At 54.0% G+C, this 55,013-nt stretch carries 61 protein-coding genes and 1 tRNA gene (1 of these 62 running past the window's edge); 38 read left to right on the forward strand and 24 right to left on the reverse strand.

The genetic code is table 11. The features are described 5' to 3' along the window. Nucleotides 1-128: 128 nt before the first annotated feature. A tRNA-Ser gene (locus ACOTXR_RS03620) sits at nt 129-216 on the reverse strand. Between the two features lie 232 nt (nt 217-448). On the opposite strand from ACOTXR_RS03620, the gene ghrA reads away from it, so the two are divergent. From ghrA to ACOTXR_RS03640, 4 genes are all read left to right on the forward strand, one after another. Beyond that, entirely contained in the window at nt 449-1,387 is a 939-nt protein-coding gene (ghrA, locus tag ACOTXR_RS03625) for a glyoxylate/hydroxypyruvate reductase GhrA (RefSeq protein ID WP_058689772.1), read from the forward strand. An 84-nt stretch (nt 1,388-1,471) separates the two neighbouring features. Next, nucleotides 1,472-2,209, forward strand: coding sequence for a phosphatase (locus ACOTXR_RS03630; RefSeq protein WP_014883328.1), 738 nt, complete (start codon nt 1,472-1,474; stop codon nt 2,207-2,209). A 20-nt stretch (nt 2,210-2,229) separates the two neighbouring features. After that, a complete protein-coding gene (locus ACOTXR_RS03635; protein ID WP_023332670.1) occupies nt 2,230-2,784 on the forward strand; it encodes a TorD/DmsD family molecular chaperone in 555 nt (184 codons plus the stop codon). Nucleotides 2,785-2,880: 96 nt separating this feature from the next. Continuing rightward, on the forward strand, nt 2,881-3,363 hold the full coding sequence (locus ACOTXR_RS03640; RefSeq protein ID WP_072205272.1) for a DUF1097 domain-containing protein: 483 nt from the start codon (nt 2,881-2,883) through the stop codon (nt 3,361-3,363). 43 nt (nt 3,364-3,406) lie between these two features. Here ACOTXR_RS03640 and csgG read toward each other — a convergent pair whose 3' ends face one another. From csgG to csgD, 4 genes are read right to left on the reverse strand one after another with little or no spacing between them, the layout of a single operon-like run. Next, the gene (csgG, locus tag ACOTXR_RS03645; RefSeq protein WP_014883331.1) at nt 3,407-4,240 is read right to left on the reverse strand and encodes a curli production assembly/transport protein CsgG; all 834 of its coding nucleotides are present in this window, start codon (nt 4,238-4,240) and stop codon (nt 3,407-3,409) included. A 26-nt stretch (nt 4,241-4,266) separates the two neighbouring features. After that, nucleotides 4,267-4,680: a curli production assembly/transport protein CsgF gene (gene csgF / locus ACOTXR_RS03650; RefSeq protein WP_014883332.1), complete on the reverse strand. Its 414-nt coding sequence runs from the start codon at nt 4,678-4,680 to the stop codon at nt 4,267-4,269. A 23-nt stretch (nt 4,681-4,703) separates the two neighbouring features. Then, nucleotides 4,704-5,093: a curli production assembly/transport protein CsgE gene (gene csgE, locus ACOTXR_RS03655; protein ID WP_014883333.1), complete on the reverse strand. Its 390-nt coding sequence runs from the start codon at nt 5,091-5,093 to the stop codon at nt 4,704-4,706. A gap of 4 nt (nt 5,094-5,097) precedes the next feature. Continuing rightward, the gene (gene csgD / locus ACOTXR_RS03660; RefSeq protein ID WP_014883334.1) at nt 5,098-5,748 is read right to left on the reverse strand and encodes a biofilm master transcriptional regulator CsgD; all 651 of its coding nucleotides are present in this window, start codon (nt 5,746-5,748) and stop codon (nt 5,098-5,100) included. Between the two features lie 759 nt (nt 5,749-6,507). Here csgD and csgB point away from each other — a divergent pair. The 5 genes from csgB to ymdB all read left to right on the forward strand — a co-directional run bounded on the left by csgB (nt 6,508) and on the right by ymdB (nt 8,954). After that, nucleotides 6,508-6,963 (forward strand): curli minor subunit CsgB, encoded by a 456-nt coding sequence (csgB, locus tag ACOTXR_RS03665; protein ID WP_014883335.1) that lies wholly within the window; start codon nt 6,508-6,510, stop codon nt 6,961-6,963. Nucleotides 6,964-7,004: 41 nt separating this feature from the next. Then, a complete protein-coding gene (gene csgA / locus ACOTXR_RS03670) occupies nt 7,005-7,457 on the forward strand; it encodes a curli major subunit CsgA (RefSeq protein WP_014883336.1) in 453 nt (150 codons plus the stop codon). Between the two features lie 60 nt (nt 7,458-7,517). Beyond that, nucleotides 7,518-7,850, forward strand: a complete 333-nt coding sequence (gene csgC, locus ACOTXR_RS03675) for a curli assembly chaperone CsgC (protein WP_023337081.1) — start codon at nt 7,518-7,520, stop codon at nt 7,848-7,850. A gap of 159 nt (nt 7,851-8,009) precedes the next feature. Continuing rightward, nucleotides 8,010-8,330 (forward strand): hypothetical protein, encoded by a 321-nt coding sequence (locus ACOTXR_RS03680; RefSeq protein WP_014883338.1) that lies wholly within the window; start codon nt 8,010-8,012, stop codon nt 8,328-8,330. Between the two features lie 81 nt (nt 8,331-8,411). Then, nucleotides 8,412-8,954: an O-acetyl-ADP-ribose deacetylase gene (gene ymdB, locus ACOTXR_RS03685; protein ID WP_058689770.1), complete on the forward strand. Its 543-nt coding sequence runs from the start codon at nt 8,412-8,414 to the stop codon at nt 8,952-8,954. 35 nt (nt 8,955-8,989) lie between these two features. Here ymdB and mdoC read toward each other — a convergent pair whose 3' ends face one another. Beyond that, nucleotides 8,990-10,129: a glucans biosynthesis protein MdoC gene (gene mdoC, locus ACOTXR_RS03690; RefSeq protein WP_023338243.1), complete on the reverse strand. Its 1,140-nt coding sequence runs from the start codon at nt 10,127-10,129 to the stop codon at nt 8,990-8,992. A 254-nt stretch (nt 10,130-10,383) separates the two neighbouring features. Here mdoC and mdoG point away from each other — a divergent pair, with 254 nt between their 5' ends. The 3 genes from mdoG to ACOTXR_RS03705 all read left to right on the forward strand — a co-directional run bounded on the left by mdoG (nt 10,384) and on the right by ACOTXR_RS03705 (nt 14,771). Further along, a complete protein-coding gene (gene mdoG, locus ACOTXR_RS03695; RefSeq protein WP_032628846.1) occupies nt 10,384-11,937 on the forward strand; it encodes a glucans biosynthesis protein MdoG in 1,554 nt (517 codons plus the stop codon). Beyond that, nucleotides 11,930-14,458: a glucans biosynthesis glucosyltransferase MdoH gene (gene mdoH, locus ACOTXR_RS03700; protein WP_023338244.1), complete on the forward strand. Its 2,529-nt coding sequence runs from the start codon at nt 11,930-11,932 to the stop codon at nt 14,456-14,458. The genes mdoG and mdoH overlap by 8 nt, the downstream gene beginning before the upstream one ends. Before the next feature lie 85 nt (nt 14,459-14,543). After that, a complete protein-coding gene (locus ACOTXR_RS03705) occupies nt 14,544-14,771 on the forward strand; it encodes a YceK/YidQ family lipoprotein (RefSeq protein ID WP_014883343.1) in 228 nt (75 codons plus the stop codon). Nucleotides 14,772-14,777: 6 nt separating this feature from the next. On the opposite strand, the gene ACOTXR_RS03710 is transcribed toward ACOTXR_RS03705, so the two are convergent. The 3 genes from ACOTXR_RS03710 to ACOTXR_RS03720 all read right to left on the reverse strand — a co-directional run bounded on the left by ACOTXR_RS03710 (nt 14,778) and on the right by ACOTXR_RS03720 (nt 17,536). Further along, nucleotides 14,778-15,152 (reverse strand): MysB family protein, encoded by a 375-nt coding sequence (locus ACOTXR_RS03710; RefSeq protein WP_008500834.1) that lies wholly within the window; start codon nt 15,150-15,152, stop codon nt 14,778-14,780. Nucleotides 15,153-15,249: 97 nt separating this feature from the next. Then, the gene (mdtG, locus tag ACOTXR_RS03715) at nt 15,250-16,467 is read right to left on the reverse strand and encodes a multidrug efflux MFS transporter MdtG (RefSeq protein ID WP_058689769.1); all 1,218 of its coding nucleotides are present in this window, start codon (nt 16,465-16,467) and stop codon (nt 15,250-15,252) included. A gap of 142 nt (nt 16,468-16,609) precedes the next feature. Further along, on the reverse strand, nt 16,610-17,536 hold the full coding sequence (locus tag ACOTXR_RS03720) for a Kdo(2)-lipid IV(A) acyltransferase (RefSeq protein WP_023332678.1): 927 nt from the start codon (nt 17,534-17,536) through the stop codon (nt 16,610-16,612). A gap of 221 nt (nt 17,537-17,757) precedes the next feature. Here ACOTXR_RS03720 and ACOTXR_RS03725 point away from each other — a divergent pair, with 221 nt between their 5' ends. Next, nucleotides 17,758-18,807, forward strand: coding sequence for a rhodanese-related sulfurtransferase (locus ACOTXR_RS03725; RefSeq protein WP_421766993.1), 1,050 nt, complete (start codon nt 17,758-17,760; stop codon nt 18,805-18,807). Nucleotides 18,808-18,847: 40 nt separating this feature from the next. On the opposite strand, the gene ACOTXR_RS03730 is transcribed toward ACOTXR_RS03725, so the two are convergent. The 9 genes from ACOTXR_RS03730 to mdtH all read right to left on the reverse strand — a co-directional run bounded on the left by ACOTXR_RS03730 (nt 18,848) and on the right by mdtH (nt 25,534). Further along, on the reverse strand, nt 18,848-19,426 hold the full coding sequence (locus tag ACOTXR_RS03730) for a YceI family protein (RefSeq protein ID WP_058689767.1): 579 nt from the start codon (nt 19,424-19,426) through the stop codon (nt 18,848-18,850). 1 nt (nt 19,427) lies between these two features. After that, nucleotides 19,428-19,994: a cytochrome b gene (locus tag ACOTXR_RS03735; RefSeq protein WP_045135501.1), complete on the reverse strand. Its 567-nt coding sequence runs from the start codon at nt 19,992-19,994 to the stop codon at nt 19,428-19,430. A 218-nt stretch (nt 19,995-20,212) separates the two neighbouring features. Further along, on the reverse strand, nt 20,213-20,326 hold the full coding sequence (locus tag ACOTXR_RS03740) for a YceO family protein (RefSeq protein WP_014883349.1): 114 nt from the start codon (nt 20,324-20,326) through the stop codon (nt 20,213-20,215). Nucleotides 20,327-20,385: 59 nt separating this feature from the next. Next, on the reverse strand, nt 20,386-21,504 hold the full coding sequence (solA, locus tag ACOTXR_RS03745; protein ID WP_058689766.1) for an N-methyl-L-tryptophan oxidase: 1,119 nt from the start codon (nt 21,502-21,504) through the stop codon (nt 20,386-20,388). Nucleotides 21,505-21,620: 116 nt separating this feature from the next. After that, the gene (gene bssS, locus ACOTXR_RS03750; protein WP_008500827.1) at nt 21,621-21,875 is read right to left on the reverse strand and encodes a biofilm formation regulator BssS; all 255 of its coding nucleotides are present in this window, start codon (nt 21,873-21,875) and stop codon (nt 21,621-21,623) included. A 272-nt stretch (nt 21,876-22,147) separates the two neighbouring features. Further along, nucleotides 22,148-22,393, reverse strand: a complete 246-nt coding sequence (gene dinI, locus ACOTXR_RS03755; RefSeq protein WP_014883351.1) for a DNA damage-inducible protein I — start codon at nt 22,391-22,393, stop codon at nt 22,148-22,150. 74 nt (nt 22,394-22,467) lie between these two features. Continuing rightward, nucleotides 22,468-23,514: a dihydroorotase gene (gene pyrC, locus ACOTXR_RS03760; RefSeq protein ID WP_058689765.1), complete on the reverse strand. Its 1,047-nt coding sequence runs from the start codon at nt 23,512-23,514 to the stop codon at nt 22,468-22,470. 126 nt (nt 23,515-23,640) lie between these two features. Beyond that, the gene (locus tag ACOTXR_RS03765; protein WP_014883353.1) at nt 23,641-24,201 is read right to left on the reverse strand and encodes a lipoprotein; all 561 of its coding nucleotides are present in this window, start codon (nt 24,199-24,201) and stop codon (nt 23,641-23,643) included. A 124-nt stretch (nt 24,202-24,325) separates the two neighbouring features. Further along, a complete protein-coding gene (mdtH, locus tag ACOTXR_RS03770; protein WP_014883354.1) occupies nt 24,326-25,534 on the reverse strand; it encodes a multidrug efflux MFS transporter MdtH in 1,209 nt (402 codons plus the stop codon). A gap of 236 nt (nt 25,535-25,770) precedes the next feature. Here mdtH and rimJ point away from each other — a divergent pair, with 236 nt between their 5' ends. The 4 genes from rimJ (at nt 25,771) to murJ (ending at nt 29,606) form a co-directional block, all read left to right on the forward strand. Then, nucleotides 25,771-26,355, forward strand: coding sequence for a ribosomal protein S5-alanine N-acetyltransferase (gene rimJ / locus ACOTXR_RS03775; RefSeq protein WP_058689764.1), 585 nt, complete (start codon nt 25,771-25,773; stop codon nt 26,353-26,355). Between the two features lie 9 nt (nt 26,356-26,364). Continuing rightward, nucleotides 26,365-27,015, forward strand: a complete 651-nt coding sequence (locus tag ACOTXR_RS03780) for a YceH family protein (protein WP_058689763.1) — start codon at nt 26,365-26,367, stop codon at nt 27,013-27,015. A gap of 2 nt (nt 27,016-27,017) precedes the next feature. Beyond that, nucleotides 27,018-27,941 carry a Gfo/Idh/MocA family protein gene (locus ACOTXR_RS03785; RefSeq protein ID WP_058689762.1) on the forward strand — a complete coding sequence of 308 codons (924 nt, stop codon included), beginning with the start codon at nt 27,018-27,020 and terminating at the stop codon, nt 27,939-27,941. 129 nt (nt 27,942-28,070) lie between these two features. Then, the gene (murJ, locus tag ACOTXR_RS03790; protein ID WP_045269404.1) at nt 28,071-29,606 is read left to right on the forward strand and encodes a murein biosynthesis integral membrane protein MurJ; all 1,536 of its coding nucleotides are present in this window, start codon (nt 28,071-28,073) and stop codon (nt 29,604-29,606) included. Between the two features lie 59 nt (nt 29,607-29,665). Here murJ and flgN read toward each other — a convergent pair whose 3' ends face one another. The 3 genes from flgN to flgA all read right to left on the reverse strand — a co-directional run bounded on the left by flgN (nt 29,666) and on the right by flgA (nt 31,142). Then, nucleotides 29,666-30,091 carry a flagella biosynthesis chaperone FlgN gene (flgN, locus tag ACOTXR_RS03795; RefSeq protein ID WP_014883359.1) on the reverse strand — a complete coding sequence of 142 codons (426 nt, stop codon included), beginning with the start codon at nt 30,089-30,091 and terminating at the stop codon, nt 29,666-29,668. A 4-nt stretch (nt 30,092-30,095) separates the two neighbouring features. After that, nucleotides 30,096-30,389 carry a flagellar biosynthesis anti-sigma factor FlgM gene (flgM, locus tag ACOTXR_RS03800; RefSeq protein ID WP_014883360.1) on the reverse strand — a complete coding sequence of 98 codons (294 nt, stop codon included), beginning with the start codon at nt 30,387-30,389 and terminating at the stop codon, nt 30,096-30,098. 93 nt (nt 30,390-30,482) lie between these two features. Next, on the reverse strand, nt 30,483-31,142 hold the full coding sequence (flgA, locus tag ACOTXR_RS03805) for a flagellar basal body P-ring formation chaperone FlgA (RefSeq protein ID WP_045269405.1): 660 nt from the start codon (nt 31,140-31,142) through the stop codon (nt 30,483-30,485). A 157-nt stretch (nt 31,143-31,299) separates the two neighbouring features. Here flgA and flgB point away from each other — a divergent pair, with 157 nt between their 5' ends. The 11 genes from flgB to flgL all read left to right on the forward strand — a co-directional run bounded on the left by flgB (nt 31,300) and on the right by flgL (nt 41,156). Beyond that, nucleotides 31,300-31,716, forward strand: coding sequence for a flagellar basal body rod protein FlgB (gene flgB / locus ACOTXR_RS03810; RefSeq protein WP_014883362.1), 417 nt, complete (start codon nt 31,300-31,302; stop codon nt 31,714-31,716). A gap of 3 nt (nt 31,717-31,719) precedes the next feature. Then, complete coding sequence (flgC, locus tag ACOTXR_RS03815) at nt 31,720-32,124, forward strand: flagellar basal body rod protein FlgC (protein ID WP_013097138.1); 405 nt, start codon at nt 31,720-31,722, stop codon at nt 32,122-32,124. Between the two features lie 11 nt (nt 32,125-32,135). Then, nucleotides 32,136-32,846 carry a flagellar hook assembly protein FlgD gene (gene flgD / locus ACOTXR_RS03820; protein WP_014883363.1) on the forward strand — a complete coding sequence of 237 codons (711 nt, stop codon included), beginning with the start codon at nt 32,136-32,138 and terminating at the stop codon, nt 32,844-32,846. Between the two features lie 26 nt (nt 32,847-32,872). After that, nucleotides 32,873-34,081 carry a flagellar hook protein FlgE gene (gene flgE, locus ACOTXR_RS03825; RefSeq protein WP_014883364.1) on the forward strand — a complete coding sequence of 403 codons (1,209 nt, stop codon included), beginning with the start codon at nt 32,873-32,875 and terminating at the stop codon, nt 34,079-34,081. Nucleotides 34,082-34,101: 20 nt separating this feature from the next. Beyond that, nucleotides 34,102-34,857 (forward strand): flagellar basal body rod protein FlgF, encoded by a 756-nt coding sequence (locus ACOTXR_RS03830; RefSeq protein WP_014883365.1) that lies wholly within the window; start codon nt 34,102-34,104, stop codon nt 34,855-34,857. An 11-nt stretch (nt 34,858-34,868) separates the two neighbouring features. Then, nucleotides 34,869-35,651 carry a flagellar basal-body rod protein FlgG gene (gene flgG, locus ACOTXR_RS03835; RefSeq protein ID WP_008500810.1) on the forward strand — a complete coding sequence of 261 codons (783 nt, stop codon included), beginning with the start codon at nt 34,869-34,871 and terminating at the stop codon, nt 35,649-35,651. A gap of 57 nt (nt 35,652-35,708) precedes the next feature. Further along, a complete protein-coding gene (gene flgH / locus ACOTXR_RS03840; RefSeq protein WP_003857987.1) occupies nt 35,709-36,407 on the forward strand; it encodes a flagellar basal body L-ring protein FlgH in 699 nt (232 codons plus the stop codon). A gap of 12 nt (nt 36,408-36,419) precedes the next feature. After that, nucleotides 36,420-37,517, forward strand: a complete 1,098-nt coding sequence (locus tag ACOTXR_RS03845) for a flagellar basal body P-ring protein FlgI (RefSeq protein ID WP_058689761.1) — start codon at nt 36,420-36,422, stop codon at nt 37,515-37,517. After that, entirely contained in the window at nt 37,517-38,470 is a 954-nt protein-coding gene (flgJ, locus tag ACOTXR_RS03850; RefSeq protein WP_058689760.1) for a flagellar assembly peptidoglycan hydrolase FlgJ, read from the forward strand. Before ACOTXR_RS03845 ends, flgJ begins: the two co-directional genes overlap by 1 nt. A gap of 75 nt (nt 38,471-38,545) precedes the next feature. Next, nucleotides 38,546-40,186 (forward strand): flagellar hook-associated protein FlgK, encoded by a 1,641-nt coding sequence (flgK, locus tag ACOTXR_RS03855; protein WP_014883368.1) that lies wholly within the window; start codon nt 38,546-38,548, stop codon nt 40,184-40,186. Between the two features lie 16 nt (nt 40,187-40,202). Then, nucleotides 40,203-41,156, forward strand: a complete 954-nt coding sequence (flgL, locus tag ACOTXR_RS03860) for a flagellar hook-associated protein FlgL (protein ID WP_014883369.1) — start codon at nt 40,203-40,205, stop codon at nt 41,154-41,156. 75 nt (nt 41,157-41,231) lie between these two features. On the opposite strand, the gene ACOTXR_RS03865 is transcribed toward flgL, so the two are convergent. Continuing rightward, nucleotides 41,232-42,446, reverse strand: a complete 1,215-nt coding sequence (locus tag ACOTXR_RS03865; protein WP_222834811.1) for an MFS transporter — start codon at nt 42,444-42,446, stop codon at nt 41,232-41,234. Nucleotides 42,447-42,462: 16 nt separating this feature from the next. Between ACOTXR_RS03865 and ACOTXR_RS03870 the strand changes: the two genes are divergently transcribed. Then, on the forward strand, nt 42,463-43,494 hold the full coding sequence (locus tag ACOTXR_RS03870; RefSeq protein ID WP_078310215.1) for a LysR family transcriptional regulator: 1,032 nt from the start codon (nt 42,463-42,465) through the stop codon (nt 43,492-43,494). Between the two features lie 40 nt (nt 43,495-43,534). Here the strand turns inward: ACOTXR_RS03870 and rne are convergent, their stop codons facing one another. Then, nucleotides 43,535-46,651 carry a ribonuclease E gene (rne, locus tag ACOTXR_RS03875; RefSeq protein ID WP_058689758.1) on the reverse strand — a complete coding sequence of 1,039 codons (3,117 nt, stop codon included), beginning with the start codon at nt 46,649-46,651 and terminating at the stop codon, nt 43,535-43,537. A 572-nt stretch (nt 46,652-47,223) separates the two neighbouring features. Between rne and rluC the strand changes: the two genes are divergently transcribed. After that, nucleotides 47,224-48,171, forward strand: coding sequence for a 23S rRNA pseudouridine(955/2504/2580) synthase RluC (gene rluC, locus ACOTXR_RS03880; RefSeq protein ID WP_014883373.1), 948 nt, complete (start codon nt 47,224-47,226; stop codon nt 48,169-48,171). Between the two features lie 79 nt (nt 48,172-48,250). On the opposite strand, the gene ACOTXR_RS03885 is transcribed toward rluC, so the two are convergent. Further along, nucleotides 48,251-48,835: a Maf family protein gene (locus ACOTXR_RS03885; protein ID WP_023332694.1), complete on the reverse strand. Its 585-nt coding sequence runs from the start codon at nt 48,833-48,835 to the stop codon at nt 48,251-48,253. A gap of 140 nt (nt 48,836-48,975) precedes the next feature. Here ACOTXR_RS03885 and yceD point away from each other — a divergent pair, with 140 nt between their 5' ends. The 8 genes from yceD to fabF all read left to right on the forward strand — a co-directional run. Further along, on the forward strand, nt 48,976-49,497 hold the full coding sequence (gene yceD / locus ACOTXR_RS03890) for a 23S rRNA accumulation protein YceD (RefSeq protein ID WP_014883375.1): 522 nt from the start codon (nt 48,976-48,978) through the stop codon (nt 49,495-49,497). Between the two features lie 16 nt (nt 49,498-49,513). Beyond that, a complete protein-coding gene (gene rpmF / locus ACOTXR_RS03895; protein WP_003857964.1) occupies nt 49,514-49,687 on the forward strand; it encodes a 50S ribosomal protein L32 in 174 nt (57 codons plus the stop codon). Nucleotides 49,688-49,767: 80 nt separating this feature from the next. Beyond that, entirely contained in the window at nt 49,768-50,802 is a 1,035-nt protein-coding gene (plsX, locus tag ACOTXR_RS03900) for a phosphate acyltransferase PlsX (RefSeq protein ID WP_014883376.1), read from the forward strand. A 6-nt stretch (nt 50,803-50,808) separates the two neighbouring features. Next, entirely contained in the window at nt 50,809-51,762 is a 954-nt protein-coding gene (locus ACOTXR_RS03905; RefSeq protein ID WP_023332696.1) for a beta-ketoacyl-ACP synthase III, read from the forward strand. A 16-nt stretch (nt 51,763-51,778) separates the two neighbouring features. Further along, nucleotides 51,779-52,708, forward strand: a complete 930-nt coding sequence (fabD, locus tag ACOTXR_RS03910) for an ACP S-malonyltransferase (protein ID WP_014883378.1) — start codon at nt 51,779-51,781, stop codon at nt 52,706-52,708. 12 nt (nt 52,709-52,720) lie between these two features. Next, complete coding sequence (gene fabG, locus ACOTXR_RS03915) at nt 52,721-53,455, forward strand: 3-oxoacyl-ACP reductase FabG (protein ID WP_008500795.1); 735 nt, start codon at nt 52,721-52,723, stop codon at nt 53,453-53,455. Nucleotides 53,456-53,609: 154 nt separating this feature from the next. Next, the gene (gene acpP, locus ACOTXR_RS03920; RefSeq protein ID WP_003857954.1) at nt 53,610-53,846 is read left to right on the forward strand and encodes an acyl carrier protein; all 237 of its coding nucleotides are present in this window, start codon (nt 53,610-53,612) and stop codon (nt 53,844-53,846) included. A gap of 91 nt (nt 53,847-53,937) precedes the next feature. Then, nucleotides 53,938-55,013, forward strand: the 5' portion of a protein-coding gene (gene fabF / locus ACOTXR_RS03925; RefSeq protein WP_014883379.1) for a beta-ketoacyl-ACP synthase II. It continues 166 nt past the right edge of the window; the window shows 1,076 of its 1,242 coding nt (coding positions 1-1,076); its start codon is at nt 53,938-53,940; its stop codon lies off the right edge, out of view.

The raw sequence follows: 55,013 nt of genomic DNA on the forward strand, positions 1-55,013 counted from the left end.
TCGCTGCGCTCTCAGTCTGTCCAACTGGCTACGCCAGTTGTCGAACCCCGGTCGGGGATTCTCATCCCCCCACTGGAGAATATAAAAGAAAAAAGCCCGTACTTTCGTACGAGCTTTCATCTTGAATATGGCGGTGAGGGGGGGATTCGAACCCCCGATACGTTGCCGTATACACACTTTCCAGGCGTGCTCCTTCAGCCACTCGGACACCTCACCATATTGTCATCCCGTTGTTGCCGGGACGGGCGCTAATGTAAGGAAAAGCCGAACTGCCGTCAACTCACTTTTTCAGTAATTTAGCGTGTTTAGACAAACTTCAGGCAACCTGATTCCGAAATGTGCGAAAAGCGCCTTTTTTATCAGCAATAACATAGCGCCATAAATTTGTTATGCTGACAATCCATTTGAAAATGAAAACAAAACAGCGCGAAAAAAGGCAGGAATGACTATGGATATACTCTTCTATCACCCCACTTTTGATACGGCTTATTGGATTAAAGCACTGTCGGCAGCACTGCCGGGCGCGCGCGTTCGTGAGTGGAAGCGGGGCGATAACGAACATGCTGACTATGCGCTGGTCTGGCATCCACCCGTTGAGATGCTTCAGGGCCGTAAACTGAAGGCCGTGTTTGCGCTTGGCGCTGGCGTGGATTCCATTCTGAGCAAACTGAAGGCACACCCGGAGATGCTGCCGGAAGATATCCCCCTGTTCCGCCTGGAAGATACCGGTATGGGCCAGCAAATGCAGGAATATGCCGTCAGCCAGGTCCTGCACTGGTTCCGCCGCTTTGATGATTATCAGGCCTTTAAGCAGGAATCCCACTGGGAGCCGCTGCCGGAATATCAACGTGAAGACTTTACCATCGGTATCCTCGGGGCGGGCGTGCTGGGCTCAAAGGTGGCTGAAGCCCTTGCCCCGTGGGGCTTCCCGTTACGCTGCTGGAGCCGTAGCCGTAAAGCGTATCCGGGCGTTGAGAGTTTTGCCGGAACGGATGAACTCCCGGCATTTCTGAAAGGCACACGCGTGCTGATCAACCTGCTGCCGAATACGGCGGAAACGGTGGGGATTATCAACGAAGCCTTGCTCAATCAGCTGGCCGATCGGAGCTACCTGATGAACCTTGCGCGCGGGGTGCATCTGGTGGAGCCGGATCTGCTGAAGGCGCTGGATAGCGGAAAGCTTAAAGGTGCCATGCTGGATGTTTACAGCCGTGAGCCGCTGCCTGAAGAAAGCCCTCTATGGCGACACCCTCGCGTGGCAATGACCCCGCATGTCGCCGCCGTGACGCGACCGGCTGAGGCGGTGGCTTATATCTCGCATACTATCGGTGAAATAGAGAAGGGGAACGCGGTTACCGGTCAGGTCGACCGACAGCGCGGCTACTGAGAGAAACCCAGCGTTGGCCGGGTTTTTGCTAATATTCGCCGCTGATAACTGCTATCCTTTGGAAAAACCGCAGAGGAGAGAAAGATGTATCCCGTTGACCTGCATATGCACACCGTCGCCAGCACCCACGCGTATAGCAACCTCCATGATTATATCGCCCAGGCAAAGCTAAAAGGTATTAAGCTCTTTGCGATAACCGATCACGGCCCGGATATGGCGGATGCGCCGCACTACTGGCATTTTGTGAATATGCGGATCTGGCCACGTCTGGTGGATGGCATTGGGATACTGCGCGGCATTGAGGCGAACATCAAAAACACCGACGGTGAAATCGACTGCACCGGCCCGATGCTGACCTCCTTAGATCTGATCCTTGCCGGTTTCCATGAGCCGGTTTTCCCGCCGCAGGATAAAGAGACCAATACCGCGGCGATGATTGCCACCATTGCCAGCGGCAATGTGCATATCATCAGCCATCCGGGTAATCCTAAATATCCTATTGATATTCAGGCCGTGGCGCAGGCCGCCGCGAAACACCGTGTGGCGCTGGAGATTAACAACTCCTCGTTCGTGCACTCGCGTAAAGGCAGTGAAGCCAACTGTCGCGAAGTGGCAGCCGCCGTGCGTGATGCCGGAGGGATGGTGGCGCTGGGCTCTGATTCGCACACGGCCTTCACGCTGGGGGATTTTGGCGAGTGCATGAAAGTGCTGCAGGACGTCAATTTCCCGGAAGCACAGATCCTGAACGTCACGCCGCGCCGTATGCTCGACTTCCTTGAGTCGCGCGGCATGACGCCCGTTGATGAATTTGCCGACCTTTAATTGAATAACGGAATAACACAATGAATGAATTCTCCATCCTTTGCCGCGTGCTGGGCTCCCTGTATTATCGCCAGCCGCAGGACCCGCTGTTGGTTCCGCTGTTTACGCTCATTCGCGAGGGTAAGCTGGCGCAGAACTGGCCGCTGGAACAGGATGAGTTACTGGAACGTCTGCAGAAAAGCTGTGATATGCAGCAGATCTCAACGGACTACAACGCATTGTTCGTGGGGGAAGAGTGCCGCGTTTCGCCTTACCGTTCTGCCTGGCAGGAAGGGGCGACCGAAGCTGAAGTGCGGGCATTCCTCTCTGAGCGCGGTATGCCGCTGAGCGATACGCCAGCCGATCATATTGGTACTCTGCTGCTGGCGGCCTCCTGGATCGAAGACAACGCGGGTGATGATGAAAATGAAGCCATCGAAATCCTCTTCGAGACGTATCTGCTGCCGTGGGTTGGAACCTTCCTGGGGAAAGTTGAAGCCCACGCCACCTCTCCGTTCTGGAGAACGCTGGCTCCGCTGACGCGCGACGCCATCGCAGCAATGTGGGATGAGCTGGAAGAAGAGAGCGAAGAGTGATTTAAATCACAAAAATTCTGCAACGATACATTTCAACTTGCACGTAATGTGCTTCTGATCTCATTTCCATGGTGCGCATCTGCTAAGATGCGCACCATGAACATATTACTTTGTATTGCAATCACGACGGGCATTCTCTCCGGTCTCTGGGGATGGGTGGCGGTGTCTCTCGGTTTATTAAGCTGGGCTGGCTTCCTCGGCTGCACGGCCTATTTCGCCTGCCCGCAGGGAGGGCTGAAAGGGCTCTTTATCTCCGGTTGCACGCTGATGAGCGGCGTTATATGGGCGCTGGTTATCATGAAAGGCAGCGCGCTGGCGCCGCATCTGGAGATCCTGGGCTACGTCATGACGGGGGTCGTTGCCTTCCTGATGTGTATTCAGGCGAAGCATCTGCTGCTGTCGTTTGTACCGGGCACCTTTATGGGGGCGTGCGCGACCTTTGCCGGACAAGGGGAGTGGAAGCTGGTCGTCCCTTCACTGGCGCTGGGGTTGCTGTTTGGCTATGCCATGAAGAACAGCGGTCTCTGGCTGGCGGCGCGACGGGAAAAAACGCAAAACATCACCGCGGTGAGTGAATAAAAAAAGGCGAGATAATCATCTCGCCTTTTTTATGCGCTTCCTGTCAGGATTCCGGAGGCACGGACATATCACGGTATTTCACCAGGATCGGGTTCTGCACGTCTGATTTGTTTTGCAGATCCCACAGCCCGCGATCGATACCATCGTTAATCAGGAAGATCACGCCGGTTTCAATGGCTGACATCAGACACATCATGACCGGTTCATTCGAGGTATAACCAATTTCACCTTCCAGTAAACGCTGGTAGTCGATGAAGCGGAATACCCCCGCCTGGACTTCATAAGACAATATCGTTTTGCTGGTGTTTACCGAGGAGAGCACTTCACCGGTACTGACGTTGACGACACGCAGGTTAACGGCAATTTGGTCGAGCTGATACTGGGTATCCGCGCCAATCCCAAAGTAACGTGCTCCCACACCACCCGATTTAACGTTGCTCTCATATCCGATAATCGAGCCTTCGATCATGACGTTTGCCGCAGCCAGAGACTGCAGAGGCATTCGGTTATTGTCCGCGACGGTGCCATTCTCCTGTGCCGCACGAATAATTTTTCGTTCATTTAACAGGTTCTGTAGCCCCTGGCGTTCCAGCGGTATAAACCAGTGCGAATCCTTGAGTGCGGTAACCAGCATGGCGGTGGCGCTTTGCGGCACTGCCGTGGAGAAGTTACTGGCCGGGTAGGGCTTAAATTGCCCTGTTTCATCCTGAATGTTGTATACCGAGACAAATATTTTGCCCGTTGGAGAAGGCAAATGGGTTAAATCACGATAACTCTGAGCCCGAGGCATTAATGTTGGTTTTGCAGCTTCTTTAGGCGGAGCAGTTAAACAACCGCTCAATAAGCACACTGCAACAAATATCAGGAAGCGCTGCATGATCGTTGTCCTTATTTAGCTATTGTTTAAAAGTCAGTTGAATTGCTTTGTAGGCCAGAAACCTCAATGGTGGAGGTTTTTCCGGTTTTACGATCGGTTACGTTCAACTGAAGTTGTCCGTCTCTGTTGGCGATATCGACAATAAAATCGTTGGTCACCATTCGGCCGGGCTTGCCGGTGTTAATGTTTGTCAGCAATCCCCCTAAAATTTGCGACTGGATAGCCTGGGTGAAGTTATCCAGTGCGGAAGGGGTATCAACGGTAAAGTCCTTATAACTGGGATCTTTATAGGAGTTTTGCGCCTGAGCTTCATTCAGCAGGAACGCACCGTTGTTAGGGTTACCGCCAAAGTTGGGGTTACGGAACTGGAACGTCATATTTCCGCCCCAGCAAAGAGGGGTAATAAGCATTATCGAAACAACTGCATATGCAATACGCATGACAGCCTCCGCATATCGGTTCGCTAGAACTCATCTTTTGCTAAATCGCTGGTGCTTAATAGCGCTTTGTCTATTTGCAGGCGATTAATAGCATCTTCAGTTTGAGCCAGTGCTAAGGCCACGTTTTTATCGAAGTCTGTTTTCGAGGGGAATAAAAACGTTTGATAAATAACGTCCTGATTAGCCGTGATGGTTATCCAGCTTCCCCAACGTGCACTGGGCCGCTCGTTGATTGTTAAATTACCCGTGTAGGTACTGTCCCATTTATCACTGAAGGCCCGGTAAAAACTGTGCCCGATCGATGAGACTGTGTGGTCAGTTAACAATCCGGGAACTTCGACCTCGACGGCCTGCAGGTTCCCTGCAGCGAGCAAGAAACTCGCTGCGGCGATCCAACTCAACGTGCGCTTCATGTGATTAACGCCTGAGGTTATCGTTTGCCCATGAAACAGCCTGAGTTCGATTTTTAACAGCTATCTTCTTGAAAAGATTATAAAGGTGCGTCTTTACCGTATTTTCGCTGATAAATAACGAACGGGCGATTTCAATATTTGAAGCACCAATGCGTAGTTTGTTCAGGATCTCTTTTTCACGGTGCGTGAGCAGCGCGGATTCCGAACTGTTATAGCGGTAGTTACCGGAGTGCGTGATGAGGTAGCTGGCCAGCTTTTGCGAGAAATAACACTCTCCGCGCAATATGCCCTGCAGACCCTCTACCACCCGGCCTTCTTCTTCAGTGACGTAGAACACGCCATTGATATGCGGCCAGCTTTCAATATCTCTGAAAGGGTATTCATCAGGAGTGTTCAATAATAACACGCGGATATTATTGTTTTTCCTGCTTAAGTTATCTTGCCAGTAATGGATAAGCTTCTTATCAGCTTCCATCATATCAAACAGAATGATGCTGCCAGGCGCAATATCATCAAAAGAACGTTGAATATTATGCAATTTCCCGTTCAATGATAAAGATTGCTTTAAATGTTGTAATAAAGCTGTCGCTTGCAGAGAAGGTTTTGTGATCAACAGTAATGTATGACCATGTAAACTATGGACTTCATTATACATGATGAAACCCCACTTATTTTTGGCACCTGACAGCTGCCCTCCTGAAAAGAGGAAGGCACCAGAAGTACTGACAGATGTTGCACTGCTGTGTGTAGAATCAGAACATAACCTCCACAGGGAGGTAAATATAAAACCAATTTCGTACAGCTAATTTCAATCTAGCTTTTACGAAGTTTAAAGCAAGTGTTAATAATGTAACAAGATGTAAAAATCAATATTAATTTGTGAATATTGGCTGTTTTGAATGTTGTTATTTGATATGAAAGTTGTACATATAAATAGGCGTGCACAGATTTTAAAAATCATACAAATTTTATTAACTGGTTGATTTTATGTCTTAATTTTTATTTTGGGGACGTTAAGCTTTGGTATGAGTAACTGATACTTTCTAAGCCATTATGTTCTCCTCTCTCTGGCTTAAGAAAACACGTCCTGTGTCACGTGATGAACAAAATGCCATCCTGCCGTTACGCTTAAACAACAACGCGGAGGGAAGCGTGGGCAGGCTTGTCGTCGTTGTACGAGACAACGCGCATAAATATTCTATAAAAAATTAAACCAGCCTGTGTAATGTGTATTTTTTCTGCAAATTACGACTTTGTGGTGACCTGATAAATAAAAATAAGCCACGCGGGTGAGATATTTAAAATGTTTCAGCGGACATACTCTTCACCGTAACGACGCGTTAACAAAAAAACGAGTCGTTTAACACGAAATACGAACAGGGTGTTTTCAGGTAGCCGGGTCCAGGGTGACAACATGAAAAACACATCGTTATTTTTGATGTTTACATTACTGGGTGTGCCTGGATTTGTAACCGCGGCTAATACTGATTTGGCGAATGCTGAATATAATTTTGCGGTTAATGAATTAAGTCGTTCATCATTAAATCAGGCAGCCATTATTGGTCAACAGGGCGTATTTAATGACGCTCAGATTCGCCAGGAAGGGTCGAAACTCTTGTCAGTCGTTTCCCAGGATGGTGCAGGCAACAGAGCGAGAGTTGATCAATCAGGGACTTACAATATTGCCTGGATCGATCAGAGCGGTAACGGGAACGATGCAGGTATTACGCAAGATGGATATGGTAATAGTGCAAAAATTATCCAGAAAGGGTCGGGTAATAGAGCAAATATTACGCAGTACGGTACGCAGAAAACCGCAGTTGTTGTGCAGAAACAGTCGCAGATGGCAATTCGCGTTATTCAACGCTAGTTATTTCGCGACGACTTTAATCAATCCGATGGGGGTTTACCATGAAATTTATCAAAGTGGCAGCACTTGCAGCAATCGTAGTTTCTGGTAGTGCTATGGCTGGTATGATTAACCAGGGCGGATGGGGTCATGGACATGGTCATGGCGGATACGGTGGCCCAAATTCAACCCTGAATATTTACCAGAATGGTGGCGGTAACTCCGCGCTGGCCCTGCAGACTGATGCCAGAAATTCAGTTCTGAATATTAGCCAGACCGGTGGCGGTAACGGCGCTGACGTTGGCCAGGGGTCTGACGACAGTAGCATTAACCTGACCCAGAACGGATTTGGCAACAGTGCGACACTTGATCAGTGGAACAGTAAAGATTCCGTGATGAATGTCAGCCAGTACGGTGGCCTTAACGGCGCACTGGTAGACCAGACGGCGTCTAACTCCACCGTCAACGTTACCCAGATTGGCTTTGGTAACCACGCGACAGCTCATCAGTACTGATACTGACATCTGTGCTACAAAAAACAGGGCTGATGCCCTGTTTTTTTTCGGGAGTTAATTATGAATACCTTAATTCTCCTCGCCGCGCTGTCGAGCCAGATAACCTTTCAAACCTCACAGCAGGGCAATATGACCACCATTATTCCGCAGGTCACGTTGACGGAATCGTGTGATTGTCAGGTCCAGATTGTCTCTTTGCGCGAAGGGCAGAGTGGACAAAGTTCATCCCGCCAGCAAAACACACTTTTTATCCCCGCTAATCAGGCGATTGATTTAATGCGCTTGAGTTTAAATATCTCAGCGGGAGACACGGTAACGATCGTGGTAACCGTCACTGATGGAAAAGCACTTCATTTATCACAACAGTGGTCGCCTGGAGGGCGCGCGCTCTAATCATTCATAATATCAATATGTTGCGAAGGTGGCGGGTCTGTGCCGTTGAGCTATGCTGTTATCAGGAACTGTGTCGTAATGTTCCGTAACGTGACACTTCGTTAACATAATGAAGCGCGTTTGCCCCTCATGGACGATTTTCATTGAGGAGTACCTATCGTGACCCACAATTTTGCACATCTTATTTCAGGTTTGGGCCTGCTCGTTTCTGCCTTTATCGTTCCTGCGCATTCGGCCACTTTTGCGGAAGGGGGCGTCATTCACTTTCGCGGTGCAATCGTTGCTGACCCGTGTGAAGTTACGCAGCAACATCGGCAGCTGGCGGTATCGTGCCCGGATAAAAACCGAATGCAAACCCGTATGGTCAGTTACGACGATGCGCTGAACGGCATGACGACACCTTCCAGCCTGGCGACAGTGGATATGAAATACCTTAATCCTGAAAAAACGCTCGCAGTGGTTCAGATCCAGTACCGCTAATTCGTGTTTTACCGCCGATCGTTTTTCTCAATAACCCCTCTGCGATACACTTAAAAAAAAGGCGGGTAGCAGAGGGCTTTTATGAAACCGCAAATTGAATTGATTCATGGCGATATTACGAGCCAGCATGTCGATGTCATCGTCAATGCGGCCAATCCTTCCCTGATGGGGGGAGGCGGGGTTGACGGTGCTATTCACCGCGCTGCCGGACCGCAGCTGCTGGAAGCCTGTAAAATCGTGCGTCAGCAACAGGGCGAATGCCCGCCGGGCCATGCGGTGATTACGCTTGCGGGCAACCTTCCGGCCAAAGCGGTGATTCACGCCGTTGGCCCAGTATGGCAGGGCGGCGACCACCATGAAGCGAGTCTGCTGGAAGAGGCATACCGAAACTGTCTACGGCTTGCCGCCGACAACGGCTACAAAACGATGGCATTTCCGGCAATTAGTACCGGCGTGTATGGTTACCCTAAGGAGGCAGCGGCGACCATCGCGGTAGAAACCGTTTACCGCTACCTGTCGCTAAAACCGCTGCCAGAGAAGGTGACCTTTGTCTGTTTTGATGAAGACACCCTGCATCTGTATCAGCGGTTGTTGGCGCAGCGCAGACAGGCGCTGGAGAGTTGAAACAAACGTGGCGCACCGTCAGTGCGCCACGCTGCTCAGGCGGTTTTCGTCTGGGGTTTGCCTGAAAACAGGAAACGCAGGAGAGGGATCCGCAGATGGATCTCGTAGAGCACAATCGCCACGCCCACCACAAACACCAGTCCGGTAAAGAAGCCCAGCGTGTTAGAGGCGATATGCGGCGTGATGTAAGCCCCGAAGAACAGCGTCAACGGGTGATGCACCAGATAGATAAACAGTGAAGCATTGACGAAGTAGGTCACGCGGCTGGACTTAAAGTTCAGCAAGCGGTGGCCGAGTGCGAACACCACATTCACCATCCACAAGCCCAGCAGCATAGTGATCACGCTTTCCGTTTCATACATCCAGGCGTCGCCGCTACCGTAGCGCTGGTTCAGCAGATAGGCCGCAAACGCGAAGGCGGCACCCACTGCGCACCACGGTGACGGTGTGGTAAACAAGGCTTTAAGCTTCGGATAAATAAACGCCAGTGCGCCAATTAAAAAGAACGGAATGTAGAACAGCGACTGCATCACCACAAAATTAAACAACCCGTCGCTCAGTATCGGTGGGTAGACGATAAACAGAGTGCGTCTCACGGCGGCATAAGCAACGCCAAGCAGCAAAAAGAGCACCGACAGTTTGCCCAGCGTGACGTTGGCGAAGAAGGCGTCAGCGGTCGTGCTTAAATGACGGCGCAGACGGCTAAAGATCACCAGGCTGACCGTGGTCAGTACCACCAGTACCAGCAGGAACCAGAGGTGAGACACCAGTTCCCAGACCAGCGTATTGTACTTTTCATACAGCGTAAGCTTCGGCCAGTTCTCTGCTTTGCCTTTAACATACTGCAGCATAATGAACTGCGGCAGCGTCAGCAGCGGGATGGCGGTCAACATAGGAATACCCACGCGCTCTACGCGGACTTTCCACCAGCGCTTCAGCGGATAGCGTAAAAAAAGCATGTAGGAGAAATAGCCTGAAATGACAAAAAACACCTGCATACGGAAGGCGTGTATAAAGTCATTAAACAGCGTGAGCCACCAGGAGGGCATCTGGCTATTAACATGCCACGTGTGGCTGGAGTAAATCAGTGAAATGTGAAAGGGGATCCCCAATAGCATCAGCCATGCCCGGATCGAGTCGAGGAAATATTCACGTTCTGTTGGTGATGTGCTCATATAACTTTGTGCATTCTCAGACTTTTCGTCTTATCCCTAAGACTCATAATGGTTACATTCGACGCCAACCCTACACCAAGACCGACACACTGTCTCCAGGATAAGCACGCAAAGTGAATCGCGGGTTCTTTCATTTGCTTAATCCATGAGCCAGTAGCTGAACAAAGCAGTGATTATGTTGTCGGATTGCCTGAGTTTCCATTAAAATGGATCGGATCGATATAAGCACACAAAGGGGGAAGTGCTTACTTATTATGAAACATAAACCACAGATGATGAAAATGCGTTGGGTGGGTGCTGCAGTCGTGTTATCACTGTATACCTCATCGGCACTGGCCTTTAACATCGACGATGTCGCAAAACAGGCAAAATCGATGGCAGGCAAGAGCTACGAAGCGCCTAAAAGTAACTTGCCCTCCGTTTTCCGCGACATGAAGTATGCGGACTATCAGCAGATCCAGTTCAATCACGATAAAGCGTACTGGAACAACATTAAAACCCCGTTCAAGCTTGAATTTTATCATCAGGGTATGTACTTCGACACGCCTGTTGCCATCAATGAAGTGACGGCGACCGCGGTACGTAAGATCAAGTACAGCCCGGATTACTTCAATTTTGGCAATGTGCAACACGACAAAGATACGGTGAAAGACCTGGGCTTCGCAGGCTTCAAGGTGCTTTACCCGATTAACAGCAAAGATAAAAACGACGAAATCGTCAGCATGCTTGGCGCCAGCTACTTCCGCGTGATTGGCGCGGGGCAGGTGTACGGGCTTTCTGCGCGTGGTCTGGCCATTGATACCGCGCTGCCATCAGGTGAAGAGTTTCCGCGTTTCCGCGAGTTCTGGATTGAACGTCCAAAACCAACGGACAAACGTCTGACTATTTATGCGCTGCTGGACTCCCCGCGCGCAACCGGTGCCTATCGCTTTGTGATTATGCCGGGTCGTGACACGGTCGTTGACGTGCAGTCTAAAGTCTATCTGCGTGACAAAGTGGGCAAACTGGGCGTTGCGCCGCTGACCAGTATGTTCCTGTTTGGGCCAAACCAGCCGTCGCCGGCAACCAACTTCCGCCCGGAACTGCATGACTCCAATGGTCTGTCTATTCATGCCGGTAACGGTGAGTGGATCTGGCGTCCGCTGAATAATCCGAAACATCTGGCAGTAAGCAGCTTTGCGATGGAAAACCCGCAGGGCTTTGGCCTGCTGCAGCGTGGCCGTCAGTTCTCTCGCTTCGAAGATTTGGACGATCGTTATGACCTGCGTCCAAGCGCCTGGGTTACGCCGAAAGGCGACTGGGGTAAAGGCAAGGTAGAGCTGGTTGAAATTCCAACCAACGACGAAACCAACGATAACATCGTCGCTTACTGGACACCGGATCAACTGCCGGAAGCCGGTAAAGAGATGAACTTCAAGTACACCATTACCTTCAGCCGCGACGAAGATAAGCTGCATGCGCCGGATAACGCGTATGTGATGCAGACTCGCCGCTCAACGGGTGATGTGAAGCAGTCTAACCTTATCCGTCAGCCTGACGGTACCGTGGCGTTTGTCGTGGACTTCACAGGCCAGGATATGAAGAAACTGTCTCCGGATACGGCGGTGTCGGCTCAGGCCAGCATTGGTGATAACGGTGAAATCGTTGAAAACACGGTGCGTTACAATCCGGTAACCAAAGGCTGGCGTCTGACCCTGCGCGTGAAAGTGAAAGATCCGAAACAGACCACTGAAATGCGTGCTGCGCTGGTCAGTGACGATCAGCCGCTGAGTGAAACCTGGAGCTATCAGCTACCTGCCAATGAATAATACATCTGAATATATTGATGCCATGCCGCTGACGGATATCGAAAAAGCGGCGCTGCCTAAGAGCGACATCCGCGCGGTTCACACCGCGCTGGATGGTGAACATCGTCAGTTTTCCCGTGATGATGATACGCCGCTGGGGTCAGTAAAAGCGCGTCTGGAGCAGGCATGGCCAGACTCGCTGGCAGAAGGGCAGTTGATTAAAGACGACGAAGGACGCGATCAGCTTCAGGCGATGCCGAAGGCGACGCGTTCCTCTATGTTCCCCGATCCATGGCGCACCAACCCGGTTGGCCGCTTCTGGGATCGCCTGCGTGGGCGTGATGTGACGCCGCGCTATCTGTCACGCCTGACGAAAGAAGAGCAGGCCTCTGAGCAGAAATGGCGTACCGTGGGGACTATTCGCCGTTACATCCTGCTGCTTCTGACGCTGGCACAAACGGTTGTCGCGACCTGGTACATGAAAACCATTCTGCCTTACCAGGGCTGGGCGTTTATTAACCCAACGGACATGATGGGCCAGGATCTCTGGGTCTCCTTCATGCAGCTACTGCCTTATATCCTGCAAAGCGGCATCCTCCTGCTGTTTGCGGTTCTGTTCTGCTGGGTTTCGGCAGGTTTCTGGACCGCGCTAATGGGCTTCCTGCAATTGCTGATGGGGCGGGACAAATACAGCATTTCAGCGTCAACGGTCGGGGATGAACCCCTCAATCCTGAGCACCGTACCGCGCTGATCATGCCTATTTGTAACGAAGACGTTGACCGCGTATTTGCGGGCCTGCGTGCGACCTGGGAGTCCGTCAAGGCGACCGGCAACGCGGCGCATTTCGACGTCTATATTCTGAGCGACAGTTACAACCCGGATATCTGCGTTGCAGAACAAAAAGCGTGGATGGAGCTGATTGCAGAAGTGCAGGGCGAAGGCCAGATCTTCTACCGTCGTCGTCGCCGTCGTGTGAAGCGTAAAAGCGGTAACATCGATGACTTCTGCCGTCGCTGGGGTAACCAGTACAGCTACATGGTGGTGCTGGATGCGGACTCCGTCATGAGCGGTGACTGCCTGAGCGGTCTGGTGCGTCTGATGGAAGCCAACCCGAACGCGGGGATCATTCAGTCTTCGCCAAAAGCGTCCGGTATGGACACGCTTTATGCGCGCTGCCAGCAGTTTGCCACCCGTGTTTACGGGCCGCTGTTTACTGCCGGTCTGCACTTCTGGCAGTTGGGTGAATCGCACTACTGGGGTCACAACGCCATTATTCGCGTGAAGCCGTTCATTGAACACTGTGCGCTGGCGCCGCTGCCAGGTGAGGGTTCGTTTGCCGGTTCTATTCTGTCGCATGACTTCGTGGAAGCTGCGCTGATGCGTCGTGCGGGCTGGGGCGTCTGGATTGCCTACGACCTCCCGGGATCGTACGAAGAGCTGCCGCCGAACCTGCTGGATGAGCTCAAGCGTGACCGCCGCTGGTGTCACGGCAACCTGATGAACTTCCGCCTGTTCCTTGTCAAAGGGATGCACCCGGTTCACCGCGCGGTGTTCCTGACGGGCGTGATGTCTTATCTCTCTGCACCGCTGTGGTTCATGTTCCTTGCGCTCTCTACTGCATTGCAGGTCGTCCATGCTTTGACGGAGCCGCAATACTTCCTGCAACCGCGCCAGCTGTTCCCGGTGTGGCCGCAGTGGCGTCCGGAGCTGGCAATTGCGCTGTTTGCGTCTACCATGGTGCTGCTGTTCCTGCCTAAGCTGCTCAGTATCATCCTGATCTGGTGCAAAGGTTCGAAAGAGTACGGCGGTTTCTTCCGCGTGACCCTTTCACTGCTGCTGGAAGTGCTGTTCTCCGTGCTGCTGGCACCGGTGCGTATGCTGTTCCACACCGTGTTTGTGGTCAGTGCGTTCCTGGGCTGGGAAGTGGTCTGGAACTCACCGCAGCGTGATGACGACTCCACGCCGTGGGGCGAAGCCTTCATGCGTCACGGTTCTCAGCTGCTGCTGGGGCTGGTGTGGGCGGCGGGCATGGCCTGGCTGGATCTGCGCTTCCTGTTCTGGCTGGCGCCGATTGTCTTCTCGCTGATCCTGTCGCCGTTCGTCTCTGTGATCTCCAGCCGTTCAACGGTGGGACTGCGGACTAAACGCTGGAAACTGTTCCTGATCCCGGAAGAGTACTCCCCGCCGAAGGTGCTGGTGGATACCGATACCTATCTGGAGCAGAACCGCAATCGCACGCTGGATGATGGCTTTATGCACGCCGTGTTTAACCCGTCATTTAACGCCCTGGCAACAGCCATGGCGACGGCGCGTCACCGTGCAAGTCATGTGCTGGAGATTGCCCGCGATCGTCACGTTGAGCAGGCGCTTAACGAGACGCCGGAAAAACTCAACCGCGACCGTCGTCTGGTGCTGCTGAGCGATCCGGTCACGATGGCAAGGCTTCACTATCGCGTATGGTCCGCTCCGGAAAAGTATTCTTCGTGGGTGAACTACTACAAAGATGTGAAGCTGAATCCGCTTGCACTGAAGGCGAAGTAAGTTGTTAACCAGGGCGGGTAAGCGTAGCGCCACCCGCCAGATAAAAATACCGGCTTAATCGCCGGTATTTTTTTAGAGGTAACTTATGAGAATAATCATCGTCGTCCTGATGGCATGCCTGCTCAGCGGCTGCGGCAGCATCATCAGCCGCACTATTCCAGGGCAGGGCCATGGGAATCAGTATTACCCGGGTGTGAAATGGGATGTGCGTGATTCCGCGTGGCGCTACCTGACCGTGCTTGATCTGCCGTTTTCGCTGATTTTCGACACGCTGTTGCTGCCCATCGATGCCAGCCACGGCCCGTACGAGTAGCGTAAATCAACGCTCGTCCCACTCATCGGCTGCGGTTTGACCTTCTTCCGTATCCAGCGGGGGTTCGAGCTGAAATTCGCCCTCATCCCACTCGTGCAGGGTGTTCTCTTCCAGCCACTCCTGCCGTAACTCGATTTCGTCATAATCACCATCAAAGACGGCCTGCGCGCCTTCACCGCTCAGGACCGGCAAACATTCCCCTTCTTCACCTTCATCAGCAAAGAATTCGGCCTGCCACATAATATCCCCGTCCTGCAGAACGTATTTTTGGATATTAAGTTGTTGCACGTCAGCATCTTCTTCCTCAACACCGGGATTGTCGGCGAGGAACTCTTCGCGAGCGGCATCAATAGCTTCTTCCAGCGTGGCGTACATGGTCATTGGTTTCTCCCTGTTTTCCAGAAGGTTTCAGGGAAAGAATAGCTGAAGATCGGATTCTGCAAGTATGAATGCGAAAATAAGCCGTCAGGCTTTCGCCTTATTCTGTCGTGGGGCGTAACGCGCGGGATAAACTCAACCACGAATACATCGCGTTGAACAACACCACGCCCGCCGTCACGATAAAGACGGCGCGAAAACCAAAGCTGGCGGATATAGCTGCACCGAGAAGCGGTCCGGTCACGTTACCAATATCGCGAAATGACTGGTTATAGCTAAAAATACGCCCCGCAATCTGGTTCGTGGAGTTGTAAACCAGCAGGGTCTGTACGGCGGGCAGTAACGCCCCGTCGGCGGCGCCCAGTAAAAAGCGCAGAACCCCCAGTTGCCACGGAGAGTGCACCATCGACATGGGGACAAGCAGCAGGACGGAGATCACCAGCGCGCAGATCAGAATTTTTTCCGGGCCTACCCGATCCCCCAGCTTGCCCAGCCTCGGGGCGCTAAGCAGCGCCGCCACGCCGGGCACGGAGGCAATGAGCCCGCTGATAAAGGCGATGTTACTGACATCACCCGCCAGGTCACGCACGTAGAGCGTCAGAATTGGCGCAATCGAGCCGGTAGCGACCTGAATAATCATTGTCGTGACGAACAGGCTCAGCACCAGTCTGGGATTCTTAAGCGAGGTCAGCACGTCTCTGGCATGGAGCATCTCTTTTTTGGCGACAGGCGTGAAGTTCTCACGGATACAGAGCAGAGTGACGATAAAGCACAGGAACAGCACGCTGGCGGTGATGAAAAAGACCGGGCGCAGGCCGTAATTATCCGCCAGCAGTCCTCCGGCCAGTGGCCCTAGCAAGGCGCCACTTACGCCACCGGTGGAGAGCGTCCCAAGCGCCCAGCCGCTCTTATGGCGCGGAATTTGCGTGGCAATCAGGGCATTCGCATTGGGAATAAATCCGCCCAGTAAACCCAGCAATGCCCGCAATACCAGGAACTGCCAGACGTTTTGCGCGACCCCCATCAGCGCCATGATGATGGCCATCCCCAGCGCAGAACGTAGGAGCATAATTTTTCGGCCCTTGCGATCGGCAAGGCCACCCCAGAAGGGTGAGGCAATCGCGGAGAAGAGAAACGTAATGCTGAAGACCAGTCCAGACCACATATTGAGCGCGCTGTGGCCCGTCACGCCCAGTTGTTCGACGTAGAGCGGCAGGAAAGGCATAACCAGGCTGAACGCCGCACCGGTAAGAAAACAGCCAAGCCACGCAACCGTGAGGTTACGTTTCCAGTTTATGGGGGCATCTGAGGGTGACATAACATTCCGCATAATGAGGTGCTGAGCACCTGAGGCATAAAGTAATAAGCCTGCTAATTATGCGCCTGGGTTATGATTGCCGCAATGCGGAAGCGCTTTTAAAGCTAAAACAGGAGGCGGCCCGAATGGGGCCGCATGAGGATCAATAGCGGGACGGTGTGCCCTGTGGTCGCGTTTTAAAGCGGCGATGCAGCCACATATACTGCTCTGGGGCCAGCATGATGCACTTCTCTACAACGCTGTTCATCCAGCGCGCGGTGGTTTCTGCATCGTCTAACGGCGGCGCGAGCTCCGGTTCGAGCATCATCAGCTCGTAGCCTGAGCCATCCGGCATACGGCGGGGAACAAAGGGGACGATGGCGGCTTTGGACATCCGTGCCAGCATCCAGGTGCCGGTGGTGGTGGCCGCCTCTTCAACGGCGAAGAACGGCACAAATACGCTCGACTGCGGGCCGTAGTCGTGGTCGGGAGCATACCAGACCACTTCACCGGATTTAAGGGCGCGGATCATGCCCTTCAGATCCTTACGGTCGATCATGCTTTTATTGGAGCGCATGCGGCCGTTGGTCTGAATGAGATCGATAACCGGGTTGTCGTTTGGACGATAAACACCGATGCCGGGCGCCTGCATGCCAAACATCCGCGCCCCGATCTCCAGCGTCAGAAAATGAACCCCGATTAGCAGAACGCCGGTCTGGTTAGCCTGAAGCGTATGCACGGGCTCCATGCCGGTTCCCGTCACTTTGCTCCAGCGCGCCATGCGCTTATCTGACCAGAACCACGCCATACCGGTTTCCATGAGCCCCATACCGACGGATTCGAAATTCTTCGTGACCATATCGTGGCGCTCTGCCTCGCTCATCTGCGGGAAGCACAGCTCAAGATTTCGGTACGCGATGCGCGCCCGACGCTTCATGAACGTTAGCGCGATTCGGCCTAACGATTTACCTAACCGGAAGATAACAGGGTAGGGAAGCTGTACCAGTAGCCATAAAAAGCCAATGCCAAGCCAGGTCATCCAATAGCGAGGGTGCAAAAGGGCGACGGTAAATTTGGGTAACTGGGTCATGTCTTTCCTGTGTTCAAACGTCCTGTTTCGCTATTGTCGCATTTTTTGAGACGTTGCCAAAATATCTGCCAACAAAACCTGTACGACGAGAGCAATTGTTAAACCTGATTAATCAGGGTGTGTGAAATGTAGCGTAAATTGTGTGGATGTAAATTGGTTTTGTTTGCTATATGATGCCGACCGATTTTTCATTCTCTCTAACGATTCCAGGACTGTACACCATGCCAGTGTTACACAACCGCGTGTCGAATGAGATGTTAAGAGCGCGTATGTTGGCTGAAACCGAACCGCGCACAACCATCTCTTTCTATAAATACTTCACGATCGACGATCCGCAGGCGACCCGCGATGCACTTTACCAGGCCTTCACGGCGCTGAACGTTTTCGGGCGCGTCTACCTTGCCCGCGAAGGCATCAACGCGCAGATTAGCGTACCGGAAAGCAAAGTCAGCGCCTTCCGCGACGTTCTTGATCGCTTCGACCCCGCTCTCGACGGCTTACGCCTGAACATTGCCCTGGACGATGACGGGAAATCCTTCTGGGTGCTGCGCATGAAGGTGCGTGAACGCATTGTGGCGGACGGTATTGACGATCCTGAATTTAACCCGGCGAACGTCGGTGAATATCTGAAGGCCGCGGAAGTGAATGCGATGCTGGACGATCCGGATGCCGTGTTCATTGATATGCGTAACCACTATGAATACGAAGTGGGGCATTTCGAGAACGCGATGGAAATCCCGGCCGATACCTTCCGCGAGCAACTGCCCAAGGCGGTTGAGATGATGCAGGAACATAAAGATAAAAAAATCGTTATGTACTGCACCGGCGGTATCCGCTGTGAGAAAGCCAGCGCGTGGATGAAGCACAACGGCTTTAATAAGGTCTGGCACATTGAAGGCGGCATTATCGAGTACGCCCGCCGCGCGCGCGAGCAGGGTTTACCGGTGCGTTTTATCGGGAAAAACTTTGTCTTTGACGAGCGTATGGGTGAGCGTATTTCGGAAGACGTTATTGCCCAGTGCCACCAGTGCGGTGCGCCGTGCGATACCCATACCAACTGTAAAAACGACGGTTGCCATCTACTGTTCATCCAGTGCCCTGCCTGTGCCGAGAAGTTTAACGGTTGCTGCAGTGAACTGTGCAGTGAAGAGAGTATTCTGCCGGAAGAAGAGCAGCGTCGGCGTCGTGCGGGACGAGAAAACGGCAATAAGATTTTTAATAAATCACGCGGCCGTCTGAATACCAAACTGGGTATTCCCGACCCGGAATGATAATAACGCCCGGCAGGCGAGATCCTGCCGGGCGAATCTATTATGACTTCTGCTGCACACCTTCAACAGAAATAACCAGCTCAACATCCTGAGACGCCGGACCCAAATCCGTTGTGATATTAAAATCTTTCAGGTGAATTTTTCCTGCCGCTTCAAAACCTGCGCGTTTACCCCCCCACGGATCGTCACCCTGGCCGATCAATTTTGCATCCAGAGTCACGGGTTTCGTAACGCCATTCAGGGTAAGATTACCGGTAATATTCAACTTATCACCGTCTTTTTTCACGTCCGTAGAGGTGAAAGTCGCTTTCGGGAATTTAGTGACGTTCAGAAACTCTGCGCTGCGCAGGTGTTTATCGCGCTCAGCATGATTGGTGTCAACGCTGTTCGTATTAATGGCCACATTGACTTTATCCGCCGCAGGATTTTTCTCGTCAAAGGTGAATGTGCCGTCAAAATCTTTAAAGGTACCGTACAGCCAGCTGTATCCCAGATGCTGAATACGGAAATTGACGAACGCGTGCTGGCCCTCTTTATCAATTTTATAATCCGCCGCCACGGCGGAACCGGTGGTGAATAACAGAGAGCCCAGTGCGATACCCAGCAGGTGTTTTTTCATTTTATACTCCAGAGTCAATTGACGAGCGGCCAAGCATGCGCTTGAGCGTATCGTCTTTATCAATAAAGTGGTGTTTAAGGGCGGCAAGCCCGTGCAGCACGGACAGGATCACCACGCTCCAGGCAAGCCAGAGGTGGACCACCCCCGCCGTGTCGGCCTGAACCCCAGCATCACTGAGCGTTGCTGGCACCTCGAACAGACCAAAAACGCTGATCGGCTTGCCGTCTGCCGTCGAAATGAGATAGCCGCTGATCAGAATGGCGAAGAGCAGCGCATAAAGCGCAATATGCGCGGCGACAGCACTGAAACGGGTCAATTTACTGTGGGTCTTCGGTGCTGCAGGTGGCGGGGAGATATGTCGCCATATCACGCGGAAAATCAGCCCCAGCATCAGCAAAACGCCGATGCTTTTATGCAACTCCGGCGCCTGGTGATACCAGCCGTCGTAATAGCTGAGCGTGACCATCCAGAGTCCAAGTCCGAACATGCCATAGACGGCAATGGCAAATATCCAGTGCAAACTTATGGATATTATTCCGTAGCGTCGGGAGGAGTTACGCAATTGCATCAGAATGTCCATTTTCAAATTAACCGAAACGTAAAAATGAACGGGAAGGCAAGATATTGCAACTGAAATAAGAGTATATGGATTTTTATTTTATTTATTTCAGCAATTTTGAAAAGGAACCGCAAAGGTAATTCAAAGGCTTCGTGCAAGGCGGAATAAGCAGGGGGAAAGAGATTAAATAAACATAAAGTAACGTCAATAAATGTCAGTCAACGCTTTCAATAAAATACAATGTAAATAAAATCAACGATCGCAAGCAGCGCCCACAGTAAGATATAGAGCATAAAATGTTCGCGAATATTATTGACGAGAAAACTCACGATCCTGCGCATAATGCCCCATGATTCACCGTAAAGAAAACGGGCCCCGAACTGTCCGGAGCCCATAGCGATTATCCGTTAAAACGCGCGAGTGAGAAGGGCGTCAGATCAAACTGGGGTGTGATACCCTGAGCAAATTGCGCGGCGATTTCACCCAGCACGGAAGCGAACTTAAATCCGTGTCCGCTCAGCCCGGTAATGAGCAGGGTGTTGTCATGTCCTGGCAGCGTATCAATGATAAAGTCTTCATCCGGCGTGTTGTCGTAGGTGCAGGCCGCGCCGTAGAGCAGGCCACCCACGCCCGGGAGAATATTGCGCAGGAACGAGAAGGCTTCTGAACCATCCTGCGGAAAAGCACCAAACGGTTTACGCTCGTCAGGTGAGGAGATAACTTGCCCCCCGTTGTGTTTTCCAATCTTGAGCGCGTCTTTTTCGGAAGGGAAACCGTAGAACTGATCGCCATTGGGCAATTCGCCGGTGAACGCCGGGAATTTATTCTGGGCACTGTAGCGACCATCCGACTGGAACCACGAAAAGACCTTACGCACGGGCTGGATCGGCAGGTCTGGCAGCAGGTGGGTGACCCAGGTTCCTGCGCTGATAAGCAAACGAGACGCCGAATATTCACCGTCCAGAGTCGTTACCGTCACGCCATCTGCGTTATGCGTGATGGCCTCCACCGGACAGTTGAACAGTTGCGCACAGCCCGCTTTGGCGGCAAGGTCGATCCAGGTTTTGATGGCGGTTTCACAGTGCAACACCCCGGAGTTGGCTTCAAAGAGGCCAATATAATCGTCCGGGACGGTAATTTCTGGCCAGCGCGCGGTGATAGCCGGCGCGTCCAGCTTCTCAACCTCCAGATTAAAAGCCTTTGCGCTGCGTTCCACATTAGCCAGAAATTCCGAACGGGCCGGGCCAAGATTGATGACGCCCGTACGTTCGAAAATGCGCTCTTCAGTCTCTTTAGCCAGCGCGTCCCACAGCGTCTGGGCACGAAGCACCAGCGGAACATAGCGCTCCCCCTCGCCATAGGCATGGCGAATGAGACGCGTGTCGCCGTGGTGGCTACCTTCGCTATGGGGCGGCAGGTGAGAGTCAATCATCAGGACATTGAGTCCTGCCTGTGTCGCGTAATACCCGGCGGCCGATCCTACGGAGCCACTGCCAATAATGATTAGGTCATATCTCATATGCATCTCGTCACGTACGTTTTTTTTAGCAGAGTAATTAACAAAGCGGGTGCAAACAAGCGGGAAATAAATAAGGCACCGCGTGGGTGCCTGTTGAAAGAAAAGTGAGCATTCGGTTAGTGCCGTTTATACTCATTTTCCTGATAGTCGCCAGATTCTATTTTTGCAATTCCTGCCTCTAAAATAGAAATAAACTGACGGGCGACGTCTGTCGTAAGCCACAGCGTCTGTCCAACTTCCGCTTCTTCACGGTTCAGCTGATTTGGGGTCTGGTAGTGCAAACGCAGCATCAGTGCATCGTAGCTGTCTACGGTACTGATATCCCAGCCAACGAGTGGGTGGGTCTGGATGACTTCGCTATTCTTTTCCATTATAACCCCCATAATGCGTGTTAGAAGACAACGACTTCGAGGTTCAATGCATGTTTTTCTGAAAGCAACTTCAGTATACAAGTAATAAGGGTTCCTAAGGGAAAAATAAACAGCTAGCAACACATTTTTCTGCTTTTTAGGATTGTTCGAGCAATAAAACACCATCTTGTTCACGATTTTTAAAGAAGTTGCCGAATTATTTTGAACTTTCTGGAATTTCAGGCAAAAAAAAGCCGGGGCGACCCGGCAAAAAACACAATGAGGGAGCAGTGTTAATCTGTGATGAACCAGTCGTCAGCGCTCTCCCACGTTTCCTGCAGGATTTCGCTGATGCGATCTTTATCTTCTTTTGCACCGCCAATGACGGAAAGGTTGTTCGCCGCGGCGTAACGAACAGTGACGGCGCCTGCATTGTCGGGGAAGGTGTTATGAATACGACGGGATAATTCGCCTGCCAGTGCGTCAAGCGCGCCAGCAGGCAGAACGGTAGTTTTGGCTATGGTGACTTCAATACGCATAAATGCCCCCTGTGTAATATACTGTTTATTTATACAGGTATATTGTTCGTTTGACAACAAGGGGCGTTGATTATTTAGCGTTTTACCGTCCAGTTGACGGTTTCGCCTGCCAGGAAGGGGATCAGCGTATCATCCGTCAGGGCAATGGATGCCTCCACCTGGCTCGCTTTGCGCTCCAGTTCAATGAACGTGTCATTGACCGGCAGGCCGTAAAAGCGCGGGCCGTTGAGGGAGCAGAACGCTTCGAAATGTTCCAGCGCGTTCATCTCTTCAAATACCGTTGCATAGCTGGCAAGGGCCGTAGGGGCGTTGAAACAGCCTGCGCAGCCGCAGCTCGCCTCTTTACGATGGCGGGCGTGAGGCGCGGAGTCTGTGCCGAGGAAAGCGCGTGAGAAACCGCTGGCAACCAGTTCGCGCAGCGCCTGCTGGTGAACGTTGCGCTTAAGGATCGGCAGGCAGTACAGGTGAGGGCGTACCCCGCCTACCAGCATGTGGTTACGGTTAAACATCAGATGCTGCGGGGTGATGGTGGCGGCAATCAACTCGTTGCCGTCACGCACATACTCTGCGGCGTCTTTGGTGGTGATATGTTCAAAGACCACTTTAAGCGCAGGCAGGCGCTGACGCAGCGGTTCCATCACGGTCTCGATAAAGCGGGCTTCACGGTCGAAGATATCAATCTCGGCATGCGTGACTTCGCCGTGTACCAGCAACGGCATGCCCAGTTTCTGCATACGTTCCAGCACCGGCATGATGGCATCAATGCTGGTGACGCCGTGGCTGGAGTTGGTGGTGGCGTTTGCAGGATAGAGTTTCGCCGCCGTAAAAACGCCTTCGTTAAACCCGCGCTCAACTTCGTCCGGATCGAGAGAATCGGTCAGATAGCAGGTCATCAGCGGGGTGAAATTATGTCCAGCCGGGACGGCATCCAGAATGCGCTGGCGGTAGGCAATCGCGGAATCGACGGTGGTGACTGGCGGAACCAGGTTTGGCATGACAATCGCGCGGCCATAAATTTCACTGGTATAAGGCACGACGGTTTTCAGCATATCGCCATCGCGCAGATGGATATGCCAGTCGTCAGGGCGGCGGATTTTAAGAACCTGGGGTTGTGCAGTCATGGAAGCTCCGGCTTGTCAGGAATCAGTCATAAGGATGGCTGTTTTTGCCGGACACAAATCATAAGCGGAAACGTTTTCGTTTGCACACTTTTCCGTAAAAAAAAGGGCGCCGCAGCGCCCTTCAGGTTAATCGGTGAAAGGAATGATGATTTCTCCCGGTTTCACCTCTATCCCTTTTGCGTATTTTTTCGCAAGGGCTTCACCCTTACTTTTGTCTTCGCTTAAGACATACGCCGGTTGCTGATTGAAATAGTTACGCAGCGACTGGTTCAGATAGGGCATCAGGGTTTGCAGAACCGGTGCCATCTTGTCCGGTGAAACCTGCGCATCGACCACTTCCATCTCCTGCAGGAAAATCGCGCCCTTCTCTTTGTTGAAAACCGGAAGTGCCTTCAGCTTGAGCTTGATGTTGGCTTTCTGGTTGCCAAAAAGGGAGGTCATATCAAGGCTGGCATCCCCGGCGAGGGTGACTTTATTGGGCTCTTCACGACCAATCTGACTGGTGAGATTGGTGAGAATGATATGCGCATCGGCAAGGCCTGGCACACCAATGTCTTTGGAGAAATTGTTATGTTTTTCCAGCGCCTGATTAATTTCCTGTTCACTGACGGTGTATTGCGTAAGCTGATTGCAGCCCACCAGCAGGCCGCTAACGATAAATGCGGCGGCAATGACAATTTTCTTCATGGTGTTCCTCAACGAAAAATCGGCGCTTCTGTCCTGTAGCGTCAGTATGTCAGTGTGAAATGGCAGAAACCAGCAGAAAATACTGAGAAGTGAGGCGGGAGAGTTCTCCCGCCAACGAGAAGGATTATGCGCCCGGCTCGAGCATACCGCTCGCGCTGCGCTTCTGGCTGAACTGCCACCAGAGGGCCAGTAACGTCATAAAGCCCACTGCGCCGAGCATCATCCACGGCAGTTCCGGTTGATTCAGCGCTTTACCGGCATCGAACAGCCAGCCGCCACCGGTGTAGCCTAACGCGCCACCAAAGGCCAGACCGAGTCGGCTGAATCCCATATAGCTGCCGCGGGCACGCGCGTCCGCAAGCGAGGCGCTCAGCGTTTCCCGGGCGGGCTCGGCGATGATGGAGCCGATATAGAAGGTGCAAATCAGTGTAAACAGCTGCTGGAGCGAGCTCACCAGACCGATCGGCATCATGCTCAGCGTCATCAGAAACAGCCCGGCCATCAGGCGATGTTCCAGGCGAAAACGCCGTTCGCTCCAGCGGGCGATGGGGTAGAGCAGCGTCAGTGACAGGCAGGCTTCAATGGCGTACATCCATTTAACGGCAGCAGGCGTGCCCGCAATATCGTTTACCATGATCGGCAGCATCAGCATCACCTGCACGGCCAGCATGTAATACCCGGTCAGGGTCAATACGTAGGTGACAAAACGCTTGTCGCGAAGCACGCGACCTAGCCCTTCGCGCACCGGCGCTTTTACCGTCGACAGTTTCCAGGCGGGAAGATAGAGACCGTTAAACAGTGCGCACAGAATAAAGAGTACCGCCCCGGCCGCACAGACCAGACGGAAATCGTACTGCAGCAGCCAGCTTCCCAGCAATGCGCCAACCACCGCGCCGGCACTGTCCTGCATCATCAGAATGGAGAAGAAACGCCCCCGGTGCTGCGGGCGAATCAGCTTCACCACCAGCGCGGTACGGGGCGGGTCAAACAGCGTGCCGCCGATACCTGAGAGGAAGCAGGAGAACCAGAGCAGCCAGGGCTCGTGGGCAACGGCCATCGTGGCAAAGCCTGCCGCGCGGAGCAGCATACCGGTCACGATCATCGGTTTAGCGCCAAAGCGGTCAGCGATCGCGCCGCCAAAGACGCCCAGACCCTGCTGGACAAACTGACGCAGTCCCAGGGCAATACCGACCATTACCGCCGCCCAGCCCATTTGATCGACAAAGCGGATCGAGATGAGAGGGAATACGACAAAAAAGCCGAGCACGACCAGCATGTTATCGACTAACAGGAAATATTTACCCAGGCTCCTCGCCTGTGATACGCGGGACATTTTCCCTCCAGGGAAAATAAGAAGGTGAGCACGCTAACATTCTGCGGTGTCGCCACGTTTTTTCCCACCCCTGGACGCGACAATATTTTTTTATCAAAAGGGTGCTTTGATAGAGAGTTTTCATTGAAAAAGGGGAAAAGAGGTGAAAATGGTATGTCACTGTTTTCACAGACGGCACGGGCGCAGGTATAGTAAAGCTAATGGGCAAGCTGAAGTGACGGGAAGGAGTGGTATTGATGTTTGGCTATCGCAGTAATGTGCCAAAAGTGCGTCTGACAACGGACCGGCTGGTCGTTCGTCTGGTGCATGAGCGTGATGCCTGGCGTCTGGCGGATTATTACGCCGAGAATCGCCAGTTTTTGAAACCCTGGGAACCCGTTCGGGATGAGAGCCATTGTTACCCCTCCGGCTGGCAGGCGCGCCTCAGCATGATTGCGGAATTTCATAAGCAGGGTAGCGCGTTTTATTTTGCGTTGCTGGATCCAGAAGAAAAAGAAATTATCGGGATCGCTAATTTCTCGAATGTGGTGCGCGGGTCGTTTCATGCCTGTTACCTTGGCTACTCTATCGGTCAGAAATGGCAGGGGCAGGGGCTGATGTACGAGGCGTTAACGGCGGCCATCCGCTATATACAACGTACGCAACACATTCATCGCATTATGGCGAACTATATGCCGCATAATCAGCGCAGCGGAAATTTACTGGCGCGCTTAGGGTTCGAGAAAGAAGGTTACGCCAAAGACTATTTGTTGATAGACGGCGAGTGGCGTGACCACGTGCTGACGGCGTTAACCACCCGTGACTGGACTGCAGGTCGTTAAGGAGAAAAGATGAAGTATCAGCTAAACGGTACAGAAGCGCGCGTGATTGGGTGCTTACTCGAAAAACAGGTCACCACGCCGGAACAGTATCCGCTTTCTGTTAACGCCGTGACCATGGCCTGTAACCAAAAAACGAACCGTGAGCCGGTGATGAACCTCAGCGAGCATGACGTTCAGGACGTGCTGGATGCGCTGGTAAAACGCCACTATCTGCGCACCGTCAGCGGCTTCGGTAACCGCGTGACCAAATACGAACAGCGTTTCTGTAACTTCGAATTTGGCGACCTGAAGCTGAGCAGCGCCGAAGTGGCGGTCGTTACTACGCTGCTGTTGCGCGGGGCGCAGACGCCGGGGGAGCTGCGCACGCGTGCTTCCCGTATGCATGAGTTTAGCGACATGCAGGAAGTTGAGCAGACGCTGGAGGGGCTGGCCGCACGTGAAGATGGCCCGTACGTTGTCCGTCTGGCCCGCGAGCCGGGTAAACGTGAAAGCCGCTATATGCATCTCTTCTGCGGTGACGTTGATATTTCAGTTACGTCTCCTGTAACCGATATAACAACTGGCGATGACGATTTGGTTGCCCGTGTGGAGGCTCTGGAAGGTGAGGTTGCCGGGTTGAAACAACGTCTGGATGCATTACTGGCACATTTGGGAGACTGACGGTGAAAAAATTACGCATTGGCGTCGTGGGGCTGGGCGGAATAGCGCAAAAAGCCTGGCTACCGGTTTTAGGGGCTGCGACCGACTGGACGCTACAAGGCGCATGGTCTCCTGGCCGTGAAAAAGCAGAGCGTATCTGCGCAACCTGGCGCATTCCGTATGCCGCCTCCCTGCAGGATCTGGCCCGCGAGTGTGATGCCGTCTTTGTGCATACCTCCACGGCCACCCACTATCAGGTGGTAAGCGAGCTGCTCAATGCGGGCGTCCACGTCTGCGTGGATAAACCGCTGGCGGAAAACGTACAGGACGCCGAACGCCTGATTGATCTGGCGGCGCGTAAAAACCTGACCCTGATGGTGGGGTTTAACCGCCGCTTTTCGCCGCTTTACCAGCAGCTGAAAGCGCAGTCCGGCAATATGGCTTCGCTGCGTATGGATAAGCATCGTACCGACAGCGTAGGGCCGAACGATCTGCGTTTTACCCTTCTTGATGATTATCTTCACGTGGTGGATACCGCGCTGTGGCTGAGCAACGGTAATGCACAGCTGAAAAGCGGCACCCTGGTCACTAACGAACGGGGGGAGATGGTGTACGCGGAACACCATTTTGCCGTTGAGCATCTTCAGATTACCACCAGTATGCACCGTCGTGCGGGCAGCCAGCGTGAGTTCGTTCAGGCCGTCACCGACGGTGCGCTGTATGACATTACCGATATGCGCGAGTGGCGCGAAGAGAAGGGCAATGGCGTTGTTACGCCTCCTGCACCCGGGTGGCAAAGTACGCTTGAGCAGCGTGGTTTCGCAGGATGTGCCCGTCACTTCATCACCTGTGTGCAAAATCAGACGGTTCCTGAAACGTCCGGCGAGCAGGCCATTCTGGCGCAGCGCATTGTGGAAAGGCTCTGGCGCGATGCCATGAGTGAATAATTCGCTGTAACATCTGCCGATAGTAATTCGATGAAATCCGGTTAGACTAAGCGCCGCTTGTTGGCTTTGCCGGGTGGCGCTTACGCTAACCCGGCCTACAAATCCGTATGGTTCTGGAAATTCACGTTAATGAACTTATTAAAATCGCTGGCGGCAGTCAGCTCGATGACCATGTTTTCTCGCGTGCTGGGCTTTGCACGTGACGCGATTGTGGCAAGGGTTTTTGGTGCAGGAATGGCGACGGACGCCTTTTTCGTCGCGTTCAAATTGCCAAATCTGTTGCGTCGTATTTTTGCGGAAGGGGCATTTTCGCAGGCATTTGTGCCTATTCTCGCGGAATATAAAAGCAAGCAGGGCGAGGATGCGACCCGCGTCTTTGTCTCTTACGTTTCGGGACTACTGACCCTGGCGCTGGCCGTGGTGACCGTTATCGGGATGCTGGCCGCGCCGTGGGTGATTCTGGTGACCGCCCCCGGTTTTGCCGATACGGCTGATAAATTTGCACTGACCTCGCAGCTGCTGCGCATTACCTTCCCCTATATTCTGCTGATCTCGCTGGCCTCGCTGGTGGGGGCGATACTGAACACCTGGAACCGTTTCTCCGTTCCGGCGTTTGCGCCGACGTTCCTTAACGTCAGCATGATCGGTTTTGCCCTGTTCGCCGCGCCGCATTTCAACCCACCGGTACTGGCGCTGGCCTGGGCGGTAACCGTGGGCGGCGTGCTGCAGCTGGCGTATCAGCTGCCGCACCTGAAGAAAATCGGTATGCTGGTGTTGCCGCGCATTAATCTCAAAGATGCCGGCGCGATGCGCGTGATTAAGCAGATGGGGCCCGCCATTCTTGGCGTCTCCGTCAGCCAGATCTCGCTTATCATCAACACCATCTTTGCCTCTTTCCTGGTGTCGGGCTCTGTGTCGTGGATGTACTACGCGGACCGTCTGATGGAGTTTCCATCCGGTGTGCTGGGCGTGGCGCTGGGGACCATCCTGCTGCCGTCGCTGTCAAAAAGCTTTGCCAGCGGCAACCATGATGAATACTGCCGCCTGATGGACTGGGGGTTACGTCTCTGCTTCCTGCTGGCATTGCCAAGTGCGGTGGCGCTGGGGATTCTGGCCAAGCCGCTGACGGTGTCCCTGTTCCAGTACGGTAAATTTACTGCCTTTGACGCCGCGATGACCCAGCGGGCGCTGATTGCCTACTCCGTCGGCTTGATGGGGCTGATTGTCGTCAAGGTGCTGGCACCGGGGTTCTACTCGCGTCAGGACATTAAAACGCCGGTGAAAATTGCCATTGTGACGCTGATTATGACGCAGCTGATGAACCTGGCGTTTATCGGCCCGCTGAAGCATGCCGGTCTGTCGCTGTCTATTGGTCTGGCGGCCTGTCTGAATGCCGGGCTGTTGTACTGGCAACTGCGCAAGCAGGATATCTTTACGCCGCAGCCGGGCTGGGCGAGCTTCCTTGTGCGGTTGATTATTGCAGTACTGGTGATGTCTGCGGCATTACTCGGGATGATGCATGTTATGCCAGAGTGGTCCCAGGGCACGATGCCTTATCGTCTGATGCGGCTGATGGCCGTGGTGGGCGTCGGGGTGGTAGCTTACTTTGCCACGCTCGCCGTACTGGGCTTCAAAGTGAAAGAGTTTGCCCGCCGTACGGCATAAACGCCAAAAGGGGAGTTCACCTTAGGGTGCTCCCCACTGCATGATTTGCCGCATATGCGTCAAATCGAAATCTTTTTCACACCCGCAATGCGCGCCGTCGCTGTCTGACCATCCGCACCGTACAGTCCGGTTTCTTTATGCGGCTTCAACACTTCAAGCGCCTGCTGATTACGCTCTATCTGGCCTTCAAGCAGCCAGCCGTTATGCTGGTTGAGGTCGCGCAGGTGCTGGGTTTTTTCCGTTATGGTCTGCCAGCGCTCAACAATATCGTCATTGGCGCTGCGCTTAGGATCCTGCTCAGCGCGTCGTTGCTGCTCCAGATAATCCAGCGTCGCCAGAAGCGAACTCTTATCCTCAGTAATCCGCTGCAGCGCACTGCCGTTGATGTTACCGGAAGAGAGGTGCTGCTGTTCAGCGTCCATTACCGTTTTCAGGTCGTTCAGGACAACCGTCATGTGATCCAGTATTTCTGACAGTCGACTCATACGGTTAGTTACTCTGTAAGAAACTCTGTGCTTCCTGAATCAGGGCATCAGCGATTTTGCTGGTGTCCATTTTCAGCTCGCCGTTACGAATTGCCGTTTTCAGCGCTTCCACACGTTCCATATTGATATCGTTGCTGCCGGGCTGCATCAGTTTTGCCTGGGCATCGCTCAGCGTCACGCTGGTGCTGTTAGACGTTGACGGTTTTTCCAGACGCGTTTTCTGAGGGGTAGCGTCATTCGTTTCGCGAGGCTGTACAGCGCTTACCGGCTTCAGGGCTGATGTACGATCAATGCTCATAGTGTTGTCCTCATCGAGGGTTCGCGGCGTTTGCGCCTGACATCATCATTAGTTGAATATTTATCGGCACGCGCCGCGAAATCTTTAAAAAGATTATAGGTTAATCAGAATATTCCCATCAGAATCGACGGTTCCGCTCACCACCTGGCCTGAGGACATTCTGACGCGGGCGTTTTGCGCGACCGCGGCATTGTTTAACGCTTTCCCTTCACTGTTGATGCTAAAGCCGTCTCCGTTGGCCACAACCATCACCTGCTGTCCCGCTTTGACACGCCATGCCTGGCGCAGCATTGAAAGCTGAATCGGCTGGCCTGGCGCAACATCGCGCAGGCTGACGGCATCCTGTGCCTGGTTCATTTCCAGCATTGTCCGTGGCGGGAGCTGATCCAGGCGCCCGCGCTTCAACGTCACGCTGTTTGCCTGCAGCAGGCTGCCACGCGCAATAGGCACGGCGGCAACAACATAATTGCCCGTCGCCTGAACGGCAACCTGTAAATAGCGTTTTTCGTTGGCGCAGCGAGCCAGCACGTTCACATTGCCCCACAGCTTCGTGGTTCCCGTGACGCTGAATGACGGTTGCTCACAGGTGGGGTACAGATTCGGGGGCGTACGTACGGTAACGGTAACGTCATCGCTAAAGCCTGCCAGCTTTTGGGCAAAGAAAGCCGTTAACTGATCCTGTAAACCTTCAGCCTGCACCAGAGGGCTAAACAGCAAGAAAGCCGCCACCAGACCACGTTTTAACGTTTGCATCGCAAGTTCCACCGTTTCCAGAGTTGACTGAATTCTACCTGCAGTGGTTTTGCATCAACGGAATAAATAGCGACGCATTTTGCGCTTATTCCGTCGATAGGGGAGACCGGGTGAGATTTAAGCTGTGAACTGAAATTTTGCCATCAGCGGAGGAGACATGCTCGATAAACTCGACGCCGCGTTACGTTTTCAGCAGGAAGCGCTCAATTTACGCGCCCAGCGGCAGGAGATTTTAGCCGCCAACATCGCTAATGCCGATACGCCCGGGTATCAGGCGCGCGATATTGATTTTTCCAGTGAACTCAAAAAGGTGATGGAGCGTGGACGTGCCGAAGGAACGGGTGTTGCACTTGCCATGACATCCTCTCGCCATATTCCTGCTCAGGCGATGACCGCGCCAGCGACCGATTTACTTTATCGCATCCCCGACCAGCCATCACTCGACGGTAACACCGTGGATATGGACCGGGAGCGTACGCAGTTCGCCGATAACAGCCTGAAATACCAGACGGGCCTGACCCTACTCGGCGGACAAATCAAAGGCATGATGAACGTCCTGCAGGGGGGCAACTGATAAATGGCCTTGCTGAACATTTTTGATATCGCCGGTTCGGCGTTAACCGCTCAGTCCAAACGTCTGAACGTGGCGGCCAGTAACTTGGCGAACGCCGACAGCGTGACCGGACCTGACGGACAGCCTTACCGTGCCAAACAGGTCGTCTTTCAGGTCGATGCGGCGCCCGGTGCGGCGACGGGCGGCGTGAAGGTGTCTGACGTGGTAGAGAGCCAGGCGCCGGACAAGCTGGTGTATGAGCCCGGTAACCCGCTTGCGGACGCTAACGGATACGTGAAGATGCCAAACGTGGATGTGGTAGGTGAGATGGTGAACTCCATGTCGGCCTCTCGTAGCTACCAGGCGAACGTCGAAGTGCTTAATACCGTGAAGAGCATGATGCTCAAAACACTCACTCTCGGCCAGTAAAGGAGACACGCATGTCCATCGCCGTCAATGTGAATGATCCCACGAACACGGGTGTTAATAACACCCAAAGTTCGACAAGCTCCAGCTCCCTGACGGGAAGTAACGCCTCCGATTTGCAGAGCAGCTTTCTGACGCTGCTGGTGGCTCAGTTGAAGAACCAGGATCCCACGAACCCAATGCAGAACAACGAACTGACGACGCAGCTTGCGCAGATCAGTACCGTGAGCGGCATTGAGAAACTTAACACGACCCTGGGTTCCGTCTCCGGCCAGATTAACAGCAGCCAGTCTCTGCAGGCGGCCAGCCTGATTGGTCACGGGGTAATGATCCCGGGCACCACTATTCTTGCCGGCACCAGCACCACAGACGGTACCTCGACCACCACGACGACCCCGTTTGGCGTTGAATTGCAGCAGGCCGCTGACAAAGTGACTGCGACGATCACCGACTCGACTGGCGCGGTGGTTCGCACCATCGACATTGGTGAGCTGAAGGCGGGCGTTCATACCTTTACCTGGGATGGCAGCCTGGCGGACGGCACCAAAGCACCAAATGGCTCCTACAAAGTCGCGATTAGCGCCAGCAACGGGACAACCCAGCTGGTGGCGCAGCCGCTGCAGTTCGCGCTGGTTCAGGGCGTGATTAGAGGGGGCGACGGCAACAAACTGGATTTGGGTACCTCAGGTACCACCACACTCGACGAAGTTCGGCAGATTATCTAAGCCTTAACACTTATCAGGAGTAAGTCATGGCCTTTTCTCAAGCGGTCAGCGGCCTGAATGCTGCGGCCACCAACCTGGATGTCATTGGCAACAACATCGCCAACTCCGCGACCTATGGTTTTAAATCCGGTTCTGCTTCCTTTGCAGACATGTTTGCCGGTTCCAAAGTGGGTCTGGGCGTCAAAGTTGCGGGCATCACTCAGGACTTTACCGACGGCACCACCACCAATACCGGTCGCGGTCTGGACGTTGCTATTAGCCAGAATGGGTTCTTCCGTATGGTCGATGCAAACGGCTCGGTGTTCTACAGCCGTAACGGCCAGTTTAAGCTGGACGAGAACCGTAACCTGGTGAACATGCAGGGGATGCAATTAACCGGTTATCCGGTTGCCGGCACGCCATCAACGGTTCAGACCGGTGCGAATCCACAGGCGATTAATATCCCGACCACGCTGATGGCCGCGAAGTCCACCTCCACGGCTTCCCAGCAGATTAACCTCAACTCCACCGACACCGCACCGACCACCGCCTTTGATCCGGCTAACCCGGATACCTACAACAAAAAAGGCACGGTAACCGTCTTTGATAGCCAGGGTAATGCGCACAACATGAACCTGTTTTACGTCAAAGATGCGACTCCGGCCAACTCCTGGAAAGTGTATGCCCAGGACGGTAGCGTGGCAGGCAGCACGGCGGCACTGGCCACCACGCTGACCTTCGATAATAACGGGACGTTGACCGGTGGTGGAAACATCAACCTGACGACCGGGACCATCCCGGGTGCGACCCCTGCGACCTTCGCCATGAGTTTTGCTAACTCTATGCAGCAGAACACCGGCGCAAACAATATCGTGGCGACCAGCCAGAACGGCTTCAAGCCGGGCGATCTGGTGAGCTATCAGATCAACGATGACGGTACCGTGGTGGGGAACTATTCCAACGAACAGACTCAGGTGTTGGGTCAGATCGTGCTGGCAAACTTCGCCAACAACGAAGGCCTGAAGTCTGAAGGCGATAACGTCTGGTCGGCTACCCAGTCCTCCGGCGTGGCGCTGCTGGGTACGGCGGGAAGCGGTAACTTCGGTACTCTGACCAACGGTGCGCTGGAAGCCTCAAACGTCGATCTGAGTAAAGAGCTGGTGAACATGATTGTCGCGCAACGTAACTATCAGTCGAACGCGCAGACCATCAAGACCCAGGATCAGATCCTCAACACGCTGGTTAACCTGCGTTAAGCGGCTAACAGGAAAGCGCAATGGATCACGCAATATATACCGCGATGGGCGCGGCAAGTCAGACGCTCAATCAGCAGGCCGTTACTGCCAGCAACCTGGCAAACGCCTCGACGCCGGGCTTTCGCGCGCAGCTGAATGCGTTGCGCGCGGTGCCGGTAGAAGGTCTTTCCCTGCCGACCCGTACGCTGGTCGCCGCCTCTACCCCTGGCGCAGATATGACGCCAGGGCAGATGGATTACACCTCACGCCCGCTGGACGTTGCGCTGCAGCAGGACGGCTGGCTGGCGGTGCAGACCGCTGATGGCAGCGAAGGCTATACCCGTAACGGGAATATCCAGGTTAGTGCAACCGGCCAGTTGACGATTCAGGGTCATCCGGTGATGGGGGAAGCGGGTCCGCTGACGGTGCCTGAAGGCTCTGAGTTGACCATCGCGGCTGACGGTACCATCTCCGCGTTGAACCCGGGCGATCCGGCCAATACCGTTGCCCCTGTCGGACGACTGAAACTGGTAAAAGCGGAAGGCAAAGAGGTGCAGCGTGGTGACGACGGGATGTTCCGTCTGACCCAGGCTGCTCAGGCTACCCGTGGTGCTACGTTACAGGCCGATCCGAGCATCCGCGTGATGTCCGGCGTTCTGGAAGGCAGTAACGTCAAGCCGGTAGCCGCCATGAGCGACATGATCGCCAGCGCCCGTCGTTTCGAAATGCAGATGAAAATTATCAGCAGCGTGGATGAAAACGCGGGCAAGGCTAACCAACTTCTGTCTATGAGTTAACAGGACTCTTTATGATCAGTTCTTTATGGATCGCGAAAACTGGCCTGGACGCGCAGCAAACCAACATGGATGTGATTGCCAACAACCTGGCAAACGTCAGCACCAATGGTTTCAAGCGTCAGCGCGCCGTTTTCGAAGATTTGCTTTATCAAACCATCCGTCAGCCGGGCGCGCAGTCTTCTGAACAGACGACGCTGCCGTCAGGTCTGCAGATCGGTACCGGTGTTCGCCCGGTGGCCACCGAGCGTCTGCATAGCCAGGGCAACCTGTCTCAGACCAACAACAGTAAAGACGTGGCAATCAAAGGTCAGGGCTTCTTCCAGGTGCAGTTGCCTGACGGTACTTCTGCCTATACCCGTGACGGCTCGTTCCAGGTCGATCAGAACGGCCAGCTGGTGACGGCGGGCGGTTTCCAGGTTCAACCTGCGATCACCATTCCGGCGAACGCCCTGAGCATTACTATCGGCCGCGACGGTGTGGTCAGCGTGACCCAGCAGGGCCAGGCTGCGCCGGTCCAGGTCGGACAGCTTAACCTGACCACCTTCATGAACGATACCGGTCTGGAAAGCATTGGTGAGAACCTCTACACCGAAACGCAATCCTCCGGTACGCCAAATGAAAGCACGCCGGGCCTGAACGGCGCGGGTTTGCTGTATCAGGGGTATGTAGAAACCTCCAACGTGAACGTGGCGGAAGAGCTGGTGAATATGATCCAGGTTCAGCGCGCGTATGAAATTAACAGTAAAGCAGTCTCGACGACCGATCAGATGCTGCAAAAACTGACGCAACTCTAAGGTGTAGCCCGGTGCGGTAAACGCCGCACCGGCTCCCTGTTTTCGAAGATGAAGGCAATGCAAAAAAACGCGGCGTTTCGTTATCCGATACTGACTGTCCTGGCCGTCACCCTCAGCGGGTGTGCCTGGATCCCGTCTAAACCATTGGTCCAGGGTGCGACGACTGCCCAACCCGTTCCTGGCCCTGCGCCAGTGGTAAACGGCTCTATTTTCCAGACCGCGCAGCCGATTAATTACGGTTATCAACCGCTGTTTGAAGATCGCCGCCCGCGTAACGTCGGCGATACATTGACCATTGTTCTGCAGGAAAACGTCAGCGCGAGCAAGAGCTCGTCGGCGAATGCCAGCCGCGATGGCAAAACCAATTTTGGCTTTGACACCGTACCGCGTTATCTGCAAGGGCTCTTCGGCAATGCGCGAGCGGACGTTGAGGCTTCCGGCGGCAATACCTTTAACGGTAAAGGTGGCGCGAACGCCAGCAATACCTTTAGCGGTACGCTGACGGTCACGGTTGACCAGGTGCTGGTCAACGGCAACTTACACGTTGTGGGTGAAAAACAGATCGCCATTAACCAGGGCACTGAATTCATTCGCTTCTCGGGCGTGGTGAATCCACGCACCATCAGCGGCACCAACACCGTTCCGTCCACTCAGGTGGCGGATGCGCGCATTGAGTACGTCGGTAACGGCTACATTAATGAAGCGCAAAATATGGGTTGGCTGCAGCGCTTCTTCCTTAATTTATCGCCGATGTAAGCGAGGTGACCCATGTTTAAATCGATCTTCGCCGTGGCGCTGGTTCTGGTGGCTACCTTTGCCCAGGCTGACCGTATTCGCGATCTCACCAGCGTTCAGGGCGTACGCGAGAACTCGCTGATTGGCTATGGCCTGGTGGTGGGGCTGGACGGTACGGGTGACCAGACAACCCAGACGCCATTCACGACGCAGAGCCTGAACAACATGCTTTCCCAGCTCGGTATTACCGTTCCGGCGGGAACCAACATGCAGCTGAAAAACGTGGCTGCGGTCATGGTCACGGCCTCTTACCCGGCGTTTGCACGCCAGGGGCAGACCATTGATGTGGTGGTCTCCTCTATGGGGAACGCCAAAAGCCTGCGCGGCGGTACGCTGCTGATGACGCCCCTGAAAGGCGTCGACAGCCAGGTCTATGCCCTGGCACAGGGTAACATTCTGGTCGGCGGTGCGGGGGCCTCAGCTGGCGGTAGCAGCGTGCAGGTGAACCAGCTGAACGGCGGACGCATTACCAACGGCGCGATCATTGAGCGAGAACTGCCGACCCAGTTCGGCGCCGGGAATACCATCAACCTGCAGCTGAACAACGAAGATTTCACCATGGCGCAGCAGATCGCCGACACCATCAACCGCAGCCGCGGCTATGGCAGTGCGACGGCGCTGGATGCCCGTACCGTGCAGATCCATACCTCCACAGGCAGCAGCAACCAGGTGCGCATGCTGGCCGATATCCAGAATATGGAAGTGAACGTCCCTGTTCAGGATGCCAAAGTGATCATCAACTCCCGTACGGGCTCCGTGGTGATGAACCGGGAAGTCTCGCTGGATAGCTGCGCCGTGGCGCAGGGTAACCTCTCCGTGACGGTTAACCGTTCTGCCAACGTCAGCCAGCCGGATACCCCATTTGGTGGCGGCCAGACGGTGGTGACGCCACAAACGCAGATTGATTTACGTCAGAGCGGTGGTTCTCTGCAGAGCGTACGCTCCAGCGCCAACCTGAACAGCGTCGTGCGTGCTCTGAATGCGCTGGGTGCCACGCCGATGGATCTGATGTCCATTCTGCAGTCCATGCAAAGTGCAGGCTGTCTGCGCGCCAAACTGGAAATCATCTGATGCTGACCGATAGCAAACTGTTGACCAGTGCCGCCTGGGATGCCCAGTCGCTCAACGAACTGAAAACCAAAGCAGGTAAAGACCCGGCGGCGAATATCCGCCCGGTCGCCCGCCAGGTGGAAGGGATGTTTGTACAGATGATGCTGAAAAGCATGCGTGAAACCCTGCCGAAAGACGGGATGTTCAGCAGCGATTCAACGCGTCTTTACACCAGCATGTATGACCAGCAGATTGCGCAGCAGATGACCGCCGGTAAAGGCCTCGGTCTGGCTGACATGATAGTCAAACAGACCGAAGCCGCGCAGGGGATCCAGCCGAAAGATGAGCTGCAGCAGGTACCGATGAAGTTTGACCTGCAAACGGTGACCAGCTATCAGAACCAGGCCCTGACGCAAATGGTGCGTAAAGCGATACCGAAGGCGACGGTGAGCAGCGACGAGCCGCTCTCCGGTGACAGCAAAGACTTTCTGGCGCAGCTTTCGCTGCCGGCCCGCCTTGCCAGTGAGCAGAGCGGTGTGCCACACCATCTTATTCTGGCCCAGGCCGCGCTGGAATCCGGGTGGGGCCAGCGCCAGATCCGTAAGGAAAACGGCGACCCGAGCTTTAACATCTTCGGCGTGAAGGCCACCTCCAGCTGGAAGGGACCGACAACGGAGATCACCACCACCGAATACGAGAACGGTGCGGCGATGAAGGTGAAAGCGAAATTCCGTGTTTACAGCTCCTATCTGGAAGCATTGTCCGACTATGTCGGTCTGCTGAGCCGAAATCCACGTTATACCGCCGTTACGCAGGCGGCGACGGCGGAGCAGGGCGCTCAGGCCCTGCAAAACGCAGGCTACGCGACCGACCCGAACTACGCTCGTAAGCTTACCAGCATGATCCAGCAGCTGAAATCCATGGGCGAGAAGGTCGGTAAAGCCTATAGCACAGATATTGAAAATCTGTTCTGAAAGTTCTCAAGTCCCGGTGGAGGTTGCCGATAACCTTCATCAGGACTCGTGTCTGAACGTATAAAAGGAACCCCCATGTCCAGTTTGATTAACAGCGCCATGAGTGGCCTCAGTGCCGCGCAGTCGGCACTCAATACCGTCAGTAATAATATTTCAAGCTATAACGTGGCAGGTTACACCCGCCAGACCACGGTACTGGGTGCCTCTAACAGCACGCTGACCGGCGGTGGCTGGGTGGGTAACGGGGTGTATGTCTCCGGTGTCCAGCGTGAGTATGACGCTTTCATTACCAACCAGCTCCGCGCCGCGCAGACCCAGAGCAGCGGCCTGACGACGCGCTATCAGCAGATGTCAAAAATTGACGATGTGCTCTCCGATACCACGAACTCGCTTTCGACCACCCTGCAGGATTTCTTCAAGAGTCTGCAAACGCTGGTGAGCAACGCCGAAGACCCGGCTGCACGTCAAACGGTGCTGGGTAAAGCGGACGGTCTGGTGAATCAGTTCAAAACGAACGATCAGTATCTCCGTGACCAGGATTCACAGGTTAATACGGCGATTTCTACCAGCGTCGATCAGATCAATAACTATGCGAAGCAGATTGCCAATCTGAACGATCAGATTTCCCGTCTCACCGGTGTTGGCGCGGGTGCATCGCCTAACGAACTGCTCGACCAGCGCGATCAGCTGGTGAGTGAACTGAATAAGATTGTCGGTGTTGACGTCACCATACAGGACAGTGGCACCTACAACATCTCTATCGCCAACGGCTACAGCCTGGTACAGGGCAGCAACGCAAGCCAGCTGGCGGCGGTGAAATCCAGCGCGGATCCTGCGCGTACAACCATTGCTTATGTGGATGCCGTAGCGGGTAGCGTGGAGATCAAGGAAAAACAGATCACCACGGGGTCGCTTGGGGGGCTGTTAACGTTTCGTTCTCAGGATCTGGATCAGGCGCGAAATACGCTTAACCAGATGGCGCTGGCGTTTGCTGATGCCATGAATACCCAGCATCAGGCTGGCTTTGATGCAAACGGGGACCCAGGCGGTAAACTGTTCGACTTTGGATCTCCGGCGGTGCTGAGTAATGGCAAAAATACCGGAAGTGCGTCTGTTACGGCCACGATGACGGACAGTACTAAGGTCCAGGCGACAAACTATAAAGTTGAGTACAACGGTACTGACTGGACAATCACGCGTCTTTCAGACAACACCAGCTTCACGGCCCAGCCTGATACCAGTGGTAATCTGTCGTTTGATGGTCTCAACGTCAATATTAGTGGCTCAGCCAATACTAAAGACAGTTTCATCGTCAAACCAGTGAATGACGTTATCATCAATATGGACGTTACGATTAGCGACGAGTCCAAACTGGCGATGGCTTCAGCGAATGGAAGCGGAGCAAGCGACAATACCAATGGCCAAAAGCTCCTGGATTTGCAGAGCGCCAGGCTGGTGGGTGGGAATAAAACCTTTAACGATGCTTATGCCTCACTGGTCAGTACGGTGGGTAGCACCACGGCGTCGCTGAAAACCAGCAGTGAAACCAAAGTTAACGTGGTGACGCAGCTTACCAAACAACAGCAGTCAATCTCCGGGGTTAACCTGGATGAAGAGTATGGCAACCTCCAGCGCTATCAGCAGTACTATCTGGCGAATGCGCAGGTGCTTCAAACGGCGAGTACGCTGTTTGATGCATTGATCAATATCCGCTAAGGCAGAGGCATAAAAAATGCGTATTAGTACTCAAATGATGTATGAGCAAAGCATGCGCGGCGTGACGAACTCCCAAAGCCTCTGGCTAAGCTACGGCGAGCAGATGTCTACGGGTAAGCGCGTCAACCGTCCTTCTGACGACCCGATTGCCGCCTCGCAGGCCGTTGTGCTCTCTCAGGCTCAAACACAAAACAGCCAGTATGCGCTGGCGCGCTCCTTCGCTACGACAAAAGTTTCGCTGGAAGAGAACGTGTTATCGCAAGTGACAACCGCTATCCAGGCTGCTCAGGAAAAGATTGTCAATGCGGGCAACGGCACGTTAAGTGATGATGACCGCGCTTCGCTGGCAACGAACCTGCAAGGTATTCGCGATCAGCTAATGAACCTGGCTAACAGCACGGACGGTAACGGTCGCTATATCTTTTCAGGATACAAAACCGAAGCGGCGGCTTTTGACCAGACTACGGGTGACTATAAGGGCGGCGGGACGCCAATCAGCCAGCAGGTTGACTCCGCGCGCACGATGCAAATAAGCCATACGGGCGCAGAAGTTTTCGACAGCTTCACCAGCAATGCGAAACCAGAGCCGGCGGGGAGTACGCAGGAAACGAATTTGTTCAAGATCCTCGACACCGCTATCGGGGCGCTGAATACGCCGATTGGTGATGACGAAACGAAAGCCGAGGCGTTTACTGCGGCTATTGATAAAGCCAACCGTGGCCTGAGCAACTCTCTCAACAACGTTCTGACCGTGCGCGCCGATCTCGGCATTAAGCTGGATGAGCTAGGGAAGCTGGATTCTCTGGGTGAAGACCGAGCTCTGGGCCAGACCCAACAGATGAGTGACCTGGTTGACGTGGACTGGAACTCGGTAATTTCATCCTACACCATGCAGCAGGCGGCCTTGCAGGCCTCGTATAAAGCGTTTAGCGATATGCAGGGCATGTCTCTGTTCCAGCTGAACAAATAACATCTTGACCTCTTAGAACATGTCTTGAAACTGGGCATGTTTTGCTGCCCAATCCGTCTGGATTGGGCATTTTTTTTATGCCATTTCCGCCGGCGCTGAGGCGAGGCGGGCGCTTTCAACCAGACGGATTGCCAGCGCAATGATGCCGCATACCGTTGCCAGAGCGACCACGCCCGTCCAGCCCGCCAGCGTATAAATATTGCTGCCTAATGCGGAGCCCAATGCCATGCCGATAAAGATCACGGTAAAGAGCAGGGCGTTAAGACGACCGCGCGCCTGCGGTTCAAGGCTATAGACCAGATTCTGGTGTGCAACCAGGCTGGACTGCAGACCCAGATCGAACCCGACGGCAGAGAGGGCAATCAGAACCAGCTGTCCGTGCACCCCCAGCGCGGGCATCAGGAACATCAGGGCAAACGAGATGGTCACGAGGATTGCACCGAGCTGCGTGACTTTCCCGGCACCCAGTTTGTCTGCCAGACCACCCGCCAGCGGCGCGGCTAACGCACCGGCCGCACCGGCGATACCAAAACCACCCGCGACTGCACTCCCGAGGTGATAGCGTTCCAGCAGCATGACCGCCAGCGTAGACCAGAAGGCACTAAAGGCAATCGACAGAAAACCCTGAGCCAGCGCCGCACGGCGCAGAGCGGGGTAACGACGCCACAAATGCGCCATTGAGCGCATAAGCGCGGGATAGCTCAGCGTGGAGTGAATGGCAAAACGAGGAAGTACCGCCCACATCACCACGCCGATAAATGCGATATTTGCCGCAGCCAGCTGATACATCACGCGCCAGCCGAACGCTTCGCCCACGACACCGCTGACGGTTCGGGAGAGCAAAATCCCCAGCAGCAGACCGGTCATCACTGTACCCACGGTTTTCCCCTGTTTACCTTCCGGCGCAAGAATAGCCGCTGCCGGGACAATATCCTGCGCCATGGTGGCGGCCATGCCGATGAGCAGACTCGTCAGCAGCAGGGAGTGGATCTGTCCGGTCAGACTACAGCCAAGAAGAAACAGCGCCAGCGCAGCACTTTTTATCAGTATTAATGTCCTGCGGTCGTGGCGGTCGCCGAGCGGTAACAGGAACAGGATCCCTAAGGCATAACCGGCCTGGGTGAGCGTAGGGACCATGCCCATTCCTTCGATACTCAGGTGAAGGTCTGCGCCCATCAGGGGCAGCAGAGGCTGGGCATAATAGATAGATGCCACGCTAAAGCCAGCCCCGAGTGCCAGCATTAAAATGACCCAGCGGCTTACGGCATGGGCGGCAGTGGTTGTTTTCATAAGACATTCCTCATTCATGGTGTACGGCTATTTTTTACCAGGACGCCTTGCGACGGTAGCGGGCCCGGTGGTAAAACGCTTATACGTTGAACGTATAAGTGGAAAGATAATGAAAAGAGTTGAGCGTATAGACAGGGTGGAGTTAATGCGAACGTTTGTCCGTATTGTTGAGGCTGGTTCACTCTCTGCTGCGGCACGCCAGCTGGCAACAACCCAGGCCACGGTGAGTCGACGGCTGCAATCGCTTGAGACGATGTTGGGCGTACGCCTGATGTTGCGCACCACCCATACGACACGGCTGACGGATGACGGTGAACGCTGCTATCAGCACGCTCGTCGGGTGATTGACAGCTGGCTGGCACTGGAAGATGAGGTGGGGCAGACGGAAGATGAACCGGTAGGTGTGCTGAGGGTGCGGGCACCGCACGCGTTTGGTCAGGATCAACTCCTGCAACCGTTAACCGAGTTTTTGCAGCGTTATCCGCAGCTTTCCATTGAGTGGTTGCTCAACGATCGGTCGGCTGATTTTCTCGGTGACAACCTTGATTGTGCTATTCGGGTGGGGGCAGAAGTCGATCCGGCGACCGTATCCGTGCTGCTGGCGGAAGTGCCGCGCTCGGTGGTGGCATCTCCGGCATTACTGGCCCGTTTCCCGGCGGTTAACACGCCTGAGGATTTGCAACCGTTTCCGTGGATTGCCATTAACTCTTTCTACCAGCGTCATGTAGAGCTTTTTCATGATGCTTCGTCAGCCACCGCGCGAATTGACATTACTCCGCGCCTCAGCACTGACAGCCTGTATGTTGCACGTAAAACGGCACTCACCGGGCTGGGTGTGGCGGTAGTGTCAAGCTGGACGGTACATGACGATATTCGGGAAGGGCGGCTGGTGCATGTGCTGCCAGAGTGGCAACCGGCGGCATTACCGGTGCATCTGGTTTATCCCTGGTCTCGTTATTATCCTGCGCGTTTGCGGCGTTTTCTGGAGTTGATGCGGCAGGTCATGCCGGAGGTCACGGGAATGAGAAAGCCCGTGCAGCAGCCATAAAAAAGCCGACCCGAAGGTCGGCTTTCAGCGCCAGCGTCCGTTATTCAACAGACTGCGGACGGGTGGCTGGTGCAGTAGCCTTGTGCGTAGCACTGTGACCACCGGCTGCACCTTTACCTTCGAAGTTGAATTCCGGGCGAACCCAGTCGCTGTGACGCGGTGCTTCAGGCACATAATCCGGTGCCGGAGCACGTGTCATCGGCGCTGTTGCAACGTGAACTGGCGCAGGCGCGGCGACAATCTTAACCGGCTCTGGCTCCACTTCAGGCGCTTTCACGTCTTCGACAACCGGTTCAACCTGAATCTCAACGTCCTGAACAACGTCTTCAGTGGTGGTTTCGACGATGGCTTCAGCGGTCTCTTCCACTGCGGCTACAGGTTCAGCCTCTTCAGCGACGTCCTTAGCGACCACGGCATCTTCTTCAGCAATCAGCTGTGGAGCGGCTTCAACCGGCGCGGCAATCACTTCAGGGTGCGTGGTTTCGACTTCTACAGCCTGAGGTTCTGCTGTTTCAACAGCCTGAGGCTCAACCACGGTTGCGGCTTCAGTCACGACCTCTTCAACCGCGGCGACAGGTGCAATCACCTCTTCGGTCACAGCCTGTTCTTCAACAGCCTGCTCCGGGCGAGCAACCGGGTAACGGATCCAGACTTTGCCGGATGCCATTTCAGGTGACGCGCACGCGACGGTCAACGGCATTGGAGACTGAGTCGGGTAACGCTCGTCACGGTAACGACGACGACGCTGGCCGCTGACGCGCAGATGACGCGGAGAACGACGTGAACGGCGCGGCATGCCTGCGTTGTCACGGTTTTCCCCATTCTCATCCTGCTCAACGTGATTTTCCACAACGGCTGGCAGATCAACTTTTGCAATCTGCGTACCCGTTGCGGCTTCCGGTACTTCAGCCGCTACAGCTGCGGTTTCTTCTGCCTGAGGAGCACCAATGCGCACTTTCTGCGTCAGCTGGCGCTGCTTACGACGTGGCATAACCTGAGTACGTTCTTCCTGCTCGCTGTCCTGCTGCTCTACAGGCTCTTCGCGGTTCAGATTTTTGACTTCCTGCTGCGCCTGACGTTTCTCGTCGTTACGACGACGGCTACGTTCGCGACGTGGCTGCTGGTCGTCACGCTGTTTGCCCTTCTCAGACTCATCGCCCGCCTGCTGGCGAATTTCACGATCTTCAACGTTCTGCTGTTGTTTCTCGCGACGGTTGCGACGGTTGTCTTCGCGTTGCTCACGGCCTTCGCTGTTGTCTGAACGGTTGTCACGACGGTCGTTACGATCGTTACGGTCGTTGCGGTCATTACGATCGCGGCGGTTGTTCTGACGTTTACGACGATCCTGCTGACGCTCAGGTTTAGCCGCTTTTGGTTCTTCTTTCGGCTGCTCTGGCTGGACTTCTTCACCCGCAAACATCTTTTTCAGCGCGCCGAAGAAGCGGCTCAGCAGACCCGGTTGCGCCGGCTGGGCTTTCGGTGCAGCGGCTTCTGGTTTCTGCACGACAGGTTTAGTGACTGGTTTTTCCAGGGCCGCTTCTGGCGGTGCTTCTGGCATGATAAAAGTGGCTAACGCAGGCTGCTCTGGCAGTTTGCGCTCGGCGGGTTCCTCATCGGAAGGCAGCGCCATCTCTTCTTCGTGCAGTTTCGGCAGCAGATAGCTGAGCGTGCTGGTCTCTTCACCTTTACGGACACGCAGCACGTGGTAGTGCGGGGTTTCCATCTGGTCGTTTGGCACGATGATGCAGCGAACGCCGCCCTGACGTGCTTCGATAGCACTCACCGCAGCACGTTTTTCGTTCAGCAGGTAGGAGGCAATTGGCACAGGGACAATGGCGTGAACCTCTTTGGTGTTCTCTTTCAGCGCTTCTTCTTCAATCAGACGCAGGATAGAGAGGGAGAGAGATTCGTTATCACGTACGGTACCGGTGCCGGAGCAACGCGGGCAGACGTGATGGCTGGATTCACCCAGCGACGGGCTCAGGCGCTGGCGGGACATCTCCAGCAGGCCGAAGCGCGAGATATGGCTAATCTGGATACGTGCACGATCCTGACGTACCGCTTCACGCAGGCGGTTCTCGACCGCACGCTGGTGGCGGACCGGCGTCATGTCGATGAAGTCGATAACAATCAGACCACCCAGGTCGCGCAGGCGGAGCTGGCGGGCGATTTCATCTGCGGCTTCAAGGTTGGTGTTGAAGGCGGTCTCTTCGATGTCACCGCCGCGTGTGGCACGTGCGGAGTTGATGTCGATTGCGGTCAGCGCTTCTGTTGTATCGATTACGATAGAACCGCCAGAGGGCAGGCGCACTTCACGCTGGAAGGCGGACTCAATCTGGGATTCAATCTGATAGTGGCTGAACAGCGGGATTTCGCCGGTGTACAGTTTGATTTTGCTGGTGAAATCCGGACGACCCAGTGCGGCGATGTGCTGGCGAGCCAGTTCAAGCACTTTTGGGTTGTCGATCAGGATTTCACCGATGTCCTGACGCAGGTAGTCACGGAAGGCACGCACGATAACGTTGCTTTCCTGGTGGATCAGGAACGGAGCAGGGCGGCTTTCTGCAGCTTTCTGGATAGCTTCCCAGTGCTTCAGACGGAAGCTTAAGTCCCACTGCAGCGCTTCGGCAGATTTGCCCACGCCTGCGGTACGCACGATAAGCCCCATGCCATCCGGCAGCTCAAGGCTTGCCAGCGCTTCTTTCAGCTCGGTACGGTCATCACCTTCGATACGGCGAGAGATGCCACCCGCACGCGGGTTGTTTGGCATCAGCACCAGATAGCTCCCTGCCAGGCTAATAAAGGTCGTCAGTGCAGCACCTTTGTTGCCACGCTCTTCTTTATCAATCTGGACGATAACTTCCTGACCTTCACGCAGAACATCTTTGATGTTTGGGCGGCCATGGGCGTTGTAGTTGGCAGGGAAATATTCGCGGGCGATTTCTTTCAGAGGGAGGAAACCATGACGCTCAGCACCGTAATCAACAAATGCAGCTTCAAGGCTGGGTTCAATGCGGGTGATTTTACCTTTGTAAATGTTCGCTTTTTTCTGTTCGTGTCCAGGACTTTCGATATCCAGATCGTACAGGCGCTGCCCATCCACAAGGGCGACACGCAACTCTTCTTGCTGAGTTGCGTTGATTAACATTCTTTTCATCGTAACTTACTCGTTATTCTTACATTGACGACAAAGCTGCGGGCAAGGTGACGCTTTCCGGGGTATGAACCGATGGCCTCGTGTCTGTTCACGTCGCCAACCTCACGGTTGTCGCTCGCTTAAGAGGCGCAGAGTGTCGGTTGCCTGTATTTCATACGGAAACACAGCGCAATTATCAGGGGAATTGCCTGGGTAGAACTCTCCAGAGAACAATCCTTATACCGGGAAGTACTGCAACCCGCAGCCCGCTAACTGCCTGAAAGATCAATACGTCTTACGCCATTGCTGCGTGGATGATCGGTCAGGCAAAATTGGTCATTCCGTCAACATCCTTACGTAACCAGGATTTAACACGGAAAACGGCTTCATTATTCCACTGCTCGCCGGGTTATAGCAAGATGACTTTTACCAATTATCACCCGGTTACTCACAGTTTCTTCACTTCAAAACGGTGATTGGTTTAATAACCACCAAATCGATTGCGTGAAACGGGGTGCAGGCCGGACAAAAGTAAATATAAGCATAGAAAAATGAGTGGCGCTAATGGCTGACGATATTTAGAATCGCCAACCATGAAAACAGAGACTCCAGCCGTAAAAATGGTTGCTATCGCGGATGATGACGCGGGGCAACGTATCGACAACTTTTTGCGTACCCAACTGAAAGGGGTGCCAAAGAGCATGATTTACCGCATCCTGCGTAAGGGCGAGGTGCGGGTTAACAAAAAACGCGTGAAGCCCGAGTACAAACTCGAGGCGGGTGATGAAGTGCGCATTCCGCCGGTGCGCGTTGCCGAGCGTGAAGAAGAGACCGTTTCACCTAAACTACAGAAAGTGGCGGCTCTGAGTGATGTGATCCTGTATGAAGACGACCACATTCTGGTGCTGAACAAGCCGTCAGGGACCGCAGTCCACGGCGGTAGCGGCCTGAGCTTCGGCGTGATTGAAGGCTTACGCGCGCTGCGTCCGGAAGCCCGTTTCCTCGAGCTGGTTCACCGTCTTGACCGCGATACTTCCGGCGTGCTGCTGGTGGCGAAAAAGCGTTCCGCGCTGCGTTCCCTGCATGAGCAACTGCGTGAGAAAGGCATGCAGAAAGATTATCTCGCGCTGGTGCGCGGTCAGTGGCAGTCCCATGTGAAAGTGGTGCAGGCGCCGTTGCTGAAGAACATTCTGCAAAGCGGTGAGCGCATCGTCCGCGTAAACCAGGAAGGGAAACCGTCTGAGACGCGCTTTAAAGTTGAAGAGCGCTATGAGTTTGCCACGCTGGTACGCTGCAGCCCGGTGACGGGGCGTACCCATCAGATTCGCGTGCATACCCAGTTTGCGGGCCATCCGATTGCGTTTGATGACCGCTATGGCGATCGCGAATTTGATAAGCAGCTGGCGGGAACCGGCTTGTCTCGTCTGTTCCTGCATGCGGCTGCGCTGAAGTTTACCCATCCGAATACCGGGGAAGTCATTCGTATTGAAGCGCCGCTGGATGAGCAGTTGAAACGCTGCCTGAAGGTTTTGCGCGGCTGATTATGTGCCGGGTGGCGCTGCGCTTACCCGGCCTACGAAACCTGTAGGCCCATGCAAGCGAAGCGCCGCTGGGCAAACGTCACAGGGTCAGCGGATTACACGCTTCTCTGCGTAACATCTGGCACAGCGCTATCAACGGTAACCCCACCAGCGTATTCGGATCGCGTCCGTCCAGCTTGTCGAATAGCGCAATCCCCAATCCTTCACTTTTAAAACTTCCCGCACAGTTCAGCGGACGCTCCCGGCGTACATAATCCATGATCTCCTGCTCGCTGAGATGGCGGAAGTGCACGTCAAAAGGCTCACACTCCGTTTGCAGATGACCAGAGGCGGAGTTATAGAGCGCCAGACCCGTATAAAAGGTCACAATGTTGCCACGCGCCTGCATAAGCTGTTTGAACGCGTTCTCTTCAGTGTGCGGTTTACCTGTTATTTCTCCGTCCAGCACACAAACCTGATCGGAGCCTATAATCAAGTGTGAAGGATAGCGCGCGGCGAGCGACTGTGCCTTCTCCTTAGCGAGACGGCTCACCAGATGTCGTGGTGATTCACCAGGCTGTGGCGTTTCATCAACATCCGGTGCGGCACATTCAAACGGGATCCCTAGCTTTTCCAGCAACATTCGGCGGTAAGGAGAAGTGGAGGCAAGGACGAGATTTGGCATATTTTTATCACCAGATATAGCGTATCGATGCCAGCCATTTTAAACTACAGGCCGCAATGTGTGCGAATAATTGGCAAAAGGCAGCTCTGGTTGCCTTTTTCTTTGACTCTATGACGTTACAAAGTTAATATGCGCGCCCTATGCAAAAGGTAAAATTACCCCTGACTCTTGATCCGGTTCGTACGGCTCAAAAACGCCTCGATTACGAAGGTATTTATACTTCCGATCAGGCTGAGCGTATTGCCGAATCCGTAGTCAGTGTGGACAGTGATGTAGAATGCTCCATGTCGTTCGCTATCGACAACCAGCGTCTCGCCGTTTTAACCGGTGATGCAAAGGTGACGGTAACCCTCGAGTGTCAGCGTTGCGGGAAACCGTTTGTACAGCATGTTCACACAACGTATTGTTTTAGTCCGGTTCGTTCTGACGAACAGGCTGAAGCACTCCCGGAAGCGTATGAGCCGATTGAGGTAAACGAATTCGGTGAAATCGATCTTCTGGCTCTGGTTGAAGATGAAATCATCCTCACCTTGCCAGTGGTTCCGGTGCATGATTCTGAACACTGTGAAGTGTCCGAGGCGGACATGGTCTTTGGGGAATTGCCTGATGAAGCGCAAAAACCAAACCCATTTGCCGTATTAGCCAGCTTAAAGCGTAAGTAATTGAGGAGTAAGGTCCATGGCCGTACAACAGAATAAACCAACCCGTTCCAAACGTGGCATGCGTCGTTCCCATGACGCGCTGACTGCAGTTACCAGCCTGTCTGTAGACAAGACTTCTGGTGAGAAACACCTGCGTCACCACATCACCGCTGACGGTTTCTACCGCGGCCGCAAGGTTATCACTAAGTAATCACGCGTCAGCGTGATTAGGCTTAGTGAGGATTTCCCCGTGCAAACGGGGAAGTTACCGAACCAGGCTGCGACGATACCTTGACACGTCTAACCCTGGCGTTAGATGTCATGGGGGGAGATTTTGGCCCTTCCGTGACAGTGCCTGCAGCATTGCAGGCACTGAATTCTAATTCGCAACTCACACTTCTTTTAGTCGGCAATCCCGACACAATCACGCCATTACTTGCAAAAGCTGACTTTGAACAACGTTCACGTCTGCAGATTATTCCTGCGCAGTCAGTTATTGCCAGTGATGCCCGGCCTTCGCAGGCGATTCGCAACAGCCGTGGGAGCTCAATGCGGATCGCGCTGGAGCTGGTGAAAGAAGGGCGAGCGCAGGCTTGCGTCAGTGCGGGAAATACCGGTGCGCTGATGGGGCTGTCGAAATTATTGCTCAAGCCGATTGAGGGCATTGAGCGCCCGGCGCTGGTGACGGTATTACCGCATCAACAAAAGGGCAAAACGGTGGTGCTGGATCTCGGTGCTAACGTGGATTGTGATAGTACCATGCTGGCTCAGTTCGCCGTGATGGGATCGGTGCTGGCAGAAGACGTGGTCGGGATTAAGAATCCCCGCGTGGCGTTATTAAATATTGGTGAAGAAGAGACCAAAGGCCTGGACAGCATTCGCGAAGCTGCTGAAATGCTCAAACAGGTTCCCTCCATCAACTATATTGGTTATCTCGAAGCCAATGAGTTGCTGACGGGGAAAACTGACGTTCTGGTGTGCGATGGCTTCACCGGGAACGTCACGTTGAAGACCATGGAAGGGGTCGTGCGCATGTTCCTTTCTCTGCTGAAATCTCAGGGAGAGGGCAAAAAAAGTGCCTGGTGGCTGATTTTATTGAAGCGTTGGTTACAAAAAAGCCTGACGCGGCGATTCAGTCACCTCAACCCCGACCAGTATAATGGCGCCTGTCTGTTAGGATTGCGCGGCATTGTGATTAAGAGTCACGGAGCCGCCAATCAGCGAGCATTTTCTGTCGCCATTGAACAGGCAGTGCAGGCGGTGCAGCGACAAGTCCCTCAGCGGATTGCCGCTCGCCTGGAATCTGTATTAGCTAAAAGTGACTGAGCGTACATGTATACGAAGATTTTAGGTACCGGCAGCTACCTGCCAAAACAAGTGCGTACCAACGCCGATCTGGAAAAAATGGTAGATACGTCTGACGAGTGGATTGTCACGCGCACAGGTATCCGTGAACGTCGTATCGCCGCGCCAGACGAAACCGTGTCCACCATGGGTTACGAAGCCGCACAGCGTGCTATCGAAATGGCGGGCATTGATAAAGAACAGATTGGCTTGATCGTGGTCGCTACGACGTCTGCCACGCATGCTTTCCCTAGCGCAGCGTGCCAGGTGCAAAACATGCTCGGTATTAAAGGCTGCCCGGCATTTGACGTTGCCGCCGCGTGTGCAGGCTTTACCTATGCGCTGAGCATTGCCGACCAGTATGTTAAATCGGGTTCCGTCAAATATGCGCTGGTGATCGGTGCTGACGTACTGGCGCGTACCTGCGATCCAACCGATCGCGGGACGATCATTATTTTTGGTGATGGTGCAGGCGCGGTGCTGCTGGGGCAGTCCGAAGAGCCGGGTATCATCTCTACGCATTTGCATGCCGATGGTCGCTACGGTGAACTGTTAACGCTGCCTAACGCCGATCGCGTTAATCCGGATAACGCTATTTACCTGACCATGGCGGGTAATGAGGTGTTCAAGGTGGCGGTGACTGAGCTTGCGCACATTGTCGATGAGACGCTGGAAGCGAACAACCTTGAACGTACCGCACTCGACTGGCTAGTACCGCATCAGGCGAACCTGCGTATCATCAGCGCGACCGCTAAAAAGCTGGGCATGTCGATGGATAACGTTGTGGTGACGCTGGACCGTCACGGCAACACCTCTGCGGCGTCAGTACCGTGCGCATTTGATGAAGCGGTACGCGACGGACGAATCAAACGGGGCCAGTTGGTCTTGCTTGAAGCCTTCGGTGGCGGGTTCACCTGGGGTTCCGCGCTGGTTCGTTTCTAGGATAAGGAATAAAAAAATGACGCAATTTGCTTTTGTGTTCCCGGGCCAGGGTTCTCAAACCGTTGGGATGTTGTCTGAAATGGCAGCAAACTACCCGGTCATTGAAGAGACTTTTCGTGAAGCTTCTGACGCGCTGGGTTATGATCTGTGGGCGCTGACTCAACAGGGTCCGGCCGAAGAGCTGAACAAAACCTGGCAGACCCAGCCAGCATTGCTGACCGCCTCCGTTGCACTGTGGCGCGTCTGGCAGCAGCAGGGTGGTAAAGCCCCCGCGCTGCTCGCGGGTCATAGCCTGGGAGAATACTCTGCGCTGGTCTGCGCCGGTGTGATCGCGTTTGCTGACGCGGTGCGTCTGGTGGAACTGCGCGGTAAATTCATGCAGGAAGCGGTGCCGGAAGGCACGGGTGGCATGTCTGCCATTATCGGCCTGGATGATGCCGCGATTGCAAAAGCGTGTGAAGAGTCTGCTGAAGGTCAGGTGGTTTCTCCGGTTAACTTCAACTCGCCAGGCCAGGTTGTTATCGCCGGTCATAAAGAAGCGGTTGAACGTGCCGGTGCTGCCTGTAAAGCTGCAGGCGCGAAACGTGCACTGCCGCTGCCGGTGAGCGTGCCGTCTCACTGTGCACTGATGAAGCCCGCTGCCGAGAAACTGGCGGTTGAGCTGGAAAAAATCACTTTTAACGCACCGACGATTTCCGTTGTGAACAACGTCGATGTGAAATGCGAAACCGCGCCGGAAGCCATCCGCGACGCGCTGGTTCGCCAGCTCTACAGCCCGGTACAGTGGACCAAAACCGTTGAGTTTATGGCCGCTCAGGGCGTTGAGCAACTGTATGAAGTCGGCCCAGGTAAGGTCCTCACCGGTCTGACAAAACGTATTGTTGACACCCTGACAGCGTCCGCGATTAACGAGCCGGAAGCGATGTCAGCGGCACTCTCGCAATAAAAGAGGAATACCATGAGTTTTGAAGGAAAAATTGCCCTGGTCACTGGCGCAAGCCGTGGTATCGGGCGCGCAATTGCTGAAACACTGGTTGCGCGCGGCGCGAAAGTGATTGGTACAGCAACCAGCGAGAATGGCGCTCAGGCCATCAGCGAATATCTGGGGGCAAACGGTAAAGGTCTGGTACTGAATGTGACCGAACCTGCATCTATCGAATCTGTTCTGGAAAATATTCGTGCAGAGTTTGGCGAAGTGGATATTCTGGTAAACAATGCCGGGATCACTCGCGACAACCTTCTGATGCGAATGAAAGATGATGAGTGGAACGATATTATCGAAACCAACCTGTCATCTGTATTCCGTCTGTCAAAAGCGGTAATGCGCGCTATGATGAAAAAGCGTCATGGTCGTATTATCACTGTTGGTTCTGTGGTTGGTACCATGGGAAATGCTGGTCAGGCTAACTACGCTGCGGCGAAAGCGGGTCTGATTGGTTTCAGTAAGTCGCTGGCGCGTGAAGTCGCGTCCCGCGGGATTACTGTAAACGTTGTTGCTCCGGGCTTTATTGAAACGGACATGACGCGTGCGCTGACCGATGAGCAGCGTGCGGGTACACTGGCGGCAGTTCCGGCGGGTCGTCTTGGCGACCCTAAAGAAATCGCCAGTGCGGTTGCATTTTTAGCCTCTGACGAAGCGGGTTACATCACTGGTGAAACCCTCCACGTCAACGGCGGGATGTACATGGTTTAATCACGATCGAAAATATTTGCGTTATTAGGGCAAATGGCCTCAAAATAACGTAAAATCGTGGTAAGACCTGCCGGGATTTAGTTGCAAATTTTTCAACATTTTATACACTACGAAAACCATCGCGAAAGCGAGTTTTGATAGGAAATTTAAGAGTATGAGCACTATCGAAGAACGCGTTAAGAAAATTATCGGCGAACAGCTGGGCGTTAAGCAGGAAGAAGTTGTGAACTCCGCTTCCTTCGTTGAAGACCTGGGCGCAGATTCTCTTGACACCGTTGAGCTGGTAATGGCTCTGGAAGAAGAGTTTGATACTGAGATTCCGGACGAAGAAGCTGAGAAGATCACCACCGTTCAGGCTGCCATTGATTACATCAACGGCCACCAGGCGTAAGTGAACATCTCCAGGCGGTCATTCGACCGCCTGAGTTTTATCTTTTTTAGTCCCACGAATCTCTTTTTTTATCCCTCCCTGGAGGACAAACGTGTCTAAGCGTCGTGTAGTTGTGACCGGACTTGGCATGTTGTCTCCTGTCGGCAATACCGTAGAGTCCACCTGGAAAGCTCTCCTTGCCGGTCAGAGCGGCATCAGCCTAATCGACCATTTCGATACTAGCGCCTATGCAACGAAATTTGCTGGCTTAGTAAAGGATTTTAACTGTGAAGAGATCATCTCGCGCAAAGAACAGCGCAAGATGGATGCCTTCATTCAATATGGAATTGTCGCTGGCGTTCAGGCCATGCAGGATTCTGGCCTTGAAATTACGGAAGAGAACGCAACCCGTATCGGTGCCGCTATCGGCTCCGGGATTGGCGGTCTTGGCCTGATCGAGGAAAACCATACATCCCTGATGAATGGCGGCCCGCGTAAAATCAGCCCGTTCTTCGTTCCGTCCACGATTGTTAATATGGTGGCGGGTCACCTGACCATCATGTTTGGCCTGCGTGGTCCAAGCATTTCAATCGCGACTGCTTGTACGTCTGGCGTACATAACATCGGCCAGGCCGCGCGCATGATTGCGTACGGCGATGCAGATGCTATGGTTGCGGGTGGTGCAGAAAAAGCCAGTACCCCTCTGGGTGTCGGTGGTTTTGGTGCAGCGCGTGCGCTCTCTACCCGTAACGATAATCCTCAGGCGGCAAGCCGTCCGTGGGATAAAGACCGTGACGGTTTCGTACTGGGTGACGGTGCGGGCATGCTCGTGCTGGAAGAGTACGAACACGCGAAAAAACGCGGCGCGAAAATTTATGCTGAAGTCGTTGGCTTTGGTATGAGTAGCGATGCTTATCACATGACGTCTCCTCCGGAGAATGGCGCAGGTGCTGCGCTGGCAATGGAAAACGCGATCCGTGATGCGGGCATTACGCCAGCTCAGATTGGCTACGTTAACGCGCACGGTACCTCTACACCTGCAGGCGACAAAGCGGAAGCTCAGGCTGTTAAGTCTATCTTCGGCGAGTCTGCCAGCCGCGTACTGGTCAGCTCCACAAAATCCATGACCGGTCACTTGTTGGGTGCGGCGGGTGCAGTAGAGTCAATCTACTCTATCCTTGCGCTGCG

The sequence above is a fragment of the Enterobacter cloacae complex sp. IR53030 genome (genome assembly GCF_049238365.1).
Lineage (GTDB): Bacteria > Pseudomonadota > Gammaproteobacteria > Enterobacterales > Enterobacteriaceae > Enterobacter > Enterobacter kobei.

Excerpts from the sequence above, each read along its gene's own strand:
- ghrA (WP_058689772.1), top strand. The coding sequence starts at position 449 with ATGGATATACTCTTCTATCACCCCACTTTTGATACGGCTTATTGGATT.
- ACOTXR_RS03630 (WP_014883328.1), top strand. The coding sequence starts at position 1,472 with ATGTATCCCGTTGACCTGCATATGCACACCGTCGCCAGCACCCACGCG.
- ACOTXR_RS03635 (WP_023332670.1), top strand. The coding sequence starts at position 2,230 with ATGAATGAATTCTCCATCCTTTGCCGCGTGCTGGGCTCCCTGTATTAT.
- ACOTXR_RS03640 (WP_072205272.1), top strand. The coding sequence starts at position 2,881 with ATGAACATATTACTTTGTATTGCAATCACGACGGGCATTCTCTCCGGT.
- csgG (WP_014883331.1), bottom strand. The coding sequence starts at position 4,240 with ATGCAGCGCTTCCTGATATTTGTTGCAGTGTGCTTATTGAGCGGTTGT.
- csgF (WP_014883332.1), bottom strand. The coding sequence starts at position 4,680 with ATGCGTATTGCATATGCAGTTGTTTCGATAATGCTTATTACCCCTCTT.
- csgE (WP_014883333.1), bottom strand. The coding sequence starts at position 5,093 with ATGAAGCGCACGTTGAGTTGGATCGCCGCAGCGAGTTTCTTGCTCGCT.
- csgD (WP_014883334.1), bottom strand. The coding sequence starts at position 5,748 with ATGTATAATGAAGTCCATAGTTTACATGGTCATACATTACTGTTGATC.
- csgB (WP_014883335.1), top strand. The coding sequence starts at position 6,508 with ATGAAAAACACATCGTTATTTTTGATGTTTACATTACTGGGTGTGCCT.
- csgA (WP_014883336.1), top strand. The coding sequence starts at position 7,005 with ATGAAATTTATCAAAGTGGCAGCACTTGCAGCAATCGTAGTTTCTGGT.
- csgC (WP_023337081.1), top strand. The coding sequence starts at position 7,518 with ATGAATACCTTAATTCTCCTCGCCGCGCTGTCGAGCCAGATAACCTTT.
- ymdB (WP_058689770.1), top strand. The coding sequence starts at position 8,412 with ATGAAACCGCAAATTGAATTGATTCATGGCGATATTACGAGCCAGCAT.
- mdoC (WP_023338243.1), bottom strand. The coding sequence starts at position 10,129 with ATGAGCACATCACCAACAGAACGTGAATATTTCCTCGACTCGATCCGG.
- mdoG (WP_032628846.1), top strand. The coding sequence starts at position 10,384 with ATGAAACATAAACCACAGATGATGAAAATGCGTTGGGTGGGTGCTGCA.
- mdoH (WP_023338244.1), top strand. The coding sequence starts at position 11,930 with ATGAATAATACATCTGAATATATTGATGCCATGCCGCTGACGGATATC.
- ACOTXR_RS03705 (WP_014883343.1), top strand. The coding sequence starts at position 14,544 with ATGAGAATAATCATCGTCGTCCTGATGGCATGCCTGCTCAGCGGCTGC.
- ACOTXR_RS03710 (WP_008500834.1), bottom strand. The coding sequence starts at position 15,152 with ATGACCATGTACGCCACGCTGGAAGAAGCTATTGATGCCGCTCGCGAA.
- mdtG (WP_058689769.1), bottom strand. The coding sequence starts at position 16,467 with ATGTCACCCTCAGATGCCCCCATAAACTGGAAACGTAACCTCACGGTT.
- ACOTXR_RS03720 (WP_023332678.1), bottom strand. The coding sequence starts at position 17,536 with ATGACCCAGTTACCCAAATTTACCGTCGCCCTTTTGCACCCTCGCTAT.
- ACOTXR_RS03725 (WP_421766993.1), top strand. The coding sequence starts at position 17,758 with ATGCCAGTGTTACACAACCGCGTGTCGAATGAGATGTTAAGAGCGCGT.
- ACOTXR_RS03730 (WP_058689767.1), bottom strand. The coding sequence starts at position 19,426 with ATGAAAAAACACCTGCTGGGTATCGCACTGGGCTCTCTGTTATTCACC.
- ACOTXR_RS03735 (WP_045135501.1), bottom strand. The coding sequence starts at position 19,994 with ATGCAATTGCGTAACTCCTCCCGACGCTACGGAATAATATCCATAAGT.
- ACOTXR_RS03740 (WP_014883349.1), bottom strand. The coding sequence starts at position 20,326 with ATGCGCAGGATCGTGAGTTTTCTCGTCAATAATATTCGCGAACATTTT.
- solA (WP_058689766.1), bottom strand. The coding sequence starts at position 21,504 with ATGAGATATGACCTAATCATTATTGGCAGTGGCTCCGTAGGATCGGCC.
- bssS (WP_008500827.1), bottom strand. The coding sequence starts at position 21,875 with ATGGAAAAGAATAGCGAAGTCATCCAGACCCACCCACTCGTTGGCTGG.
- dinI (WP_014883351.1), bottom strand. The coding sequence starts at position 22,393 with ATGCGTATTGAAGTCACCATAGCCAAAACTACCGTTCTGCCTGCTGGC.
- pyrC (WP_058689765.1), bottom strand. The coding sequence starts at position 23,514 with ATGACTGCACAACCCCAGGTTCTTAAAATCCGCCGCCCTGACGACTGG.
- ACOTXR_RS03765 (WP_014883353.1), bottom strand. The coding sequence starts at position 24,201 with ATGAAGAAAATTGTCATTGCCGCCGCATTTATCGTTAGCGGCCTGCTG.
- mdtH (WP_014883354.1), bottom strand. The coding sequence starts at position 25,534 with ATGTCCCGCGTATCACAGGCGAGGAGCCTGGGTAAATATTTCCTGTTA.
- rimJ (WP_058689764.1), top strand. The coding sequence starts at position 25,771 with ATGTTTGGCTATCGCAGTAATGTGCCAAAAGTGCGTCTGACAACGGAC.
- ACOTXR_RS03780 (WP_058689763.1), top strand. The coding sequence starts at position 26,365 with ATGAAGTATCAGCTAAACGGTACAGAAGCGCGCGTGATTGGGTGCTTA.
- murJ (WP_045269404.1), top strand. The coding sequence starts at position 28,071 with ATGAACTTATTAAAATCGCTGGCGGCAGTCAGCTCGATGACCATGTTT.
- flgN (WP_014883359.1), bottom strand. The coding sequence starts at position 30,091 with ATGAGTCGACTGTCAGAAATACTGGATCACATGACGGTTGTCCTGAAC.
- flgM (WP_014883360.1), bottom strand. The coding sequence starts at position 30,389 with ATGAGCATTGATCGTACATCAGCCCTGAAGCCGGTAAGCGCTGTACAG.
- flgA (WP_045269405.1), bottom strand. The coding sequence starts at position 31,142 with ATGCAAACGTTAAAACGTGGTCTGGTGGCGGCTTTCTTGCTGTTTAGC.
- flgB (WP_014883362.1), top strand. The coding sequence starts at position 31,300 with ATGCTCGATAAACTCGACGCCGCGTTACGTTTTCAGCAGGAAGCGCTC.
- flgC (WP_013097138.1), top strand. The coding sequence starts at position 31,720 with ATGGCCTTGCTGAACATTTTTGATATCGCCGGTTCGGCGTTAACCGCT.
- flgD (WP_014883363.1), top strand. The coding sequence starts at position 32,136 with ATGTCCATCGCCGTCAATGTGAATGATCCCACGAACACGGGTGTTAAT.
- flgE (WP_014883364.1), top strand. The coding sequence starts at position 32,873 with ATGGCCTTTTCTCAAGCGGTCAGCGGCCTGAATGCTGCGGCCACCAAC.
- ACOTXR_RS03830 (WP_014883365.1), top strand. The coding sequence starts at position 34,102 with ATGGATCACGCAATATATACCGCGATGGGCGCGGCAAGTCAGACGCTC.
- flgG (WP_008500810.1), top strand. The coding sequence starts at position 34,869 with ATGATCAGTTCTTTATGGATCGCGAAAACTGGCCTGGACGCGCAGCAA.
- flgH (WP_003857987.1), top strand. The coding sequence starts at position 35,709 with ATGCAAAAAAACGCGGCGTTTCGTTATCCGATACTGACTGTCCTGGCC.
- ACOTXR_RS03845 (WP_058689761.1), top strand. The coding sequence starts at position 36,420 with ATGTTTAAATCGATCTTCGCCGTGGCGCTGGTTCTGGTGGCTACCTTT.
- flgJ (WP_058689760.1), top strand. The coding sequence starts at position 37,517 with ATGCTGACCGATAGCAAACTGTTGACCAGTGCCGCCTGGGATGCCCAG.
- flgK (WP_014883368.1), top strand. The coding sequence starts at position 38,546 with ATGTCCAGTTTGATTAACAGCGCCATGAGTGGCCTCAGTGCCGCGCAG.
- flgL (WP_014883369.1), top strand. The coding sequence starts at position 40,203 with ATGCGTATTAGTACTCAAATGATGTATGAGCAAAGCATGCGCGGCGTG.
- ACOTXR_RS03865 (WP_222834811.1), bottom strand. The coding sequence starts at position 42,446 with ATGAAAACAACCACTGCCGCCCATGCCGTAAGCCGCTGGGTCATTTTA.
- ACOTXR_RS03870 (WP_078310215.1), top strand. The coding sequence starts at position 42,463 with ATGGTGTACGGCTATTTTTTACCAGGACGCCTTGCGACGGTAGCGGGC.
- rne (WP_058689758.1), bottom strand. The coding sequence starts at position 46,651 with ATGAAAAGAATGTTAATCAACGCAACTCAGCAAGAAGAGTTGCGTGTC.
- rluC (WP_014883373.1), top strand. The coding sequence starts at position 47,224 with ATGAAAACAGAGACTCCAGCCGTAAAAATGGTTGCTATCGCGGATGAT.
- ACOTXR_RS03885 (WP_023332694.1), bottom strand. The coding sequence starts at position 48,835 with ATGCCAAATCTCGTCCTTGCCTCCACTTCTCCTTACCGCCGAATGTTG.
- yceD (WP_014883375.1), top strand. The coding sequence starts at position 48,976 with ATGCAAAAGGTAAAATTACCCCTGACTCTTGATCCGGTTCGTACGGCT.
- rpmF (WP_003857964.1), top strand. The coding sequence starts at position 49,514 with ATGGCCGTACAACAGAATAAACCAACCCGTTCCAAACGTGGCATGCGT.
- ACOTXR_RS03905 (WP_023332696.1), top strand. The coding sequence starts at position 50,809 with ATGTATACGAAGATTTTAGGTACCGGCAGCTACCTGCCAAAACAAGTG.
- fabD (WP_014883378.1), top strand. The coding sequence starts at position 51,779 with ATGACGCAATTTGCTTTTGTGTTCCCGGGCCAGGGTTCTCAAACCGTT.
- fabG (WP_008500795.1), top strand. The coding sequence starts at position 52,721 with ATGAGTTTTGAAGGAAAAATTGCCCTGGTCACTGGCGCAAGCCGTGGT.
- acpP (WP_003857954.1), top strand. The coding sequence starts at position 53,610 with ATGAGCACTATCGAAGAACGCGTTAAGAAAATTATCGGCGAACAGCTG.